Source organism: Aquisphaera insulae, from assembly GCF_011064615.1.
GTDB classification, from domain to species: Bacteria; Planctomycetota; Planctomycetia; order Isosphaerales; family Isosphaeraceae; genus Aquisphaera; species Aquisphaera insulae.
Window position 1 is genome coordinate 1 of the sequence record NZ_JAALJH010000055.1, and the last position, 57,671, is coordinate 57,671.

The 57,671-nt window shown below is 68.9% G+C and carries 35 protein-coding genes and 1 pseudogene (1 of these 36 running past the window's edge); 20 read left to right on the plus strand and 16 right to left on the minus strand.

Features of this window, described 5'->3' with window-relative positions; genetic code table 11:
* Positions 1–272 (minus strand): annotated as a pseudogene (locus tag G6O54_RS37420) (hypothetical protein); the annotation flags it as partial.
* A 302-nt stretch (positions 273–574) separates the two neighbouring features.
* Here G6O54_RS37420 and G6O54_RS24430 point away from each other — a divergent pair.
* The 4 genes from G6O54_RS24430 to G6O54_RS24445 all read left to right on the plus strand — a co-directional run bounded on the left by G6O54_RS24430 (position 575) and on the right by G6O54_RS24445 (position 4,930).
* Positions 575–1,432 (plus strand): MlaE family ABC transporter permease, encoded by an 858-nt coding sequence (locus G6O54_RS24430; RefSeq protein ID WP_165229026.1) that lies wholly within the window; start codon positions 575–577, stop codon positions 1,430–1,432.
* Positions 1,429–2,313 carry an ABC transporter ATP-binding protein gene (locus tag G6O54_RS24435; RefSeq protein ID WP_165229028.1) on the plus strand — a complete coding sequence of 295 codons (885 nt, stop codon included), beginning with the start codon at positions 1,429–1,431 and terminating at the stop codon, positions 2,311–2,313. The genes G6O54_RS24430 and G6O54_RS24435 overlap by 4 nt, the downstream gene beginning before the upstream one ends.
* Positions 2,314–2,368: 55 nt before the next feature.
* The gene (locus tag G6O54_RS24440; protein ID WP_165229030.1) at positions 2,369–3,475 is read left to right on the plus strand and encodes an MlaD family protein; all 1,107 of its coding nucleotides are present in this window, start codon (positions 2,369–2,371) and stop codon (positions 3,473–3,475) included.
* 123 nt (positions 3,476–3,598) lie between these two features.
* Complete coding sequence (locus tag G6O54_RS24445; RefSeq protein WP_165229032.1) at positions 3,599–4,930, plus strand: Gfo/Idh/MocA family protein; 1,332 nt, start codon at positions 3,599–3,601, stop codon at positions 4,928–4,930.
* Between the two features lie 59 nt (positions 4,931–4,989).
* Here the strand turns inward: G6O54_RS24445 and G6O54_RS24450 are convergent, their stop codons facing one another.
* From G6O54_RS24450 to G6O54_RS24465, 4 genes are all read right to left on the minus strand, one after another.
* Positions 4,990–7,017, minus strand: a complete 2,028-nt coding sequence (locus G6O54_RS24450) for a glycosyltransferase family protein (RefSeq protein ID WP_165229034.1) — start codon at positions 7,015–7,017, stop codon at positions 4,990–4,992.
* Positions 7,018–7,077: 60 nt separating this feature from the next.
* On the minus strand, positions 7,078–8,211 hold the full coding sequence (locus G6O54_RS24455) for a heavy metal-binding domain-containing protein (RefSeq protein WP_165229036.1): 1,134 nt from the start codon (positions 8,209–8,211) through the stop codon (positions 7,078–7,080).
* Between the two features lie 85 nt (positions 8,212–8,296).
* A complete protein-coding gene (locus G6O54_RS24460; RefSeq protein ID WP_165229038.1) occupies positions 8,297–9,352 on the minus strand; it encodes an arabinan endo-1,5-alpha-L-arabinosidase in 1,056 nt (351 codons plus the stop codon).
* Between the two features lie 78 nt (positions 9,353–9,430).
* Positions 9,431–13,279, minus strand: a complete 3,849-nt coding sequence (locus G6O54_RS24465; protein WP_165229040.1) for an ELWxxDGT repeat protein — start codon at positions 13,277–13,279, stop codon at positions 9,431–9,433.
* Positions 13,280–13,537: 258 nt separating this feature from the next.
* Between G6O54_RS24465 and G6O54_RS24470 the strand changes: the two genes are divergently transcribed.
* Entirely contained in the window at positions 13,538–14,644 is a 1,107-nt protein-coding gene (locus tag G6O54_RS24470; RefSeq protein ID WP_165229042.1) for a TIGR03032 family protein, read from the plus strand.
* 16 nt (positions 14,645–14,660) lie between these two features.
* On the opposite strand, the gene G6O54_RS24475 is transcribed toward G6O54_RS24470, so the two are convergent.
* The gene (locus tag G6O54_RS24475; protein ID WP_165229096.1) at positions 14,661–16,562 is read right to left on the minus strand and encodes a CocE/NonD family hydrolase; all 1,902 of its coding nucleotides are present in this window, start codon (positions 16,560–16,562) and stop codon (positions 14,661–14,663) included.
* Positions 16,563–16,872: 310 nt separating this feature from the next.
* On the opposite strand from G6O54_RS24475, the gene G6O54_RS24480 reads away from it, so the two are divergent.
* From G6O54_RS24480 to G6O54_RS24510, 7 genes are all read left to right on the plus strand, one after another.
* Positions 16,873–17,685 carry a hypothetical protein gene (locus tag G6O54_RS24480; RefSeq protein ID WP_165229044.1) on the plus strand — a complete coding sequence of 271 codons (813 nt, stop codon included), beginning with the start codon at positions 16,873–16,875 and terminating at the stop codon, positions 17,683–17,685.
* A gap of 117 nt (positions 17,686–17,802) precedes the next feature.
* Positions 17,803–18,729 carry a glycerophosphodiester phosphodiesterase family protein gene (locus G6O54_RS24485; protein WP_165229046.1) on the plus strand — a complete coding sequence of 309 codons (927 nt, stop codon included), beginning with the start codon at positions 17,803–17,805 and terminating at the stop codon, positions 18,727–18,729.
* A 141-nt stretch (positions 18,730–18,870) separates the two neighbouring features.
* The gene (locus tag G6O54_RS24490; protein WP_250847052.1) at positions 18,871–21,279 is read left to right on the plus strand and encodes a PSD1 and planctomycete cytochrome C domain-containing protein; all 2,409 of its coding nucleotides are present in this window, start codon (positions 18,871–18,873) and stop codon (positions 21,277–21,279) included.
* A 4-nt stretch (positions 21,280–21,283) separates the two neighbouring features.
* Positions 21,284–22,687, plus strand: a complete 1,404-nt coding sequence (locus tag G6O54_RS24495) for a DUF1501 domain-containing protein (protein WP_165229048.1) — start codon at positions 21,284–21,286, stop codon at positions 22,685–22,687.
* A 109-nt stretch (positions 22,688–22,796) separates the two neighbouring features.
* Positions 22,797–23,474: a FadR/GntR family transcriptional regulator gene (locus G6O54_RS24500; protein ID WP_165229050.1), complete on the plus strand. Its 678-nt coding sequence runs from the start codon at positions 22,797–22,799 to the stop codon at positions 23,472–23,474.
* Positions 23,471–27,547, plus strand: coding sequence for a DUF1592 domain-containing protein (locus G6O54_RS24505; protein WP_165229052.1), 4,077 nt, complete (start codon positions 23,471–23,473; stop codon positions 27,545–27,547). The genes G6O54_RS24500 and G6O54_RS24505 overlap by 4 nt, the downstream gene beginning before the upstream one ends.
* 39 nt (positions 27,548–27,586) lie before the next feature.
* Positions 27,587–28,894 (plus strand): DUF1552 domain-containing protein, encoded by a 1,308-nt coding sequence (locus G6O54_RS24510; RefSeq protein ID WP_165229054.1) that lies wholly within the window; start codon positions 27,587–27,589, stop codon positions 28,892–28,894.
* Between the two features lie 110 nt (positions 28,895–29,004).
* Here G6O54_RS24510 and G6O54_RS24515 read toward each other — a convergent pair whose 3' ends face one another.
* On the minus strand, positions 29,005–29,799 hold the full coding sequence (locus G6O54_RS24515; protein WP_165229056.1) for an FkbM family methyltransferase: 795 nt from the start codon (positions 29,797–29,799) through the stop codon (positions 29,005–29,007).
* 511 nt (positions 29,800–30,310) lie between these two features.
* Here G6O54_RS24515 and G6O54_RS24520 point away from each other — a divergent pair.
* Together G6O54_RS24520 and G6O54_RS38560 are read left to right on the plus strand one after the other, a co-directional pair.
* Positions 30,311–32,203, plus strand: coding sequence for a cytochrome D1 domain-containing protein (locus G6O54_RS24520; RefSeq protein ID WP_165229058.1), 1,893 nt, complete (start codon positions 30,311–30,313; stop codon positions 32,201–32,203).
* Between the two features lie 46 nt (positions 32,204–32,249).
* Complete coding sequence (locus tag G6O54_RS38560; protein ID WP_165229060.1) at positions 32,250–34,808, plus strand: HzsA-related protein; 2,559 nt, start codon at positions 32,250–32,252, stop codon at positions 34,806–34,808.
* Positions 34,809–34,833: 25 nt separating this feature from the next.
* Here the strand turns inward: G6O54_RS38560 and G6O54_RS24530 are convergent, their stop codons facing one another.
* Positions 34,834–35,883 (minus strand): acetyl-CoA carboxylase carboxyltransferase subunit alpha, encoded by a 1,050-nt coding sequence (locus G6O54_RS24530; protein ID WP_165229062.1) that lies wholly within the window; start codon positions 35,881–35,883, stop codon positions 34,834–34,836.
* Between the two features lie 76 nt (positions 35,884–35,959).
* Entirely contained in the window at positions 35,960–36,853 is an 894-nt protein-coding gene (locus tag G6O54_RS24535; protein ID WP_165229064.1) for a serine/threonine protein kinase, read from the minus strand.
* Between the two features lie 315 nt (positions 36,854–37,168).
* Between G6O54_RS24535 and G6O54_RS24540 the strand changes: the two genes are divergently transcribed.
* Together G6O54_RS24540 and G6O54_RS24545 are read left to right on the plus strand one after the other, a co-directional pair.
* Positions 37,169–38,575, plus strand: a complete 1,407-nt coding sequence (locus G6O54_RS24540) for an ATP-binding protein (protein WP_165229066.1) — start codon at positions 37,169–37,171, stop codon at positions 38,573–38,575.
* A gap of 436 nt (positions 38,576–39,011) precedes the next feature.
* A complete protein-coding gene (locus G6O54_RS24545) occupies positions 39,012–39,758 on the plus strand; it encodes a polyprenol monophosphomannose synthase (protein WP_165229068.1) in 747 nt (248 codons plus the stop codon).
* Positions 39,759–39,798: 40 nt separating this feature from the next.
* Here G6O54_RS24545 and G6O54_RS24550 read toward each other — a convergent pair whose 3' ends face one another.
* Both G6O54_RS24550 and G6O54_RS24555 read right to left on the minus strand, forming a co-directional pair.
* The gene (locus G6O54_RS24550) at positions 39,799–40,200 is read right to left on the minus strand and encodes a hypothetical protein (RefSeq protein ID WP_250847053.1); all 402 of its coding nucleotides are present in this window, start codon (positions 40,198–40,200) and stop codon (positions 39,799–39,801) included.
* On the minus strand, positions 40,197–40,520 hold the full coding sequence (locus G6O54_RS24555) for a hypothetical protein (protein WP_165229070.1): 324 nt from the start codon (positions 40,518–40,520) through the stop codon (positions 40,197–40,199). Before G6O54_RS24555 ends, G6O54_RS24550 begins: the two co-directional genes overlap by 4 nt.
* Before the next feature lie 470 nt (positions 40,521–40,990).
* Between G6O54_RS24555 and G6O54_RS24560 the strand changes: the two genes are divergently transcribed.
* From G6O54_RS24560 to G6O54_RS24570, 3 genes are all read left to right on the plus strand, one after another.
* Positions 40,991–41,872 (plus strand): alpha/beta hydrolase, encoded by an 882-nt coding sequence (locus tag G6O54_RS24560; protein ID WP_165229072.1) that lies wholly within the window; start codon positions 40,991–40,993, stop codon positions 41,870–41,872.
* Positions 41,869–43,125 (plus strand): beta-ketoacyl-ACP synthase II, encoded by a 1,257-nt coding sequence (fabF, locus tag G6O54_RS24565; protein WP_250847055.1) that lies wholly within the window; start codon positions 41,869–41,871, stop codon positions 43,123–43,125. Before G6O54_RS24560 ends, fabF begins: the two co-directional genes overlap by 4 nt.
* 157 nt (positions 43,126–43,282) lie before the next feature.
* A complete protein-coding gene (locus G6O54_RS24570) occupies positions 43,283–44,002 on the plus strand; it encodes a LamG-like jellyroll fold domain-containing protein (protein ID WP_165229074.1) in 720 nt (239 codons plus the stop codon).
* A gap of 32 nt (positions 44,003–44,034) precedes the next feature.
* On the opposite strand, the gene G6O54_RS24575 is transcribed toward G6O54_RS24570, so the two are convergent.
* Positions 44,035–48,417: a non-ribosomal peptide synthetase gene (locus tag G6O54_RS24575; RefSeq protein WP_165229076.1), complete on the minus strand. Its 4,383-nt coding sequence runs from the start codon at positions 48,415–48,417 to the stop codon at positions 44,035–44,037.
* Between the two features lie 646 nt (positions 48,418–49,063).
* On the opposite strand from G6O54_RS24575, the gene G6O54_RS24580 reads away from it, so the two are divergent.
* Positions 49,064–49,963 (plus strand): ThuA domain-containing protein, encoded by a 900-nt coding sequence (locus G6O54_RS24580; protein ID WP_250847056.1) that lies wholly within the window; start codon positions 49,064–49,066, stop codon positions 49,961–49,963.
* A gap of 61 nt (positions 49,964–50,024) precedes the next feature.
* Here the strand turns inward: G6O54_RS24580 and G6O54_RS24585 are convergent, their stop codons facing one another.
* The 4 genes from G6O54_RS24585 to G6O54_RS24600 all read right to left on the minus strand — a co-directional run.
* A complete protein-coding gene (locus G6O54_RS24585; RefSeq protein WP_165229078.1) occupies positions 50,025–53,258 on the minus strand; it encodes an amidohydrolase family protein in 3,234 nt (1,077 codons plus the stop codon).
* Between the two features lie 42 nt (positions 53,259–53,300).
* Positions 53,301–53,729: a TIGR03067 domain-containing protein gene (locus G6O54_RS24590; protein ID WP_165229080.1), complete on the minus strand. Its 429-nt coding sequence runs from the start codon at positions 53,727–53,729 to the stop codon at positions 53,301–53,303.
* A gap of 19 nt (positions 53,730–53,748) precedes the next feature.
* Positions 53,749–56,133 carry an efflux RND transporter permease subunit gene (locus G6O54_RS24595; protein WP_250847057.1) on the minus strand — a complete coding sequence of 795 codons (2,385 nt, stop codon included), beginning with the start codon at positions 56,131–56,133 and terminating at the stop codon, positions 53,749–53,751.
* A gap of 146 nt (positions 56,134–56,279) precedes the next feature.
* A protein-coding gene (locus tag G6O54_RS24600) for an Nramp family divalent metal transporter (RefSeq protein WP_165229082.1) crosses the window boundary here: on the minus strand, positions 56,280–57,671 show its 3' portion. It continues 93 nt past the right edge of the window; only the last 1,392 of its 1,485 coding nucleotides appear in the window; the start codon falls outside the window, past its right edge; its stop codon occupies positions 56,280–56,282.

Genomic DNA, 57,671 nt, shown 5'->3' on the forward strand with positions numbered 1-57,671 from the left:
GTGTCTCGATCCCTCCCCCCGTCCCCATCCGTGCCATCCGCGTCATCCGTGGTCGTAACTCTTCTTCCTTCCGCGTTTTGGGTGCCTAGCCTTCGATGCCTTTCGAGTAGGTCGGTGATCGTCCCTCGGGCGACGACACAGGCCGCGGCGATGCCCATCTGCTCGATGTCATCGGCGTCGAGATCCAAGTCGGGGCCGACTTCCTCGTGGACGCGCCTCGCCACGACTTTCCCCCACGATTCGGCCAGCTTCTCGATCTCGGCCGTACCCATCGAGGATGACTTACGGAAAGGCATCGCAGGTCCCTCCTTGGACTTCGGGTGATAGACAATCTGGGAAATCAACCTTGACATCCTACCATCGATCGAGAGGCGCGCGAACCGCGTCTTGCACCCCGGGGCGGGAGGCATTTGCTGTCGGACTTGTCAATTCTCCAGGGAATGTCGAAGATGAGCAGTGCTTGGCCCTCCAGGGGAAGGGGGGCCCGGCGCGGCGGGCCTGCGGGACGCCGTCGCGGTACGGTCTCGGGGCGTCCCTCGCCGGCCGCGGACCGGAGCGGGGGAGACGACCCAGGATGGCTGTCGCCGAAGCTAGCGTCGAGCAGGACCACGCATCGAGCGTCACCACGCCCGTCCAGCGCCTGGGGGAGCACGTCTTCGACGCGGTGGTCGAGGTGGGGGACGTTGCTTCGTTCTCTGCCCAGACCATCGCCTGGATCTTCCGGCGGCGGCCCCGGTGGTCGGTGCTGGTCCCCATCTTCTACGCGATCGGCGTCGAGAGCGTCTCCGTGGTCGCCATCACCGGGACGTTCATCGGCATGGTCCTGGCCATCCAGGCCCACCATTCGTTCTCGATGATGGGCCTGGCCAGCCGGCTGGGGTCGGTGATCAACATCTCGGTCGTCCGCGAGCTCGGCCCGGTGCTCGCGGCGACGATGCTGGCCGGTCGCGTCGGCTCCTCAATGGCCGCGGAGCTCGGGACCATGCGGGTGACCGAGCAGATCGACGCCCTCACCGCGCTGGGGACCAATCCGATCTATTATCTGGTCGTCCCTCGCTTCCTGGCCTGCCTGTTGCTGATCCCCCTGCTGACCCTGATGGCCGACTTCATGGGGGTCATCGGCGGCGCGGTGATCTCGACCCAGGTCCTCGGCGTCGATTCGTTCGCCTACTGGAAACACTCCCGGGACTTCGTGGAGAGCATGGACATCTTCGCGGGGGTCTTCAAGAGCTTCTTCTTCGGCTCCGCCATCGCCCTGATCAGTTGCCATCGCGGGTTCAACTCGACCGCGGGGGCCGAGGGGGTGGGCAAGGCGGCGACCGAGGCGTTCGTCCTCTCCTTCATCGCCATCCTCTTCCTCGATTTCGTCATCGGGCTGGGCTGGAACACCGTGTATCAAGCGTTCTGGCCTCAGGCCCAGGGGCTCCTATGAGCGACGAGGCGCGCACGCCAGGGTCGGGGCAGGAGCAGGTCCGGCCGGATCCGCCGCGAGAGCAGGGAGAGGAGGTGTCGCGTCCCCTGATCGAGCTTCGCGGCGTGAGCATGCGATTCCGGACGCAGCAGGTCCTGCGGGATATCAGCCTGGACATCGAGCGCGGCCAGACGGTCTGCTTCATCGGCGAGAGCGGCTGCGGCAAGACGGTGATGCTGAAGCTGATCATCGGCCTGCTCCGGCCGACGACCGGGACGGTCCTCTTCGACGGCCGCGACATCGCCGGCCTGCACGGGAAGGACCTGATCAAGCTCCGGCTCCGGTTCGGCTTCCTCTTCCAGATGGCGGCGCTCTTCGACAGCCTGACCGTCTACGACAACGTGGCCTTCGGCCTCCGCGAGCACCACCTCTGCGACGAGGCCGAGGTCCGGAGGATCGTCGCCGACCGACTCCAGGAGGTGGGCCTCCCCGCGGGACTCGAGCGGAAGAAGCCGGCGGAACTCTCCGGCGGCCAGCGGAAGCGCGTGGGGCTGGCCCGGGCGCTGGCGCTCAACCCCCAGGTCATGCTCTACGACGAGCCGACGACCGGGCTCGACCCGATCATGACCGACGTCATCAACGAGCTGATCCTCCAGACCAAGAAGAGCCAGCAGGCGACCGGGATCGTCGTCACCCACGAGATGAAGACCGTCACCAAGGTGGCCGATCGCGTGGTGATGTTCTTCCCGCTGGCGCGACTCGGCCCGGGCGACCCGCAGATCATCTACGACGGGCCGCCCGAGGGCCTGGACGACGCGGCCGACGCGCGGGTCCGCCAGTTCGTCCGCGGCGAGGCCGGCGAGCGGCTCCGCGAGATGGCCCAGCAACGGACATCGACATGATCGAGGACTCCCCCGACGGCCGGCCAGGAGCAGTCACCCCAGCCCCGAGGCACCCATGAACGAACGGGTCATGCAGTTTCGGATCGGCATGTTCGTGATCGTCGCCGGGCTGGTCCTGACGATGCTCATCGTCTGGTTCGGCGAGTCGCCGGCCCTGCTCCGCGACCAGGGTTACCTCCGGGCCCGCTATGCGGAGGCGCCCGGCGTCTCGGAAGGGGTGGCGGTCCGTAAGAGCGGGATCCGGGTGGGCGAGGTCGCGGCCATCACCTTCGACGACCGCCCGGGACAGCCCGACGGCGTGCTCGTGACCTTCGCCATCGAGCGGAAGTACCCGATCCGGAAGGGCTCCGTGCCGCGCCTTTCTCGGTCGCTCATCGGGGACGTCTCGGTGGACCTCCTGCCCGGCAACGAGGAAGGGATGATCACGCTGGGCCGCACCCAGGCCGATGCGCCCATCGTCGAGGGGGAAGTCGCGATCGATCCCGGCAAGGCCCTGGCCGCCGCGACGCAGGCCTTCGACCAGGCGGGCGACACCCTCAAGAGCATCAACGAGGCGGCGATCGGCCTTTCGAAGATCACCAAGAATGCCGAGAAGCTGGACGAGTTCCTCCAGACCTGGACCGAGACCGGCCGCAACGTCTCCTCGGCGGGACAGGGGATCAGCGGCTTCATCAAGGAGAACGAGGGCGAATTCAGGGCGGCGATGGCGGATATCCGGAAGGTCGGCGCCCGGCTCAACGAGACGCTGACCCCGGAAACCCAGGATGCCCTCAAGACGGCGATCGCGAAATTCTCGTCGGCCTCGGCCCGGCTCGACGGCGTCCTCGGCGACGTCGCCCCGCTCACCCAGGATCTGGGCGCCCCGACGAACCACGCCCCGACCACGGACGTCGGCCAGGCCGTCCGCCGGATCAATCGGGTCACCGCGGACCTGGCGCTGCTCTCGGCCGCGCTCCGCAATCGCGAAGGGACGCTCAACACCGACGGCTCGCTCCAGAAGCTGCTCACCCAGGCGGAGCTCTACGACAACTACAACGCCATGGCCGTCAACGCCAGCCAGGCCCTCAACCAGTTCAAGACGATCCTCACGACCCTGAGGGCCTTCGCCGAACGCGTCTCTCGCGATCCGTCGTCCCTCTCGCGGGGGATCCTGCAGCGGTGAACGCTCGGGTCCGCTGTCGGAGGTGGCAGCCTCCTTGACGCGGCCCGTGCGTTCCGGTTTGATGGGCGCAGTTTCACCGCGGATCAGCACCCCTCCCACTCCCCCCTCTAGCGGAGGCCCGCCATGCGTTCCATCGATCGTCGCAGCTTCCTGCACAACACCGCCGCGCTCGCCGCGGCGATGGCCGCCGTGCCCGCCTCCTCGCCGAGGGCCGCCGCGTCGAGCGACGACCCCGACCCGGGCAAGCCCGCCGGGCCGAATGAGGTGCTGCGCGTGGCCGTGGTCGGCGTCCGCGGACGCGGCAACGACCACATCCAGGGCTTCACCTCGCTCAAGAAAGAAGCCCGCGTCACGGCCATCTGCGACATCGATCAGAATGTGGCCGCCACCCGCAGCAAGTACCTGGAAGAGCAGAACGGGACCGCCCCCAAGATCTACCAGGACATCCGCAAGCTGCTCGATGACAAGGACATCGACATCATCTCCGTGGCCACCACCAATCACTGGCACGCTCTGGCCACCATCTGGGGCATCCAGGCGGGGAAGGACGTCTACGTCGAGAAGCCGGTGAGCCACAACGTCAGCGAGGGCCGCCGCATGGTGGAGGCGGCTCGCAAGTACGACAAGATCGTCCAGACCGGGACCCAGTGCCGCAGCAGCAAGGGGCTCCAGGAGGCCATGGAGTTCATCCGGGCCGGCAAGCTCGGACAGGTCTACCTGGCCAAGGGCCTCTGCTACAAGCCCCGGGGCTCGATCGGCCACAAGCCCGACGGCCCCGTCCCGGCCGGCGTCGATTACAACATCTGGCTGGGCCCCGCGCCGGAGCGTCCGTTCAACGCCAATCGGTTCCACTACAACTGGCACTGGTTCTGGGACTATGGCAACGGCGACCTCGGCAACCAGGGCATCCACCAGATGGACCTCGCCCGCTGGGGCCTGAACAAGCACGAGCTGCCGAAGGCCGTGCTCGCCTCGGGCGGCCGGTTCGGCTACAAGGACGACGGCGAGACCCCCAACACGCTCGGGGTCGCCTTCGAGTTCGACGACTGCGAGCTCCAGTTCGAGGTCCGCGGCCTCCCCACCAACGACGAGCTCAAGGTGAAGGTCGGCGACATCTTCTACGGCACCGAGGGCATCCTCGCCATCAACAGCTACTCGAGCTGGCAGGTCTATTTCGGGGACAAGCTGGAGAAAGGGCCGTCCGGCTCCGGTAATGGAGATCACTACGCCAACTTCCTCAAGGCCGTCCGCGCCCGCGACCGCAAGATCCTCAACGCGGAGATCGAGGAGGGCCATCTCTCCAGCGCCTACTGCCATCTGGGGAACATCGCCTACCGCCTCGGCCGCAAGCTCCACATCAACCCCTCGACCGAGTCGTTCGTCAACGACGCCGAGGCCGACGCCATGCTGACCCGCGAATACCGCAAGCCGTTCGTGGTGCCGGAGAAGGTCTGACGCCTCCGATCATCGAGCCGCCCGACTCCGCGGTCGGGCGGCTCGATGAACCGGTCGGCTCAGCGTGCACGAACGCCCGCGCGCCCGAGCCACCCGACCGCCGCGAACACCGCGATGATCGCGGCGCCCGCGGCATGCAGCCAGAGGCCGGCTCCGAGCCCCCGCGGACGGATCTGGAGGACGACTCGGCCGCGATCATCGGCGCGAACCACGTACGGCCGCCGCATCTCCGCGCAGCGATCCGCGGCGAACGGCCGGCTGCCGTTGACCAGCCACCACGAGCCGGGGTTCTGGTTGATTGTGACTTCCTGGCCGGGCCGGACCTCCAGCTCGATCCGGTTCGGGGTCCAGTGGCGGGGCCGGACCTCACCCTCGTCCGTGGCGAATTCGCCCGCGTAATCGGGATGACCGCGCCAGAGGCGTGCGGTCGGCGCGTCCCGATCATAGCCCATCAAAGGCTCGAAGCCGTGGATCACGCCGTAGCCCCGGGAGATGGCGGGAAACCCCTCGCAGGTCTCGACCTGAACGATCTCCCCCGTCGGCAGCGGCGGACCGGGGAAATGGGACTCGTCCGCCGCGACGCTGAAGGCGACGGGAAGGACCTCGAACCCGTAGCTCACGTAGTCGGCCGCGACGGCCGCGATCGCCACGAAGGCCAGGCCGTTCCACCAGGGCTTGCCGATCGAACGGATCCACCCGATCGTGGAGCCGGCGGCGAGCCCGACTCCCAGCATCGACATGAAATGCCATCGCGTGATCACGTGCATCGTTGAGAAGATCGGCCAGTGCGACAGCCAGTACGTCGGCTGATACCACTCGGTCGCACCGGCAGAAAGCCACAGCGTCAGCAAGATCAGCGTGTGCCACCAGCGCCAGCCGCGCACCAGGCTTGCGAGGGCCAGCGACGGGACGATCGGCCCGAGGTATCGCACCGACTCCCAGAACTCGGGGAGGCTCTGCCGCTTCAGGACTTCCGCGAGATGGCGCCCGAAGAGCAGGCCCGGGACCATGTCGAGTGTCGACCGGAAGCTCGAGGGATAGGCCCGGGGGAAGTCGCGGTAGACCAGGCCCGTCGTGGCGACACGCCATCCGGCGAGGAGCAGGAACACCCCGATCGCCAGCACGGTCTGGTTGAGGAACCGAAGTCGCCCTTCACGGGCGCGGAGGGCCCGCAGCCAGACGACGCCCGCGATCAGGGCCGTGTAGACCGTGAAATACTGGATCCCGTTGAGCACGCTGAATGCCGTCCAGAAGCCCAGGCCAACGGCGTCCACCGGTCGTTTGCCGAGTCGCGCGAGGTGGTAGAGCATCCAGGGCAGGGCGGGATAGCACATCGAGACGTGGTAGGCCGCCACGGCCGCGACCAGCACGGCCCCATTCAGGCCGTAGATCAGTCCGGCCGCGAACGAGCCCCACGGGTCGCCGATCCAGAGCCTTGCCAGCCTTCGCGCCCCCTCGGCCGCCAGCAGGAAGCAGATCACGGTCGCGATCCGCATCCCGATCGTCGTCCCGAAGAGGAGGATGAAGGGCATCTGAACGCTGATCACGCCGCATTGCGGGTTCGCGGCCAGCGGGAATCCGCCGCGGGTCCAGGGATCCCACCAGGGGAACTCGCCGTAGTCGAGGATCGTCCTGCGGGCCGCCTCGTGCTTGCCCAGGAAGAGGTCCCAGTCGCCGAACCCGAGGTTCCGGGGACGTTCGAGCAGCGGCCACGCCAGGACCAGGCACGCGGCGGCCAGGAGGTAGGGCAGGCACCGGGCGAATCCCCGGGCCGGCGCGGGGTCGCCGGGCGGCGGATCATCCGTGTCCCTGATTTCCAGGATCCTCGCCAGGGCGATCAGGAGCCCGGTCCCGAAGAGACACCAGCCCAATCCCTTGCGAACTCCCCACGGGATCGCCATGAAGAGGTCCGGCGCCAGGGTCCCGAGCACGGCGAGCACCGCCCCCAGCACCAGGCTCGACTTCGGATGCCGGCGCACGACCTCGGCGAGGCGGCCGATCGTCGAGACGAGTCCCGACCAGGCCGCCCGGCGGAGGCGATCATCGAGCCGCGCCAGGGGATCGGTCTGTTCGGAGGTGTCCGCCAAGATCTGGCCCCCGAGATGGGCTGCCTGTCGTCCGCGGCCTATCCAGGCTCCCTCGCTGACTCAGGCCCGGTTGACGCTCCGCGCCTTGGGGGCGCCGGGGACGGTCGGCGGCTCGTCGAAGAAGGTGTCGCGGTCGCGGATGATCGCCTGGGGGATGATCTGGTCGCTCCGCGTGTGGACGGCGGCGTGCTTGCGGATGGCCGTGCCGATGGCCATGACCTCGACGAGGCCGCCGCCCAGCTCGTAGATGAAGAGCTTCACCCCGATGACGCCGTCGGCCCTCAGCTCCTCGGCCTCGAGGCGGATGTGGTCCAGGCAGTTCTCCCGGGCATCGTAGACCAGCCGAGTCACCCCATTGATCTCGCCGCGGGCGAAGGACTGGAAGAAGGCGCCGATGCCGCCGGCCAGGCCCAGGGCATAGACGCTCGTCCCCAGCACCAGGCGGAGCGGGGCATAGCCCAGCTGGGTCAGGTTCCAGAGCTCCTCGCCGGTCAGCTCCGAGGTGACCGGGATCTTGGGCTGGCCGAGCGCCGGGTTGTGCGAGCCCGTGCCGACCATGAGCATCTCGCGAACGCCGACGCCGAACGGCAGGATCTTGGTGATGATGTCCACCACCGCGTTGCAGCCCCGCTCCGCGGCCTCCGCCTCGAGCCGTTCGAGGGCGAGGTGCCGCGTGTGGTTGTACATGTTCGAGAATTCCTTGATCTCGCCCCGCCGCGCGATCATCTTCAGGCCGCCGGAGATCCCCCGGCCGATCCCGAGCGCATAGGCCACGTTCCCCATCACGAAGTGGCGGGGCTCGTAGCCGGCGTCCATCTGGCAGTAAAGATCCTGCCCCGTGCAGGCCGTCGAGAAGAAGGGCGTGCCCGCCGAGCCGCCGTCCACGGACGAGCCCAGCGCGATGAACTCCATCAGGTTGCCGATCTGTCGCAGCTCGGAGGTAACCCCCGTCAGGCCCCTCGCGTTGTCCTCCTGGGCTTCCTTCTCCAGGCGATTGATGGCGGCGTGTCGGCCATCCACGATGAGCTGGGTGACGCTCGAGATCTCACCGCCGGCAAGCGTCTTCAATCCGCTCGTGATGCCCCGGACGAGTCCCAGCGAGTGGACGCTGTTGCCGACCACGATGTTCCCCGGCCCGTAACCGAGCTGGGCCAGGCAGTAGATCTCATTTCCAGAGAGACCGGTCATCAACATGGTCGTCGCCTTTCCAGACATTCGTTGTGCAAACGAGCGTCGTCTCGGACTTCATCGCGGTCGTCAGGGAATCCTCGTCGAGGAGTCATTCGCGGCCTGACTCGGAAGATTCAGCCGGACCGTGGATTCCTCGCCTCTCCACCCGGCCAGCGGGGACTGCCCCGGGGCGGCTCTCGGGTTCCGTGATCGGGGGGCCCGGCCTGGGCCAACCGCTGTCGGTCCACGTCAGGGGGCGGATCTGGAGCGCGGGCCTGCCTCCGAACTCGGCGTCATAGGCATGGTGAACGAGGTACTCGTGATCGGCCTCCCGGAGCACCGCGTTGTGACCAGGCCCGCGGTATCGGCCCTGGCCGGCGAGGAGCAGGCTGCCGCCCCCGTCCTCCATCCGCCGGCCGGCCTCGTCCAGGTACGGCCCCTCGACCCTGCCGGAACGGCCGACCATGATCTTATAGGTGCTCTCCACGCCGCGGCAACATCGGTCAAATGAGACGAACAGGTAGTATTGCTCGCCTCGCCGATACAGGAACGGGGCCTCGATGGCCTTCTCCGGCCGGGCGGCGATGGTCATCACTGGCCCCGTCGGCTTGCCCGTCGCCGCGTCGAGCCGGACGAGCTGAATCCCGCCCCAGAACGACCCGAACGAGAGCCAGGGAGTTCCTTCTCCATCGAGGACGACGTTCGGGTCGATCGCGTTGAAATCATCGCGGCCGGGCTCCGACACGATCACGAGCCCCTCATCGACCCATCGATAGTCCGGCGAGGCCCGATCGAGCGTACGGTTCGTCGCCAGGCCGATGCACGACCTGTTCTTGCCGAAGGTCGAGGCCGAGTAATAGAGGTGGACCTTTCCCCCGAAGCGACTGAGATCCGGCGCCCAGAGATCCCGCACGCCGGGCACGGCCGCCTTCGCCCAATCCGGGATGACCTCGAGCGCCCGGCCGTCGCGGGTCCACGTCTTGAGGTCTCTCGAGCGCCGGATCGGAATCCCCGGCCCCGTCGAGAAGACGTAGAACCAGTCGCCGTCCTTCATGATGCAAGGGTCGTGGACCCGGGCCGCATCGCCCACCTGGCCGATCGCCGAGATCGCCGGCAGGAATTGGGCCGCCGCGAGGTAGCCTGCAACGAGGAGCGATCGTCTCATCGCGGGGCGATCTCAAAGGTGGGGAGGTCGACCGAGAACCCTCCCCCCAGCATATCGCGCCCGCGGCACGATCCGCGATCAACGACGTTTTTTCGCGGCGGCGGCCCTCATACCCAGGTCCAGCAGGGTATCGACGGCGGCCGTCGAGAGCCCCACCGGGCTGTGGGTCACCGAGAAGGACGGCGTCGCCGCCTTCTTCGTGATCGCGTACTTCGCCGTCCCTCCCGCGACACCGTCGCGGTCCCCGTCAACGGACCGTCCCAGCGAGTCGGCCACTCCCGCGCCGTCGATCCTCAACTGCACGTTGCCGCTGATCGCGAACTTCTTCTTCAGGGTCAGCGTGATGGTGCCCCCGGCGGCGTCGACCTTGAGGGCGCTGAGGGCGATCGGCTTCTCCACCGTCTTCTTGTTCTTCCCCTTCCCCTTCACCACGAGCTGCACCAGGCTGAAGCTCGAGAGGCTCGGGGCCGTGGTCGCGGATAGGGGCCCGCTCACCCGGACCGTCAGGCCCGTCAGCGATCCCTTCTTCGCGGTCAGGGCCACCGAGGTGACCGTCAAGAGAGAGGGCTGGACGGACACGCTGAGGCTCTGGGACGAGGTCAGGCCGTTGACGCTGTCCGTCGCCGCGACGGTGAACGAGTATGATCCCGGGGACGCCGCCGTGAAGTGGATGACCCCCGTCGCCGGATCGATCGTCGCCCCCGCGGGCGCGTCCGCGCCCAGGCTATAGATCGTGCCGTGCCCGGAGTTGGGGTTCGTCGCCGACACCTGCACCGTGACCGTGTTCCCCAGGATCGTCGTCTGCGCCGGGATCGAGGAGAGCGTCGGCCCGACCGGCGGGATGTCGCTGGCGACGACGGTGATCCAGGCCGTCGAGACCTGCTGCGGAGTGCCGGTGTCCTTGACGATCACCTGAATGTTGTAGGTCCCGGACGCCGTGGGCGTGAAATGGAACGCCCCGGTGGTCGCCCCGATCGTCGCGTCCCCCGCCGCCCCCTGGCCCAGGCTGTAGGTCAGCGACTGGCCCGCGTCGGGGTCGGTCGCCGTCACGGTGAAGGTCGCGGTCGTTCCCACGGTCACGGCCTGGGTCGCGATCGCGGCGATGACCGGGGCATGGTTGGTCGGCGGAGTGATGGCCCCGTTGACCAGCAACGGCTCCTGGCCATGGTATCCGTCGTCCGCGGAGACGATCAGGCCGTTCGCGAGGACGCCCAGGACCGAAGGCGTCGAGGAGCCGGCGCCGGCCCGGAGATCTGCCGTCAGGAAGGTGCCCGCGGCGGTCCCGTCGGTCTGCCAGAGCTCGACGCCGTTCGTCCCGTCATCGGCCGAGAAGTGGAGCAGGCCGCTGACGTACTGGCCGAGCGGGCTGTAATAGCTGGAGTAATCGTCGAAGCCGCCTGCCGAACCGGGGTTGATGTCCTTGATCCGGAACGTACCCGCGTCCGTCCCGTCGCTCCTCCAGAGCTCTCGTCCCGTGGCCCCGTCGTCCGCGGTGAAGATCAGTGCCGATCCCAGGGCGGCGAGTTGAAGCGGGGTGCTGCCCAGCTCCTCACCGGTCGGCGACGTCGGGGGGGTCGTGTTGATGTTCTTGACCAGGGAGGTCGTGGTCCCGTCGGTCTTCCAGAGCTCCTCGCCGTTGACCCCGTCATCCGCCGAGAAGAAGAGGAGGCCTCCCGCGACGGTGAGCTGCGAGGGGCTGGACGACCTCGAACCCGCCGCGATGTCGTTGACGAGCATCGTCCCGGCGGCCGTGCCGTCGGTCTTCCAGAGCTCCGTGCCGGCGACGCCGTCACCGGCCGTGAAGAAGAGCTGGTTGCCCAGGGCCGTGAACCCGGATGGGTCCGAGCCATTCGTCGAGGGACTCGTATTGATGTCCTTGATGAGCATCGTCCCGGCGGCCGTTCCGTCGCTTCGCCAGAGTTCGTCGCCGTGAGAGAAGTCGTTGGCCGAGAAGTAGAGTGCATTGCCCCAGGCCGTCAGCCCGGAGATCTGAGACCCCGCCGGTCCGGGCGCGATGTCGGCGACGAGCGAGGTCCCGGCGGCCGTCCCGTCGCTCTTCCACAGCTCGCTGCCACTCGTGCCGTCATCGGCCACGAAATAGAGCATCCCGTTGAAGACGGTCAGCGACGTGAGGCTCGATCCATAGTAGCCGGAGCCCTGGAACGCCTTCACCAGGGTGGTGCCGACGGTCGTGCCGTCGGACCTCCAGAGACCGGACGTGGCATCGTCGAGCTGGCCGGAGAAGTAGACATAGGACCCCATCGGCTGGAGGTTCCCCGAGGCGCCATAATTCGAACGCACCGCCACGTCCTTGACGAGCGTCGTCCCCGACACGGTCCCGTCGGTCTTCCAGAGGACCCGTCCGTGGATGCCGTCGTCGGCGGCGAACAGGACCTGGTCATTGAAGCGGACGGCATCCTTGTAGTACCAGGACAGGGAGGAAGACGTGTGTGCCGGAGTGAAGCTCTGGAGCGCGGTCGTCCCCGCGGCCGTCCCGTCCGACCTGAACAGGAGGCTCGCGTCGGACGTGTTGTGGCCGCGGAAGTAGAGGGACCCGCCCGCGGCGATCAGGTCGCCGGGGAACGATCCGTCGGGGCCGGGGTTGAGGTCGGCCACCGGACCCGTGCCCGCCGGCGTACCGTCGGTGGCGAAAAGCTCGACGCCGAGGTTCGGGTCGGACGCGGCGAAGTAGGCCCTGCCCCCCAGGGCGACGAGGCTGTGCTGGTACGAATAGTACCCCCGTTCCAGCGGCGCGATGTCCTTGACGAGCGACGTCCCGGCGATGGTGCCATCGCTCTTCATCAATTGAACGCCCGTCTCTCCAGCCGGCCGATACTCGAAGAGCAGCGTTCCCCCCAGGGGCGTCAGGCCGTACAGCATCGCCGAACTGCCGCCCGCCGATGGCGCCTCGCTGTTGGCGCTGAAGAGCATCTGCGTACCGGCCTGGGTCCCGTCGGTCTTCCAGAGCTCGATCAACCCGCCGTCCGTGCTCTGGGCCGTGAAGTAGGCGGTCGAGCCGATGACCGCCAGGTGCTGGGGATTCTGGAAGCTCGGAGCCGAGCCGGGCGCCGTATCGCTGATCCGGACGGCGGTCGTCCCGGAGCTGTCGCTCCGATAGAGTCCCTCCACTCCCTGCTCCGTGCCCGCGAAATAGACGCTCGTCCCGACCGCGGCGATGTTCTGATAGAAGGCGTAGAGACTCACCGAGACGCCGCCCGTGGCATCCGGGAACGAGATCGGCACCGTCCCCACCGCCGTCCCGTCGGTCCGGTAGAGGTGAGATTCGGAGGAGGATCTGGCACCGAAATACAGGTAGGATCCGACGGCCGTCAGGCCCGCCGGATAGGAGCTACCCGCCCCGGGATTGAGGTCCGCGACCTGCACGGTCCCGGCGGGCGTGCCGTCGCTCTTCCAGATCTCTTCCCCGTCCGCGGTCGAGGCGGAGAAGAAGAGCGTGGACCCGACGGCCGTCAGGTTGTAGAAGTAGCCGGAACCGCTGGTCCCCGTGGAGAAGCCCTTGACCAGGATCGTGCCGCCCGGGGATCCATCACTCTTCCAGAGTTCCTGATCCCCGCCGTCGCTGACGGAGAAGTAGAGCGTGGCGTCGACCGCGGTCAACTGGAAGATCGAGGCATTGGAACTCGCCGTCCCCGCGAAGCTCCTCAGCAGGCTCGTCCCGCCGAGTGTCCCGTCGGTCCGGTACAGATCGGAGCCGCTGGAGCCGTTCTCCGTCGTGAAATAGACCAGCGAGCCGACGTGAGTCAGGTTGTCGGGCGAGGTGTCGGTCGGATTGATGTCCCTGAGGATCGATGCCGCCATCAGGGTCCTGGGCTCGAGTTCCTCCAGCAGCCTGGCCGTTCTTCGCCCCCGACGACGCGATCGGTATCCGTCGAACGCCGATCGCCACCCTTGCAGGACGGTCGCCATCACGGTGTCTCCCAGGGGCAAGTCCGGGCCACGCTGCGGGCCGGAGGTCGTGAGCAATCGCTACGATGCACCGCACGTTCCACCGTCGATGTTCCGGTGGGTATTGAGACCGAGGGCCAAACCGTCTCGCGACGAACATCACGCCCTCAATCGCGGGCACAAGATTGTGATAAAGCACGTGCACCGGTACAATCAATTTCTCACGCACACTACCGAAATTGCCTCAAGTAGAATTTTTCAGCTCGCGGAGCCGAACCGATGGCGGAGAGCACCGAATCGAATGAGACTCCTGCCTCCGTTTATCGCTCAATACGGCACGAGTACACGCGGAACCTGGGGCCGATCCTCGATCAGTTGGGCGGCTCGCTCCTCGTCTCGACCTACCAGGCCGGGAAGGTCGCCGTCGTGGCGCCGGGGCAGGGGGGCTCTCTCGACCTGACCTTCCGCAACTTCGACAAGGCGATGGGCATGGCGATCGCCCCGGGGAGGATCGCCGTGGGCGCCCGGGGGATGGCCTGGATCCTCCGCGACGAGCCGCCGATCGCTCGCCGGCTCGAGCCCGCCGGCTCGCGCGACGCCTGCTACCTTGCCCGCTCGGCGATCGTCACGGGCGAGATCTTCATCCACGAGATGGCCTGGTCGGGCGAGAGCCTGTGGGCCGTCAACACCCTCTTCTCGTGCCTCTGCAACCTCGATCCGGGATACGCATTCATCCCCCGCTGGAAGCCGCCGTTCATCTCCGCCCTGGCCGCCGAGGACCGTTGCCACCTCAACGGGATGGCGTTCGCCGCCGGCTCCCCTCGCTTCGTGACGGCACTCGGCCGGGCCGACTCGCCCGGCGGCTGGCGCCCGGGGAAAGTTGACGGCGGCGTGGTCATCGACGTGGCCTCCGGCGAGACGGCCGTCCGCGGGCTCTGCATGCCGCATTCGCCACGCCTCCACGCCGGCCGGCTCTGGGTCCTCGACTCCGGCCGCGGCCGGCTCGTCCAGGCCGACCCCGCGACCGGGGAGCTGACCGAGGTGGCCGAGGTACCCGGCTATGCTCGCGGCCTCGCCTTCGACGGGCCGCTCGCCTTCGTCGGCCTCTCCCGGATCCGCGAGACGTCCACCTTCGGCGGCCTGCCGATCGCCGAGCGTCGCGGCGGGCTGAAGTGCGGCGTCGCCGTGGTGGACCTCCGCGACGGCCGGAACATCGGACTCCTCGAGTTCCAGACCGGAGTCGACGAGATCTTCGACGTCCAGGTGCTGCCGGGGGTCCGATCGCCGGCCTTCATCGGCCCCCATCCCGAGCTCGACGAGACCCCGCCGATCTGGAAGGTCGCACAGCCGCGATGGCTCGGCCCGAGCGAGGAATCGCCGCGTTGAAGGCCCCCGCGCGCACTCAGGGAATCACGGGCAGCTCGACCAGGCTCGCCTTGCCGGGGGCGTGAAAGACGCGCTGGGTCGCCTTCACGTAGTCGCCCGGCTTCGCCAGGAAGATATTGGGGACGAAGGTCTGCGGGTTGCGGTCGTAGAGCGGGAACCAGCTCGACTGGACCTGGACCATGATCCGATGGCCGGGCAGGAAGACGTGGTTCACGTTGGGGAGGGCGAAGCGGTACGGGAGCGGCTCGCCCGCGGGGATCGCCCTCGGCGTCTCGAGGCTCTCCCGGTATCGGCCGCGGAAGACGTCCATGGAGACCGCGAGCTGATAGCCCCCCATCGGCTCGTCCCCGGCGACCTCGTCCGGGTAGACGTCGATCAGCTTCACGACCCAGTCGGAGTCGCTCCCGGACGTCGAGGCGACGAGGCTGGCGATGGGCTCTCCGGCGACCCGCACCGGGCTCGTCAGGACGTCGGAGACGTACGCGAGGACATCCGTCCGCCCCGACGCCTCGCGCTGGTCGTCCACCAGCCATTCCGACCAGGTGTTGCCGCCGCCGTAGCCCATCGGCTGGATCGGCCGGCGTCGGAAGGGGACCGGCCTCGCCGGATCGGAGACGTACTCGTCGAATTCCGCGTCGCCGGCCGCCGGGGCATCGAAGCTCAGCGTCTGGCCGGCGCGGAGATAGAGCGGCTTCCTCGGCTCCTCGGGCTTCGGCGGCCAGCCCTTCAATCGAAGCCAGGTGTTCGTCCCGGTCTCGAAGGCCGTCACCGGGGCGATGTCCCCTTGCGGCGCCCCGTCCTTCAGGTAGCGCGCCAGGAAGGGGGCCAGGACGTCGCGGCGGAATTGCTTCGCCGTGTCGGCGCGGAACTTGATGGCCCCGAGTGCGCTGCCATCCTGGATCATCTGCCCGTGGAACCACGGCCCGATCGTCAGGAAGACCTTGTCGTTGTCCCTGTCGAGCGGCTCGATGGCCCTGTAGACGGCGGGCGCGCCGTAGATGTCCTCCTGGTCCCAGAGGCTGTGGACGAGCATCACGGGCACCTTCAGGGGCCGCTTGGCGAGCTGCCTGTCCACGGCCTGCTCGCGCCAGAAGGCGTCATAGCTGGGGTGCTCGATGAGCTTCCGCCAGAAGCCGGTCTGGTCCAGGCCCCGCCGCCGCCCGAGCTCGCCGGCCGATCCGGCTTGCATGTACATGTCATAATTATCGAAGTGGCTGGTCCACCATTTCGCCTCGCCCTTCCGGGTCCCGACCTGCTCGTAGATCCAGCCGACGTTGAGCTGGCGGAAGGCCCCGTTGTGGAACCAGTCGTCGCCGATCCAGCCGTCCACCATCGGGTTCATGGGGACCGAGACCTTGAGCGCGGGGTGCGGGTCCACGAGCGCCATCAGGGGCAGGAACCCGTCGTACGAGATGCCGAGGATCCCGACCTTGCCGTTGGTCTCCGGCAGGTTCTTCACCAGCCAGTCGATCGTGTCGTAGGTGTCGGTGGCGTGGTCCACGGGGGTCGGATTGAGCGGCCCCCGCAGCGGACGGTTGACGACGTAGTCCCCCTCCGATCCGTGCTTGCCGCGGACGTCCTCCACGACCCGGATGTAGCCGCCGTCGATGATCACGTCGGTCGCGTTGTCGTAGCCGGTCAGGACCGGCCCGAGGTGCGAGCTCTCGGCGTGGCTGGTGAGCCGATTGGCGTCGTATGGCGTCCGGGTGAGGAGGATCGGCGCGTCCTTCGCCCCCTTCGGGACCAGGACGACCGCGTGCAGCTTGACGCCGTCCCGCATCGGGATCATCACGTCCCGCCGTTCGTGGTCGAACCGGTCGTTGGTCGGCTTGAACTCGGCGGGGATCTCCGTCGGCAGGTCCGCATAGGTCGCGGGGGGCTTCGACGCCTGCTGCGCCACGGCCAGGCCAGCGGACATCGCCCACCATGCGATCGCGCACCACAGGCCCCGCACTCCCACCCCGGAAATCCCCTGCCTCATGGTCGTGCCTCACCCTTGCGTCACGCGATCGATCTTCTCTTTCCCGTCCGCTTCAGTTCGTCAAAACAAACTACCCGCTCGGCGCGTGGAAGTCGATTCCCGGGACCGCTCGGGGCCGCCGGCCCCTGATCGCAACCGCCGCCGGAGTTGGATTTCGCGACGACCTTGTGCGGTGGCGCTCGGCACTTGCGTTGTTTCTTGAAGAGGCCCAATCGCCGTTCACTTCGCACGCACCAGGGAGGCCGCCATGCATCCGACCAGCCGCCTCGCGCTCGCCCTGTCCCTCTCGCTCATCGCATCCCGGCCGGCCCTGGCGGCCGACTCGCCGGCCGTTGCGCTCCTGAAGGGGAAGGGCCTCGTGAAGTCGGGACTGTACTTCGTCGTCGACGAGGAGACGTCCGCCATCGGGAAGTGGAAGTCGGCCCGCTCCGTCCTCGCGGACTATCAGTCCGCCTCGGATCGGAAGGCCCGCTCCGACCAGTCGACGCGGAATGCCGTCGACCTGGAAGACCGCCGCGCCGAGCTCGAGGCGACGCTCGCGGAGCTCGACATTCAGATCAACGCCCAGGGCATGCCGCAGGGCGGCAACCAGGGTCTGGGCGGCGGCAGCGGAATGGGCATGGGACCGGGCGGCCAGGGCCGCGGCGGGTTCAACCAGGGATTCGGGAGCTCGCCCCTGATCGCCCAGCGGAACATGCTCCGCACGCAGCTCGCCCGGATCACGTCGATGCAGCGGTCGGTCGGCAACACGACCTCCGCCGAGGAGAAGAAGGAGGCCGAGGCCCAGAGCCGCAAGTCGCAGCAAGACGCGAAGGCCGCCCTCGGCGATGTCCGGTCCGCCGTCAGCTCCGTCCAGAAGCGCTACCAGGAACTCGCCGCGGACCCGTCCGTTCAGGCCGCGTTCCGCGCCCTGGAGAAGGAGAAGATGGGCGGCATGAAGCTCGGCCCATCGACCGAGTTCCGGAACATGGTGAAGTCCCTGGAGAAGGCCGAACGGGTCGTCCTGGGGAGGTCCAGGTCGGACACCTCGTCGCGGAAGAAGACGAGGACGAGGGGCTGATACACCGGGGCGACGAATGCCTTCACGCGATCGTCGCCGCGAATTCATGCGGCGCTCGTCGTCACCTGATAGTCTCGGGCTTTCGTTTCCAGACCATTCGCCCGGGATGATCGATCCATGCGCCTGACGATTGCCCTTCTCTTCGCCTGTTCGGCAGCGACCTCCGCCCTTGCCTTCGCGGACGAGCCGCGTCGCGTCTTCCCGCCATACTCGAGGCCGACCCTGATCGCCCACCGGGGCGATTCGGGGCGTGCCCCGGAGCACACCATCGCCGCATACAAGCTGGCACTCGAAGCGAACGCGGACTTCGTCGAGCCCGACCTTCAGGTCACCAAGGATGGTGTCCTCGTCTGCCTGCACGACACCACGCTCGAGCGGACGACGGACGTCGAGACGGTCTTCCCGGGCCGCTCGCGGACGATCCAGGGCAGGAAGGTCTGGCCGGTCGCCGACTTCACGCTCGAGGAGATCCGCCGCCTCGACGCCGGCTCGTGGAGAGGGCCGGAGTTCCGCGGACTCCGCGTGCCCACGCTGCAGGAGATGATCGACGTCGTCAAGGGCCACGCCGGCATCATCCCCGAGACCAAGGCGCCGGAGTCCTACGAAGCCCTCGGCCTCGACATGGCCGGCCTGCTGATGGACTGCCTCAGGAAGAACGGCCTGGACGGCCCGGGGGCCGACCCGAAGACGCCCGTCGTGGTCCAGTCGTTCAGCCTCGACAGCATCAAGTCGCTCCGCCGGAAGCATCACTGCAGGCTGCCGATACTGGCCCTCCTCCAGAAGCCCGCGCAAGCCCGGTCCGACGCCCTCGCCGAGCTCAAGGGCCTGGCCGACGGGATCGCGCCGAACAAGGAGCTCGTGACGGGGGACCCCGAGCTGGTCCGCAACGCCCACGCCCTGGGCCTGAGCGTCACGGTCTGGACCTTCCGGGCCGGCCGGACCGGCTCGTTTGCGACCGTCCGGGACGAGATGGCCCACTTCCTATACGAGTTGAAGGTTGACGCCGTCTTCACGGACAATCCCGACCAGTTCCCCGGCCGATGAGGAGGTCGGCTGGGTCGTGCGATCCTTCCTCGGTCGGGACGGCCCCGGCCGTTCTCTCTTGCCGCCAGTCCGTCCCCGTCGCACAATCGATGCGACGAGACCGTACCCTCGTCGCGTCGATCCCACCGACAAGAGCCCGCCGTGACCCGATTCCAGCGACGGAACACGCTGTCCGCCTGGCTCACCCTTGCCGTGACAGTCCTCTCACTGTCGGGCCGGTCCATGGTACGCGCCGAGGACACGCCGGGCCTGAACCGCCAGGTCATGCCGCTGCTCACGTCGCGGTGTGTCAAGTGTCACGGGCCGGCGGTGCGGAAGGGGGAGCTGAACCTGGCCACGCCTCGAGGCCTCGCTCGCGGCGGCAAGGCCGGCCCGGCGATCGTCCCCGGCAGCCTCGATGAGAGCCCCCTCTGGGAAGCCGTTGCCGCCGACGAGATGCCGCCGAAGGAGCCGCTCAAGCCGGACGAGAAGGCCATCCTCCGGCGCTGGATCGAGGCGGGGGCGCCCGGCCTGCCGAAGCTGTCTCCGGGCGATTCGCCGGCCTCGGACCACTGGGCCTTCGCGCCCCCATCGCGGCCCGTACCGCCCGCCGTGCGCGAGGCCACCCGCATCCGGAACGAGGTCGATCGCTTCCTCCAGGCCGCGCTCGAGGCCCGTGGGCTCACGCTCGGGCCGGAGGCCGACCGCGCCACCTTGATTCGCAGGGTCGCGCTCAACCTGACGGGGCTGCCTCCGACTCCCGACGAGATCGCCCGATTCGTCCACGATCCGGCTCCGGACGCCTACGAGCGGCTGATCGACCGATTCCTCGATTCGCCTCGCTATGGGGAGCGCTGGGGGAAGCTCTGGCTGGATGCCTCCGGTTACGCCGACTCCAACGGCTATTTCAACGCGGACACCGACCGGCCGCATGCCCATCGCTATCGCGATTACGTGATCCGGAGCTGGGCCGAGGATCGTCCCCTGGACCGGTTCATCGGTGAGCAGATCGCGGGGGACGAGCTGGCGGGATATCGCCCCGGCGCCGAGGTGAGCCTGCCGATGGTCGACCCGCTGATCGCGACCCATTTCCTCCGGAACGCCCCCGACGGGACGGGCGAAAGCGACGGCAACCCCGACGAGCTCCGTGCGGACCGCTACGCCGTCCTCGAGGGGACGACTCAGATCGTCGGCTCCACGCTCCTCGGGGTGAGCCTCCAGTGCGCGCGATGCCACGACCACAAGTTCGAGCCGATCACCCAGCGCGACTACTACTCCCTCTATGCCATCCTCGCCCCGGCCTACAACGTGGCGAGCTGGGTGAAGCCCGCGACCCGCGTCGTCCTGGGCGCCGCGCCGCCGCGCGAGGTCACGGCCTGGGAGCGACACGTCGCCGCGATCGACGCCGAGATCGCCGAGCTGAAGTCGAATGCCCTCTTCCGCGATCCCTTCTCGAAGCCGGACCCCAAACGGAAAAAGGTGCTGGAAGACGCCATCCGCGAGGCGGAAGGGCGACGTCTCCCTCGCCCGGGCTGGATCTCGTTCATCCAGGAGCCGGCCGGGACTCCCCCCTCGGTTCATATCCTGCGTCGAGGGCTCTACGGCGACGAAGGGCCCGAGGTCGCCCCGGCGCCCCCCAGCATCCTCTCCGACCCGGACAATCCCTTCGACGCCTCGGCATCGCCCGGGGGCACGTCCGGTCGCAGGCTTGCCTTCGCCCGATGGCTGACGCGTCCGGGGTCCAGGGCCTCGGCCCTGCTGGCCCGGGTGACCGCCAACCGGATCTGGCAGGGGCATTTCGGGACCGGGCTGGTCTCGACGCCGGACAACCTCGGCTATTCCGGATCGCCTCCGTCGCATCCGGAGCTCCTCGAGTTCCTGGCCCGGGAGCTCGCCGCCCGCGGCTGGAGCGCGAAGGCCCTGCATCGGCAGATCCTCCTGTCGGCGGCCTATCGACAGTCGAGCCGAGCCGACGCGCACGCGATGGAGGCCGACCCGGACAACCTCCTGATCGGCCGGTTCCCGGTCCGCCGCCTCGACGCCGAGACGATCCGGGACGCGATGCTCGCCGTCTCCGGCGAGCTCGACGCGAGAGCGGGGGGCCCGTACGTGCCGACGACGCTCGACGGGAACGGAGAGGTTATCGTCCGCGAGGAGACGGATGGGGCGCACCGCCGTTCCGTCTATCTCCAGCAGCGCCGGACCCAGGTCGTCAGCTTCCTCGACGTCTTCGACGCCCCCTCGATCGTCACGAATTGCACCCGCCGAAGCTGCACCACCATGCCGCTCCAGTCGCTCAGCCTGCTCAACTCCGACTTCGTCGCCGCGAGGGCCCGCGCCTTCGCCGACCGTCTCAGGCGTGACGTAGGCGACGACCAGGGATCGCGGCTCGATCGAGCCTTCCTCCTGGCGGCCGGACGGCTTCCGTCGGCGGCCGAGCGGGAGGCCGCGATCGGCTTCCTGTCCGACCAGCCGGATCGCTATGCCGGTCGGGACGACGCGCCGAACGAGGCGTGGATCGACTTCTGCCAGACGCTCCTCGGCAGCAACGCATTCCTGTACGAGGATTGACCTCATGGACAGCTCGCACTTCGGATCGAATCGACGTGCGTTCCTGGGCCGGACGGTCGGGGCACTCGGCCCGCTCGCGCTGGCCCATCTCCTCGAGCAGGATCGCGGCGGTGCCTCGGCGAGCGAACCGTCCCCCGGCCTCCCCACGGCCAAGGCGAGATCCGTCATCTGCCTCTTCCAGCACGGCGGTCCGAGCCAGATGGACCTCTTCGACCGCAAGCCGATGCTGACCAAATGGCACGGCAAGCCCCATCCCGGCCAGCTCGAGGTGCACTTCGACAAGCAGGCGGGGAACGTGCTCGGCTCGCCGTTCGCCTTCAGGCCCCGGGGCGAGTCCGGCATCGAGCTCTCGGAGCTCCTCCCGGGCATCTCGTCGATCGCCGACGAGATCACCCTGGTCCGATCGATGACCACGGAGTCGGTCGACCACGAGTCGGCACTCCGGCTCATCCACTCCGGCAAGTTCCAGGCGGGCAGGCCGACCTGGGGCTCCTGGGTCATCTATGCCCTGGGGACGGAGAACCGCAACCTGCCGGCCTACGTGGTCCTCTCCGATCCCGGCGGACTGCCGGTCGATGGCGTGCGGAACTGGACCTCGGGCTGGCTCCCGGCGGTCTACCAGGGGACGCCGTTCCGCCCGGGCGGCTCGCCCGTCCTCAACCTGGCCACGCCGTCGCGGGTCCCCTCGGCGGCCCGCGAGGCGCAGCTTCGGCTCCTCGACACGCTGAACCGGGCCCATCTCGAAGGCCACCCCGGCAACTCGGAGCTCGAGGCGCGGATCTCCAACTACGAGACCGCCGCGCGGATGCAGACGGCCGTCCCCGAATGCCTGGACCTCGCCTCCGAGAGCCTTGCCACTCGCCGGATGTACGGGCTCGAAGATCCGGCCACCCGCGAATACGGCTCGCGGTGCCTGCTGGCACGCCGGCTCGTCGAGCGCGGCGTCCGTTTCGTCCAGGTCTTCCTCAGCGGGCAGCCCTGGGACACGCACAGCAAGAACGCCGAGACGCTTCGAGGCCTCTGCCGACGCACCGACGGGCCGAGCGCGGCGCTCGTGAAGGACCTGAAGCAACGGGGGCTGCTCGACTCGACCATCGTCCTCTGGACGGGCGAGTTCGGCCGCTTGCCGATCTCGCAGGGGACCGACGGCCGCGACCACAACCGACACGGCTTCTCCCTCTGGCTCGCCGGCGGAGGCTTCAAGGCCGGCTACTCCCACGGCCAGACCGACGACTTCGGCTACAAGTCCGTGGAGGACGTCGTCACCGTCCACGACCTCCAGGCGACCCTCCTCCACGCCCTCGGCCTGGACCATCGCCGCCTCACCTACCAGCACGACGGCCGCGCGGACAGCCTGACCGACCCCGACGTCACGAACGCCCGCGTCGTCGGCGAGCTGCTGGCATGACCCGTCCACTCCGCGAACCTGCCGCGCGGCTCATCGGTGGGACCTCGCTCCGCTTCAGATTATCTGATAAAGTTAAGAACCCTCGAATCATGACCGATGGGGAGGAACGATGCTGGAAACCGTGGAAAGACCGAAGCTTCGGGACGTCGTGGCGGAGCGGCTTAAGTCCTATATTGTGGATGCAAACCTCCGGCCCGGGGATCGCCTGCCCACGGAGAACGACCTGGCGAAGCAATTCGGGGTGAGCCGGCTGAGCCTTCGCGAGGCGACCAAGTCGCTGGAGTTCCTGGGTATCCTGGAGGCGCGACCGGGGCGGGGATTGACCGTCGGCCGCGTCGACATGGATCGAGTCACGGAATACCTGGGCTTCCATCCGGCGTTGCAGGACCTCTCGCCCCGGGTCCTCGTCGACACCCGCATCGTCGTGGAGGCCGGCGTGCTGCCTCACGTCGCCCGCCGCATGGCGGACGACCCGGCGCTCTTCGAAAAGCTCGACGGGATCAATCGACAACTCCGCCAGTCCCGCGATCTGGCCGCGGGCGTCGAGCTGGATCGGGAGTTTCATCAGAACCTGATCGCGGCCAGCGGGCTGTCTCCCTTCGAGGCCTTCGGCGACCTGCTCGGAGTTTTCTTCCGGAGGTACGGCAAGCACCTCGACGTGGAAAAATCGGTGCGCGGGCATCAGGTTATCATCGATGCCCTGAAGGCCGGCGATCTCACCACGGCCGACCGCGAGATCCGGACCCACATCGAGTATTATTTCAACCTCCTGGAGAGGTCGGAATGAGCACCCTCGCCCGTTTCGCTCGTTCGTCTCAACCGGCGATCGCGATGGCCCTTACCCTGCTCGCCACGGCCGCCAGGGCGGCCGACGGCCCCGAATCCTTCCAGGTCCTCGCCCGATCGTACGACGGCGAGGTCCGCCCCCTGATGGGCAAGTTCTGCCTGGGCTGCCACTCGACCAAGGAAAAAGCCGGCGACCTGGACCTGGAGACCTTCGCGAGGCTGGATGACATCCGCAAGGCTCCCGGCACCTGGAAGAAGGTCGCCGAACAGCTCGGCTCCGGCGAGATGCCTCCCAAGGACGAGGACCAGCCGACCACGACCGAGCGGAACGCGCTCCAGGGCTGGGTCGCCCGCTACCTGCGAGCCGAGGCGTATGCGAACGCCGGCGATCCCGGCCCCGTGGTGCTGCGACGGCTGAACAACGCCCAGTATGCCTACACCCTCCGCGACCTGACCGGGCACGACTACCAGCCTACCCGCGACCTGCCGGCCGACTCCGCCGCCGGCGAGGGCTTCACGAACACGGGCGATGCCCTCGTGATGTCCCCCGCCCTGCTGGGGAAGTACCTCGACGCCGCGAAGCGTGTCGCCGCGCATGCCATGCCCCTGCCGGACGGCTTCCGGTTCGTCAACGGCGAGACCCGCCGCGACTGGACGGAGGAGATCCTGGCCTCGATCCGCGGCCTCTACGCCCGCCACGCCGACGCCGAGGGGAAGATCCCGCTCGACCGATACGTGGCCGCGGCCTTCGAGGCCCGGGACGCCGCGGCCGGGAGCTATCCGGCGATCGCGGCGCGTCGCGGGCTCAACGCTCGCTATCTCGAGGCGGTGGGCAGGGCACTCGCGGGCGGAGAGCCCTCGCCGATCCTCGACCCGATCCGTGGCCGATGGGAGTCGGCGACCGCGGCCGACCTGCCGTCGATCGTCGCCGAGATCGACGGCTGGCGGAACGCCCTGACGAGATTCCAGTCGGTCGGCCACATGAAGCCCTGGATGGTCGCCGTGGACCCGGTCGTCGGCCACCAGCAGATCCGCGTCAAGCTGCCCGACTCGGCCGACGGCCGAGAGGTCCTCGTCCACCTCTCGGCAGGGGACGCGGCCGATGGCAAGACGCCGGGCACGATCGTCTGGGAAAACCTGCGGCTCGCCCGGCCGGGGCACCCCGAGATCGCGCTCCGGGACGTCCAGGCGATCGCGGAGGGGATGAAGGCGTGGCGGGCCAGGGTCATCGATTCCCTGGTCCCCAGCCTGGCCGCCACGGCCGAGGCGCTCGCCGCGAAGGGGAAGGTCGACGGCGGCGAGCTCGCCAGGAAGCACGGGCTCGACCCGGCGATCCTGGGGGCCTGGCTCGACGCGTTCGGGATCGGCCCGGGCCGGGCCGTGAAGCTCGACCTGTTCACCGAGCGGATGACGAAGGCCGGCGGTTATGACGCGGCCGCGGGCTGGGGGAACGGCGAGACGCCCCTCGTGCTCGCCAATTCCTCGGAGGAGACGCTCCACGTCCCGGGCGAGCTGAAGGGCCGAGGCGTGGTCGTACATCCCTCGCCCACGCTGCGGGCGGCGGTCGCTTGGACTTGCCCGAAGGCCGGCGAGTACCGGGCGGAGGCCAGGGTCCAGCACGCGCACCCGGCCTGCGGCAATGGCACCGCCTGGCGGCTAGAGGTGCGCAAGGGAGCCGAGAAGATCGCCCTGGCCGAGGGGAACACGGCGGGCGGAGCGGTCATCCCGGTCGGTCCCTTCGGCCCGTTCATCCTGTCGGCCGGCGACCTCATCGTCCTGACGATCGGCTCTCGCGACGGCAACCACGCGTGCGACCTGACGGCCGTCGATCTGACCGTGAAGGCGACCGGTTCGAACGCCCCGACCTGGGCGATGGCCCGCGAGGTCTCCGGCGACGCCCTGGCCTCCAACCCTCACGCGGACGCCCACGGCAACCCCGCCGTCTGGAAGTTCTTCCGCGAGTTCGACGGCGCGTCCTCCGGGCTCACGATCCCGGGCGATTCCCTGCTCGCTCGTTGGCTGAACACGCCCGACCCGGCCGCCAAGGCCGAGCTGGCCGCCAGGCTCAAGAGGCTGCTCGCCGAGGGTCCCCGGGGCGCCTCACCGGCCGACGCCGCCCTCCATCGAGGGCTGACGACGCCGGGCGGGCCGATCATCCCGGCGACCCCCTCCGTCGGGCCGATCCCCGACGGGTCGCCGTGGGGCCTGGCTCGCGCCGCATTCGGCCCGGGGGCCGCGGCCGGCGACATCAGCCAGGCCGACATGGCCGTCCGCGGCCCGCACGCGATCGCGGTCCGGATCCCGGCGGAGCTGGCCGCCGGGGCCGACCTCGTCGGCTCCGTCACGCTCCGACCCGCCGCCGGCGGCGAGGACCTGCTGCAGGCCCGCGTCGCCATCGGCACCCGGCCGGCCTCGCGCGGCTTCCGCCCCGACACGTCGATCGTGGCGGCGACACCCGCGGCCGAGGCCCGCCTGAAGCGAGCCTTCGAAGCGTTCCGCGCGACCTTCCCGGCCGCCGTCTGCTACGCCAAGATCGTCCCCGTGGACGAGGCCGTGACCCTGACCCTCTTCCACCGCGAGGACGAACCGCTGCGCCGCCTCTTCCTCGACGAGGCCGAGGCCGCGAAGCTCGACCGGCTCTGGACCGAGCTCCACTTCGTCAGCCGCGACGCCCTCACCCAGGTCGAGGCGTTCACGCACCTGATGGAGTACGCCACCCAGGACGGCGACCCGCGCCTCTTCGAGCCCTACCGCAAGCCGATCCACGACCACGCCGACGCCTTCCGCAAGGAGCTCGTCGCGGCCGAGCCGAAGCACCTCGACGCCCTGATCGCGTTCGCCCCGCTGGCCTACCGCCGGCCCCTCGCCGATCGCGAGGCCCGCGAGCTCCGGGCGCTCTATTCGAAGCTCCGGGCCGAGGAGCTGCCTCATGAGGAGGCCTTCACGCTGACCCTCGCCCGCGTCCTCGCCTCGCCGGCCTTCCTCTACCGGCTGGAAGCCGCACCCGCCGGCGCGAAGTCATCCCCCGCGACCGACTGGGAGATGGCCAGCCGGCTCAGCTACTTCCTCACCTCGTCCGCCCCCGACGCCGAGCTCCGCGAGGCCGCCGCCTCCGGCCATCTGGGCAGCCCCGACGAGCTGGCCGCGCAGGCCCGCCGGCTGCTCAAGTCTCCCCGGGCCCGCCGGCTCGCCGAGGAATTCGCCTGCCAGTGGGTTCATATTTACAAGTTCGACGCCATCGACGAGAAGAGTGAGCGGCACTTCCCCGCATTCAAGGCCCTCAAGGGGGCGATGTACGAGGAGGCCATCCTCTTCTTCGCCGAGCTGTTCCGGTCCGACGCCCCCGTGCGGGCCCTTTTCGACGCCGACTTCACTTACCTGAACCAGGCGCTCGCGGAACACTACGGTATCCCGGGCGTAACCGGGCCGGAATGGCGACGGGTGGACGGCATCCGCAAGCACGGCCGCGGGGGATTGCTCGCGCTCTCGGCGACGCTCGCGAAGCAGTCCGGGGCCTCCCGGACCAGCCCCATCCTCCGCGGCAACTGGGTGACGGAGGTCCTCCTGGGCGAGCGCGTGCCCAAGCCACCCAAGAACGTCCCGATGCTCCCCGACGACGAGGCCGCCGGCGGCGGGCTCTCCGTCCGCCAGCTCACCGAGCGGCACAGCAAGGACGTGAAGTGCTCCGGCTGCCACCTCAAGATGGACCCCTACGGCTACTCCCTGGAAGCCTACGACGCCATCGGCCACCTTCGCACCAAGGATGCGGCCGGCCTGCCGATCGACGACCACGCCAGGCTCCTCGACGGGACCGAATTCGACGGCCTCGACGGCCTCCGCAACCTCCTCCTGGGCCCGCGCCGGCAGGACGTGGAACGCCAGTTCTGCAAGAAGCTCCTCGGCTACGCCCTGGGCCGGGGCGTCCTCCTGACCGACGAGCCGCTGCTGGAAGAAATCCACAACCGCCTCGGCGCCGAAGGGGGTAAGATCTCCTCGGTCATCGATGCCATCGTCCGCAGCCGCCAGTTCCGCGAGGTCCGCGGGGCCTCGCCCGCCGTCGCCGATTCGCACTGAAGCGCCCCCTCCACCATCCCCTTGACCTCGAGGTCCGCCATGAACGCCCACGAGCTCTCCCGCCGCACGTTCTTGCGAGGTGTCGGCGTCACGATGGCCTTGCCCTGGCTCGAGTCGCGGAACGTGTGGGGGACCGAGACGCCGGCCGCGCCGCCCGCGAGCGTGCCCCCGGTCCGCGTCGGCGTCCTCTTCGCCGGCAACGGCTTCCACGGCAAGGAGTGGTGGGCGAAGGGCTCGGGCAAGAACATGGAGCTGGGCCAGGTCCTCGCCCCGCTCGCCGACTTCCGCGAGAAGCTGCTGTTCATCCGGGGCCTCTATAACGAGGAGGCCCTCAAGGGGAACATCCACAGCTCGCAGACCGGCAACCTCCTCTCCGGCGCCCCGCTCGCCTCCGGCGGCGAGATCCGCTCCGGCACGAGCTTCGACCAGCTCCTGGCGCAGAAGCACGCCGGATCGACCAAGGTCCCCAGCCTGGTCCTCGGCTGCGAGCAGCCGAATCCGGCCGTGCACAAGAATTACTCGATGCTCTACAGCTCGCACATCTCGTGGTCGTCGCCGACGAGCCCGACGCCGCTCGAGCTCTTCCCCGCGCTGGCCTTCGACCGCCTCTTCAAGGACGAGGATGCGAAGGGGGACAAGAGCGTGCTCGACTCGGTCCTGGCCGACGCCCAGGACTTCCGCCGCGAGGTGAGCACCTCCGACCGCCGGAAGCTGGACGAGTACCTCGACTCGGTCCGCGAGGTCGAGCAGCGGATCGCCCGCGCCGGCCGCCGCGGCGAGCTCCAGGGCTGGAAGCCCACCGTCGACAAGCCCAACGTCCCGCGCCCCGCCGACGGCATCCCTCAGGACGTCATCGAGCACATGAAGCTGATGTGCGACATCGTGGTCCTGGGCTTCCAGACCGACGCCACCCGCGTGACGACGCTGAAGTTGAACAACGACCACAGCTCGTTGCGGTTCCCGTCGCTCGGCATCGATTACATGATCCACCACCTGCTCTCGCACACGGACACGCCCGACTACCTGAAGGTGAACCAGCTCTTCACCGGCCAGCTCGCCTACATCGCACGCAAGCTCGATGCGATCCAGGAAGGCGACCGCACCGCGCTGGATAACACCATGCTCATGATGTGCTCGAGCATGCTCAGCGGCGGCACCCACGACGCCACCCAGCTCCCCGTCGTCGTGGTCGGCGGCGGCGGCGGAAAGCTCAAGGGAGGTCGCGTCCTCGACTACCTCAAGTCCCCCAACCGCAAGATGTGCAGCCTGTTCCTCTCGATGCTCGACAAGGCCGGGCTGCACATGGACGCGTTCGGCGATTCGAGGGATCCGCTCGCGGAGGTGTGAGCGGGACAGCCCGGGCGGTCATGCCCCGGCATCGGCCGTCGTGCCATGTTGCCTCGAATGAGCCCTCGTTCCCGGCCGGCAGGCCGAGAGCGGGGCTCGCTCCGGGCCCATCAAGGGCTCGCGGGCCGACGATCCGAAGACTTGTTGAAGGCCATCCAGAGCATCCCCGGGTGGACCTCGAAGCCCAGGTCCTCCAGGCGCCGGCGGAGTCGGTCGGCGGTATTGCCCTTGGCGGGGTCCGGATGGATCTCCATCGCAATCTGGTCGATCCGAGCCGCCAGCTCGGGCGAGATCGAGTCGAAGATGCCGTACTCGCTCCCCTCGCAGTCGATCTTGAAGAGGTTGACGCGACCGATTCCGAAGTCTCCCCAGACCTTCGCCAGCGTCCAGCAAGGTGCGGTCACCACGCCGCCGCCCTCGTGGGGATCCCAGTAGGCCGAGGCCATGGCGGACTTCCTCGACAGGTGAATGGTCAGCTCGCCTTCCTCGGCGTCGATGGCGGCATTGTGACATTCAACGTTCTTGAGTCCGTTGAGCTCCAGGTTCTGGACGAGCCTCTGATACGTGGCGGGCACCGGCTCGAACGCGATGACCCGGCCGCCCGGGCCGACGACGGAGCCCGCGAGGATCGAGAAGGAGCCGATGTTCGCGCCGATGTCCATGACGGTGTCCCCGGGCTTCAGCACGATGCCGCGGCTCAGGTAGTCCTTACGAATCAGGTTCTCATAGAACGTGAAGCCCTCGCCCACGCTCGGCTCCAGGCTCAGCTTGAATCCGTCCTTCGTGGCGGCGATGAACGGCGACCGCTTCAGCCGCAGGGCGTCCAGGATCAGGGCCAGGGGCGTGCTCGAGTCCTTGAAGTAGGAGCGCAACTGGCGTCCCTTCTCCGTGATTCGATGGATCATCAATCCGTGCTTCCCGAGGTTGAGGAAGGCGGCGAGCCCACGTCGCCCTCCGAGGGGCGAGTTTCGCGGAGGTATCCGCCGTCGATTCGTATCGTTCGTCGATAATCCTGAGGGGAGCGGGTTCTCGGCCTGTCGATGAAACCGGCTCCGAGGATGCGTTCCAGAGGCGACCGCCACGGGTCGACGGGGCTCGTGTGCGACTGGATGATCGCCGATCTGCCGGGGCAGGCTGGCCGGGCAGCCACGACGCCGTCACGTCCGCACGATACCCGCAAGCGACGCCCCCAGCCAAGACCTCTCCAAAGTCCCGGTGCCGTCGCGGCGAGGTTCCGGCTTGTGTTGAACCTTTGTTGGTGCTAGCCTCGGCGTGTCGAGGCGTCTTCTTTCCCCCCGCGAGGACGGCCGTACTGCCGCCAGGGCAGCCGGCGTCGTGAACAGCCGCCAGCTTCGACCCCTGAGAGAGTCGGAACCGACGAGCCGGTCGCGGATCTCATCCCCGAGGCCGTGAACGATGTGGAATCGATGGAGCTCCCCAGGCCGGGGCCTGCACGCCGCGATGCCGGCGGCGATGGCGTTCCTTTCGTGGGCGATGACCGAGGCTCGGTCCGGACCCCCGGAGGATCCCGCGATCCGGTCACCCTCGGCGATCGTCGCGACGGCCGACGGCAAGACCTTGTACCTGGCGTGCCCGCGGTCCGGTGAGGCGGTCGCGATCGACGCCGCGAGCGGAGCCGTCCGGTCGCGGATCAAGGTCCCGGGCGACCCCCGCGGGTTGGCCCTCCGCCCCGACGGTTCTCGGCTGTTCGCGACATGTCCGTCCGCGACGAGCCAGATCCATGAGATCGATCCGGCGACGGGCAAGGTCTTGGCAACCTTCCGCGGCGGCCACACCTCCACCGGCCCGGTCCTCTCCCCCGATGGGAAGAGCCTTCTCGTGTGCGATCGATTCGACGGCCGCGTCACGATCCACGACCTGGCGACCCACGCGGCGGTCGCCCGTATCGCGGTGCCTCGCGAGCCGATCTCGGCCGCCGTCACGCCGGACGGGAAGACGCTCCTGGTGGCCCACCACCTCCCCGACGAGAACGCCATCGGCGCAGAGGTAGCGGCGACGGTGAGCCTCGTGGACCTGCCGGCGCGACGGCTCGCGGGGGCGCTGAAACTCCCACCCGGGAGCACCTTGCTCCGCGAGATCCGGATCTCGCCCGACGGTCGGGTCGCGGCCGTGGCGCACAACCTCGCGCGGTTCCAGATGCCGACGACCCAGGTGGACCGGGGCTGGATGAACACGGCCGCGGTGACCCTCATCGACGTGCCGGCGAAGGCCCTGATCAACACCGTGCTCCTCGACGAGATCGACCGCGGCGCCGCAAATCCGTGGGCCGTGGCGTGGTCGGCGGACGGCAAGACCCTGGCCGTCTCGCACGCCGGGACTCACGACGTCAGCCTGATCGACGCACCGGCGCTGCTCGCCAAACTTCGGGCGATGCCGACGCGGATCGACGCATCCCGTGGCCAGGATCCCTACAGCGCCTCGCGGATCGCGGCCGACGTCCCCAACGACCTCGCCCTGCTCGTCGGCCTTCGGACCCGCGTGCCGCTCACCGGCAACGGCCCGCGGGCGATCGCCTTCGCCGGGAAGTCGCTGTTCGTGGCGGGGTACTTCTCCGACTCGATCGATCGCATCGACGTCGCGACGGGCCCCCCCCACAGCACCCGTCTCGCGGAAGCCCCGCGGGCGGAAACGACCGCGGAGCGTCGCGGCGAGCGGCTCTTCAACGACGCCTCGATCGCCTTCCAGGGCTGGCAGAGCTGCGCGAGCTGCCATTCCGACGACGGCCGCATCGACGGCCTGGCGTGGGACCTGCTCAACGACGGCCTCGGCAATCCCAAGAACACGAGGAGCCTGCTCTGGTCGCATCGCACGCCGCCGGCCATGAGCATGGGCGTCCGGGACACCGCGGAGACGGCGGTGCGGTCGGGGATGACCCACATCCTCTTCGCCGCGCCCAGCGAGGATTCCGCCGTCGCCCTGGATGCCTTCCTGAAGTCACTGGCACCGATCCCACCGCCACGAGTCCGGCCCCCGGACTCGGTCGGACGCGGGGCGGCCCTCTTCCGCGACCCGGCCGTCGGCTGTGATCGCTGCCACGCCGGCGATCTCCGGACCGACCAGAAGGCCCACGACGTCGGCACCTCGGGCGCCTATGACGCCGGTCAGCTACGCTTCGACACGCCCGCCCTCGTCGAACTCTGGCGGACCGCCCCCTACCTCCACGACGGCTCGTCCGCGAGCCTCCGCGACCTGCTGACGACCCGCAATCGCGGGGACCGCCACGGAAGGACCTCCCACCTGGCCCCCGAGCAGATCGACGCGCTGGTGGCCTACCTGCTCTCGCTCTGATCCGTCGCCTCGACGCGATCCCGCCCCCCGGAAGGAGAACCCATTCATGATGCGCCATACCCTTGAGGCCGACTCCGCACGCGCGGGGGCGACGAGGGCGATCGTGACGGCCGCCCTGGGCCTGCTGACGTGGGCCGCCACGCCGGCATCGGGAGCGGCATCGGACGCGGCCGCGGGCCCGGCGTCGCCGGCACCGGCCGCCAGGACGCTGCTGGGCGCGTTCCGCGCCGGGCCGATGAAGGGGGTGACCGAGGTTGTCTTCGCGGCGAGGCGGATGAACGAGAACGACGGCCACTGGTACGCGAACATCGGCTATTATGCTCACGACCCGATGAGAAAGGCATGGAGGGAAGGGGCGAAGCTCTGCAAGTGGAACCTCGCCACGGGCGAGCTGACGTCGCTGATCGACGACCCGAAGGGGGGCGTGCGCGATCCGCAGGTGAGCTACGACGGCCGGACGGTCCTCTTCAGCTACCGCAAGGGGGGGACAGAGTCGTATCACCTCTACGAGATCGGCGTCGACAGCTCGGGCCTGCGCCAGATCACCTCGGGAGACTTCGACGACTTCGAGCCGAGCTATCTCCCCGACGGGGACATCGTCTTCGTGTCCACCCGCTGCAAGCGATGGGTCAACTGCTGGCTGACCCAGGTCGCGGTCCTCCATCGGTGCGATCGCGAGGGGAAGCACCTCCGCGCGATCTCGAGCAACAACGAGCAGGACAACACGCCCTGGCCGCTCGCCGACGGGAGGATCCTCTATACCCGGTGGGAGTACGTCGATCGCAGCCAGGTGGACTATCACCACCTCTGGACGGCCAATCCGGACGGCACGGCGCAGATGGTCTGGTACGGCAACGGCCATCCCGGGATCGTGATGATCGACGCCAAGCCGATCGCCGGCTCCGACAAGGTCGTCGCCAGCTTCTCGCCCGGCCACGGCCAGCGCGAGCACGCGGGGACGATCGCCGTCGTCGATCCGAGGTCGGGGCCCGACCGGCCGGCCTCGGTGCGGCAGATCAGCAAGACCGCCGAGTACTACGACCCGTGGGCCTTCTCCGAGGACTGCTTCATGGCCTCGAAGGGCCCGTCGCTGATCGTGATGGACGGCTCGGGCCGCGAGCAGGTCGTTTTCAGCCTTTCGAAGGCCGACGCCGAGTCCGGGATGCACCTCCACGAGGCCCGGCCGATCCTCCCACGGCCCCGGGAGCCCGTCATCCCCGACCGCGTCGAGCTCGGGGCGAAGTCGGGCCGGCTCGCGCTGGCGAACATCCACGAGGGCCGCAACATGGGGGGCGTGAAGCCGGGCGAGATCACCTCGCTGCTGGTGCTCGAGTCGCTCCCGATGCCGATCCACTACACCGGGGGCATGGAGCCGATCAGCTACGGCGGGACGTTCACGCTCGAGCGGATCGTGGGCACCGTCCCGGTGGAGGAGGACGGCTCCGCCTACATGGAGCTGCCGCCGCTCCGGAGCTTCTTCTTCGTCGCGCTCGACAAGGAGGGGAACTCGGTCAAGCGGATGCAGAGCTTCCTGACCGTGCAGCCCGGAGAGACGACGAGTTGCGTCGGCTGCCACGAGCAGCGGACGCGGACGCCCGCCAACGCGTATTCCGCGGCGACCTCGAAGGCCGTCCGCCGCGCCCCCAGCGCGATCACGCCCATCGCCGACGTCCCCGACGTGATCGACTTCCCGCGCGACGTCCAGCCGATCCTCGACGCGCTCTGCGTCCGCTGCCATGGCTACGAGGCGAACCCCGAAGGAGGCCCGCGCGCCGGCCGGCTGATCCTGGCGGGCGACCGAGGCCCCATGTACAGCCAGAGCTACTACATGATGACGATCGCCGGCCTCTTCGCCGACGGCCGCAACCAGCCGCGGAGCAACTATCCGCCCCGGGCGATCGGCTCGTCCGCCAGTCGGATCCTGAAGATGCTGGACGGCACCCACCACGGCGCGAAGGCGACGCCCCATCAGGCGAAGGTCCTCCGGCTCTGGATCGACTCCGGGGCCGCCTACCCCGGCACCTACGCCGCGCTCGGCACCGGGATGATCGGCCACTACGCGGAGAATCAGCTCCTGAACCTGGACACCGACTGGCCGGAGACGAAGGCGGCGGCGGCCGCGTTCCAGTCGCGGTGCAGCCGTTGCCACGACCAGCCCGCGAGGGCCCTGCCGAGGACGCTCGCGGACGAGAATGGCCTCTCCTTCTGGAGGCCCAGCATGGATGACCCGCGGCTGAACACCAGCCGGCACATCCTCTTCAACCTCTCTCGGCCCGCGAAGTCGATCGCGCTCCTGGCCCCGCTGGCGAGGTCCGCGGGCGGCTGGGAGATCTGCCGTGATCCCAAGACGAAGGCCCCTGCGCCGACGTTCGGCTCGACGGATGATCCCGACTACCGCAAGATCCTGGCCATGTGCGAGGCCGGCAGGACCTATCTCGACCGGATCGGACGCTTCGACATGCCCGGCTTCCGCCCGCGTCCCGACTGGGTCCGCGAGATGAAGCGGTTCGGCATCCTGGATCCGGCCCTCAGCCCCGGCGATCCGATCGACGTGTATGCGACCGAGCGGAGGTACTGGGAATCGCTCTGGTACGCGCGGCCGTGAGGCCGCGCCCGTGCCGGCGGCGGGCTTACAGGGAAGGCGGATCCTGCTTGCCGTTGAGGGGGGCCGGGGCTGGCGCTCCGGCCTCCGCGGCGGCCTGCTCCGTGAAGACGCCGATCTTGCGGTACTTCTCGTAGCGGAGATCCATCAGGCGATCGAGGGGTATCGACGAGAGCTCGCGGAGCCGGCGGAGGAGGAAGCCCTTCAGGTTGGCGGCGGCCTCGCGGTGGTCGCGGTGGGCGCCCCCGAGGGGCTCGGGGATGACCTCGTCGATGATGCCGAAACGATGGAGGTCCCGGCTGGTGAACTTGAGTGCGGCGGCGGCCTTGGGGGCGAACTCGGAGCCCTTCCAGAGGATCGAGGCGCAGCCCTCGGGGCTGATGACGGAGTAATAGGTGTGCTCGAGCATCCCGAGGCGGTCGCCGATGCCGATCCCGAGCGCCCCTCCTGACCCCCCCTCGCCGATGACGACGCAGACGATCGGGGTGCGGATCTGGGACATCTCCATCAGGCTCTCGGCGATGATCGCCGCCTGCCCGCGCTCCTCGGCGGAGATCCCCGGGTAGGCGCCCGGCGTGTCGATGAACGACACGATCGGCAGCCCGAACTTGGCGGCGAACCGCATCTTGAGCAGGGCCTTGCGATAGCCTTCCGGGTGGGCACAGCCGAAGTGGCAGGCGGTCCGCTGGGCGAGGTTCTTCCCCTTCTGGTGGCCGACGAACATGACCTTCATGTCGTCCAGGTTCGCCAGGCCGGTGACCACGGCCTTGTCGTCGCCGATGGCGCGATCGCCGTGGAGTTCCAGGAAGTCCTCGAAGACCAGCTCCAGATAATCCCGCGTCTGGGGACGCTGGGGATGCCGGGAGACCTGGACGACCTGCCAGGGGTCGAGCTGAGAGTAGATCTCCCGCTTGAGCGACGCCAGCTCGCGGCGGAGGCGGCGGATCAGGTCCCCCGCCTTGGAGGATCCATCGCCGCCCCGGTCCCGGGCGTACTGATTCTCCATCTCGCCGAGACGAGCCTCCATGTCGTAGATGGAGGCCTCGAACGGCAGCCTGTACTCGGTGGCGCTGGCCATGAACGGGAGATCCTCGGCGGAGGCGGGAGCGAGTCCGAATGCGGCGCGGCCACGCCGCGAGCGGTCCTTCGATCGATCAATACGGGCCGTTGCCGCCCGAGCCCGGGGCCGGGTCGTCCTGGAAGATTCGGACCGACCGGAAGCGGGTCAGGAAGTCGTGGAGGCTGGGGAGCCGGTCCGCCGGCTTCTTCATGAGCATCTTCAGGACCAGGTCGTTGTACTCCTGGGTCACCAGCTTGTTGTGGGTGCCCAGGGGGAGCGGCCGTTCCTGCAGATGCTTGTTCAGGAGCTCTTGCAGGGAATTGGCCCGGAACGGCGGACGCCCGCATGCCAATTCATAACAGGTGATCCCGAAGCTGTAAATATCGGCGGACGGGGCGGGGGACTCGCAACGGATCTGTTCCGGCGAGATGTAGCTCGGCGTCCCCTGGCGGGGGACCTTGCCGCCGAAGAGCTTCCGGAGGCCGCCGATCGGCTTCATCGCCAGGGCGTAGTCGATCACCTTCACCTCGCCGGACTTGCTGGCGATGAGGTTCTCCGGCTTCACGTCCCGATGAGTCCACCCCTTATCATGCATGTACGCGAGCCCCGCCGCCGCCTGCTCGATGATCCGGTGGAGCTGGGCCTTGGGCATCGGGTAGACCGAGGGGCGGGCGATCGGCAGCTTGAGGTGATACCCGGCGAAGAAATCCATCGTGAACCACGGCTGGACCGGGTCGCGATGGTACTCGTGCACCCGCACGAGGTTCGGGTGCCTCAGCTCCTGGCCGATCTTGGCCTCGTGGGCGAACGCCTTCCGCTCGTCGGAATCCTCGCCGCGGGAGGCGAGGAGCTGCTTGAGGGCGAACCGCTTCTCGGTGCCATCCTGGACGACCTCCATGACGACCGAGGTGGCGCCGGGGTGGATGACCCGGACGATCCGGTAGCCGCCGATCCGATCCTCGTTCAGGGTATTGGAGTCAGTCGCCACGTCGATCCTCTGGACGGTCCCGCGGCGGGCCGGTTCCGGCACGATCCGGCCACGGGTCCCCCGCCTATTCAGGTACGCCGTAGGCACCCGTTCATGACCCTCGATCGTACAAAAAGCGATGTCCCGGGGCAACTTGGGGAGGGACCTCATACCCCCTCGATGCGCGACTGCGTGTGGCCCGGCTCAAGAGAAGGGGGGCCATGCACCGAATCTAAGGGAAGGCCGGGCCTGGACCGGCGTCGCGGCGGAGGGCCGCGCGGCGAGGTCGGATGCGGCACGCCGCCCGGATCAGGATTGAGGAAAGGGGACGTGGCGATGAACGGAATCCGGGGCGACGAGCTCGAGAATCGTCTGGCCGCGCCGGGAAGGCGATCCGACGGATCCCCGCTGCCGAGCCGCCGCCGGGCGATCGAGGGCCTGCTGGCCCACGTCCTGGCCGGGGACCCCGCGCCCGCCCTCCTGACCGGTGAGTCGGGGACGGGCAAAACCTGGGTCTGGAACGCCCTGGCCCGGGAGTTGCCGGCCGGCTGGCAATTCCTCCCGGTGGCTCTTTCCGGCGCGCTCAACGCCGACGGACTCCTCGAGCTGATCGCCGACCGGCTCCGCGACGACCGGGTGGACGGGACTCCCGGACTCGCCGCCAACCGGCTCGCGATCGCGCGGGCGCTCCGCTCGGAGGCGGACGACGGCCGCCGCTGGATCCTCGTCGTCGAGGACGCCCAGAACGCCTCCCGGGAGGTCTGGGAAGAACTCGCGGCCCTCGCCCAGGCATCCGACACCGGCGGCGAGCCGGCCGGCTTCGCTTGCATGATCCTCGTCGGGCCGACCAGCCTGGCTCGCCACCTCATGGAGCGTCGCCGCCCCCGCCTGGCAGAGCGGCTCGGCCTGCACATCCACCTCCTCCCCCTGGACCTGGACGAGTGCCGGCAACTGATCGACGCCACCGAATCCGGCCCGATCCGGGGTCTCGACGGCCGGGCCCTGGAAGAGCTCCAGAGGCAGACGTGCGGCAATCCTCGGCGGCTGCTCCGGGAGCTGCGGTCGCGGGCCATGAGCCCGGGACGCGGGTCGAGGCCCGTCCCGGGCGCCCCCGCGCCCGTACCCGTCGCCCCCCCGGCGCGACCGGAGCTCCTGCCTCGCGAGCGTCCCGTCGCGGCGTCAAACCCGCCCACCCCGGGGCGACCGGCTGGCGGCCTGACGGCGGCCCTCATCCCCACCCGGCCTCCCCTCCGCGTCGAGGAAGGCCTCATCGAGGTCGGCTGGGGGGGCAGCCTGGAGTCCGACTCCGACGACGACGATGGCGACGACGAGGCGAGCGATCGGGCGGAATCCTCGCCGCAGGGATCGCCGCGGCCCGCGGCCGTGCCGGCCCCGGCCCCGGCCGCCGCGTCCGCTGTGGCCACCGAGGAAGCCCTGACCTCGGCCGAGGAGGCCGAAGAGCTGCCCAGCGAGGAGATGATCGAGGACCATTACGCGGCCATCCAGGCGTGGAGCGAATGGGCGCGGAACCGGGGCCGGGCCGCCGACCCCGCGGTCGCGGCGGCCTCCGATTCGTCGGAGCGTCGGGCCGGCGCACGCCCCCGGTCAGCTCCCGTCACGGACGAGCCCGAGCTCGATGTCCCCGACACCGACCCGCTCGCCTCGAATGTCCGCGCCGAGGCGGAGCACGAGCATGCCCCCTACAGTCAGCTCTTCTCCCGGCTGCGTCAGGCTCGGCCCTGACCTCCGCCGGCAACGCCTCGAGACGCTCCACCGCAGATCAGATCAAGCCGCCCCAATGGCGAGTACGCTCGCAAGCCAACGGGTGCCGCGGCCGTTCGCATTCTCCACGCTCCCGTGCCGTCCCTTTCCCGGGAGGATGGCCCGCGTCGTCCCGTCGCGTCCCCACGCGACGGTCGCAACGCGTCGGAGGATCCGGCGGCCGTGGCACCTGACTCGGGATTTCAGCCTGCAGGACAGCTCGCGACCGCGGGTCGCAACGATGCATGCCTGACCGGCCGGTGCCCTTGGCGCGTCCGATCCCCGGGGGTAATCTAACCGCAGATCATGCCTCGGCGTGGCGCGGCGGGTCCGCGATGAGATCGGCGATGAGGCCCCTTGAGGTCCGGGCCCGGGGAGCTAGCTCGGCCACGCCCTCCTGAAGCAGAATGGACGAACCGTGAGCGGCCCCACAGACAATCTCGCTCCGTCGGAGCCCAAATTGCTGGTCTCTCTCGCCACGTATAACGAGGCGGGCAACATCGAGCCGCTCATCGAGACCATCCGCGAGTTCGCGCCGGATTGCTCCATCCTGGTCATTGACGACAACTCGCCCGACGGCACGGGCAAGATCGCCGACGACCTGGCCGCGAAGGACCCGAGGATCCACGTCCTCCATCGCCCCGGCAAGCTCGGCCTGGGCACGGCCATGCTCGAGGCGATCGGATACGCGGTCAAGAACCAGTATGATTACCTTCTGAATCTCGATGCCGATTTCAGCCATCCGCCCCGGTTCATCCCGGCGCTGGTGGCGGGCATGAGCGATTACGACGTCATGATCGGCTCTCGATACATCCCCGGCGGCGGCGTGGAAGGCGGGTTCAACCTCAAGCGGAAGCTGATGAGCTCGGGGATCAACTGGTATGCCCGGCTCCTGCTGGGCCTCAGCAGCAAGGACAACAGCGGCGCCTTCCGCTGCTACCGCGTCAGCAAGCTCGCCCAGATCGACCTGGGCAAGGTGCGGTCGCGGGGCTATTCCTTCCAGGAAGAGATCCTCTACTGGTGCAAGAAGGTGGGCTGCCGGATCGGCGAAACGCCGATCCTCTTCGAGAACCGGCGTTCCGGCGTCTCCAAGATCAACATGAAGGAAGCCCGCAGCGCCCTCTGGATCCTGCTCCGCCTGGGCGTCAGCCGCGTCTTCGGCTGATCCCTCGCCTCCTCTTCTCCGAGGCTCGGCGCCCCTGTGGTCAGTCCCGATCTCGGTCCAGTTCGAAGTCGTGCCCGTGCTGCCGGACGGTCACATAGACCTCCTGGCAGGCTTCCGCGATCTTCTCGCCGAGCCCCTGATGCTTGGACCCGAGCTGGGCGGAGTACATCGCGATGACCTTGCACAGGAAGGCGCCGTGGCAGCGGTCGCTCTCGGTGCCGAGCTGTTCGAGGGATTCCTCGATCTGGTCGGCCAGGTAGAGGAGGAACTGGGCCTGCCCCTTGATCTCGGCGAGGAACCGGCGAAGTTCCGCCGAGGCTCCGGCGGGCAATTCCGGCGCCGCCTCCTCCTCCTCGGGGATGTCGTGAAACTCGACATGCACCCCGTTCGTGTTCGAATCCGCGGCCAGGCCGTTGTAGGTGCCGTTCTCTGGAGGCGTCATGCCATCTCTCCCGGGCTGTTCGGGGTGGGAAACGTCGCGGGGGCCTCGGAGACCATCGACTCGAGCGTGTCGCACAGCTCGCCGATGCTCCGCATGTTCTGGCTCTCGATGCGGAGGCTGGCCGCGTGCATCTCCACGAGCTGGCGGATGAAGATCCGCGTCCCGGGGTCCGGCTCGTCCTGGAACCGTTCCACATCCGCGACCGCGGCGCGGACGAGGTAGTCCATGAACTGGAGCTTCCCGCGAATCGCGTGGGACAGCTTCGAAAGCTGCGAAGGAGTTTGGTCCGTCGTTTCCGGTGCGAGGGTGACCTGTGACATCCTGATGGTGTCTCCGGACCGGGCCCGGACGGCCGGACCACATTCCCGGCGTCCGTGCGGGAGAAGAGCGAGTCGAGGTTTGTCGCCTTCAGCCATGGTGGTACTGAGGGCGACTGAGACTCCGAGGGTCCGCTCCTGGCGGCCCTCGAGAGCGCCCGCACAGATTACCCCCGCTCGCCAGGCGACGCAACGCCAATGCACCGGTCCACCGATCGCGCCGGTCGCGCGGTCGCGCCGGTCGCCCTCTCCGCACCCGAGCACGCCCCTGAACACGCGGAGACCGGGGACGATGACGCATCGACGGGAGCAGGGAACGCCCCGAGGCTCTCCATGTGATCTTGACACCGGCCAATGTTGCAGATACAACGAATCGGGCCGCACGGGAATCGAGGCGGATGATCGATCGGTCGGCTCGGTGCGACGTTCCGGGCGGCAGGCAAGGGGGGGCGAGCCGGAAGCCGCGGGGAGGAATGATGCAGGGATGGACCGACGCAGAGGGCCCGAGCGATCCGCTCCGCGAGGAGCTCGCCAGGTTCTTCACCCCTCGCCGCGTGCCGGCCACGGCGAGGGACAGGGCGCTCAGGGATCGCGGCAGGTCGGTGACCCTGGGCGAGGGCCTGATCGCGACCGTCTGGGGCGACGGGCCGGCGGTGCTGATGGCACACGGTTGGGAGAGCCGCGGGACGCACTGGGGATCGTTCATCGATCCGCTCACCGAGGCCGGCTTCCGGGTGATCGCGACGGATGGGCCGGCCCACGGCGATTCGCCCGGCGCGAGGACGCACATCCTGGAATGCGGCCTGGCCCTGGCGGCGGTCGGCCGGGATCTGGGGGGCCTCGCCGGGGTCGTGGGTCATTCCTGGGGAGCGGCGGCGGCCGTGATCGCGGCATCGAGGGGCCTCCAGGCCGAGCGAGTCGTGCTGCTGGGTGGGCCGGCGACGTTGCGAGGAGTCGTGAGCCGGTGGTGCCGGCGACGGGAGATTACCGGGGTCGAGGAATCGCGGTTCCACTCCATCGTCGAGGAGATCGTCGGGGTGCCGCTGGACAGCCTGGACATCACCAGGCTCGCGCCTCGCCTCGCTCAGCCCGCGCTGATCGTCCATGACCGCGGCGATGAGGAGATCCCGGTCGAGGAGGGCATGGCCGTTGCGGCCACGTGGCCGACGTCGAAGCTCCTCCTCACGGAGCGATACGGGCATCGCCGGTTGCTGCTGGCGAAGGAGGTCATCGCCGAGGTCGTCGATTTCCTGGGCGGTGATCCGGTCGGGACCGAGGGGCGAGCCGGACGACCGGAGCAGACGGCGAACGACGCCGCGAGCCGGGCTGCAGCCGCCCGCGAGAGGGACTCATGAGACAGTCGGAATCGATGGGTCGCCGGGTCGTGATCACCGGGCTCGGGACCGTGAATCCGCTCGGCCTGGACGTCGGGACCTCCTGGCAGGGCCTGTGCGAGGGTCGGAGCGGGATCGGGCCGATCACGCTCTTCGACGCCGGCGCGTTCGCGGTTCGCTTCGCGGGGGAGGTCAAGGGGTTCAGCCCCGCCGCGCTCCCCGATCCCCACGCCGCGAAGCGGATGGATCGCTTCGCCCAGTTCGCCGTCCATGCCGCCCTCGAGGCCGTGCGGGATGGCGGGCTGGACCTCTCGGCCGGGGATCCGTACCGGCGGGGGATCGTCCTGGGATGCGGGATCGGCGGCCTGAGCGAGTTCGAGTCCGGGCACGCGGCCTACACGCGAGGGGGACCGCGGCGTATCAGCCCGTTCGTCATCCCCAAGATGATGCCCAACGCCGCGCCGGCGTGCGTGGCGATCCAGCTCGGGCTCATGGGCCCTTCGACCGCGGTGGCCTCGGCCTGCGCGTCGTCGGGTGACGCCGTCCACGATGCGGCCCGGGCGATCCAGCGGGGCGAGGCCGACGTCATGCTCTCCGGCGGCTCGGAGGCGGCCATCACGCCCATGGGCCTGGGCGGATTCGTCTCGGCGAGGGCGCTCTCGACCCGCAACGAGTCGCCGACCGCGGCGAGCCGCCCCTTCGATCGAGACCGGGACGGCTTCGTGCTCAGCGAAGGAGCCGGGATCGTCCTCCTGGAGGAGCTGGAACATGCCCGTCGCCGAGGGGCTCGGATCTACGCCGAGGTCCTCGGCTTCGGCCGGACGAATGACGCGTACGGGATCGCGGCCCCCCACCCCGAAGGTCGAGGCGCGTCGCGCGCGATCAGGCTCGCCCTCGAGGACGCCGGCCTCAATCCCCAGGACGTGGATTACATCAACGCCCATGCGACGAGCACCGCGCTCGGCGACGAGATCGAGACGCGTGCCATCAAGGAGGCTCTCGGCGAGCACGCCTTCGGCGTCGCGGTAAGCAGCACCAAGGGGATGACCGGCCACCTCTGCGCCGCGAGCGGGGCGATCGAGCTCATTGCCTCCACCCTGGCGATCGCGCACGGGGTGATCCCGCCGACCGTGAATTACGAGACGCCGGATCCGGCCTGCGACCTCGATTACGTCCCGAATGCGGCCCGCGAGCGGCGAGTCCGTCACGCCCTCTCGACCAGCTTCGGATTCGGGGGGCACAACACGTGCCTGGCCATCGGCGCCCTGGCCTGACCAGGGAGCGGGACCGGCCACCGAGCACCGGATGGCATTCGCCCCATCGTTCGACTACCCTGAGGTGTGGTCGGTCCGACGCGGCCCGCGATGGAGCGAGCCGGCCCGGACAGCCCTCGCGCATGCGGGTTGCCTCCCCTTCCAACCGGGCTCGATCATGAGACTCTCGGCGATTCCCTTTGCAACGGCCCTCACGCTGGCCTCCTCGTTCTGCAGCCTGGTCGGCGGTGCGGAAGACGCGAAGCCGGAGCTGGTCGTCCACTACGACCTCTTCCTGAGCCAGGGCTCCCGGATCGATGACGCATCCGGCAGGAAGCACGAAGGCACGCTCTCGGGGGGCTCGATCGTCGCGGGGCGCCGCCGCAGTGCGGTGGAGTTCGACGGAGGAGGCCGGCTCGAGGCGAGCGGCCAGGCGCTCGCCCTCGACCCCGTCGGCACGCCGCTGACCGTCGGCGCCGTCTGCCTCCCGCGGAAAGCGGACGGCGTGATCGCCGCGATGGGGGATGATCGCGACGGCTTCACCCTCTATCTCAGGTCGGGCGTGCCGCACTTCGCCGTCCGGATCGGCGGGAGGGTCTCGGACGTCGCCGACGCCGAGCCTCTCGCGCTGAACCTTTGGTATCACCTGACCGGCTCGATCGACGCGAAGGGGTCTCTCCGGCTCACCGTCAACGGCAACGCGACCGAGGGACCGCATGCCGGATTCCTGACCCGCCGTCCCGTCGGGAATCTCAGCTTCGGCGGCGAATCCGCCGGACTGCCCGGCTGGACCGGCCGGCTCCAGGAGATGCGGCTCTACCGCGGCACGCTCGACCCGAAGGCAAATGCCGATGAATTGAAGGACTGGGCCAGCCTGTCGGATTGCGGTTGCAAGTAAGGTCGACGTCCCGATCCAACTCGAGCCGCGGCTTACGAGTCCTGAACAAACTCGGCGGATGCGGTCTTCAGGAGATTGTTCAGAACCTGCCCTATGGTCGTGATGTGAGGCGGATCGAAGAAACGACAGTGCTCGGCGGGGATGATGTGGGCGTCCACCCGACGGGCGAAGCGAGACCACCCTACATCCGGCGGAAGTGGAGTCCGGGAATACCCCGTCCAGGGGCCTCGAATCAGGGAGACATCGCCGTCGAATGGCTGTGTCCGGCTGCGATAGTAGGCCACCAGGAGTTCCTGGGTGCAGAGCATGTGGCCGAGTGCGGAGGAATACCAGGGGCGTCTGCTGAGGACCTTCCGCTGAAACCACGCGGGGGTTCCCTCGTAGAAAAGCACGTTCCTGAGCTGTCTCAGGGCCCCGATCGCATTCTTCTGGCTGCTCGGGGACGTCCCCGCGAGAGCGCGGAGCCCGTTCCTGACGACTCTCGCGAACATTCGAGCGATCGAGAGAGTCCGATTGGGCTCCGCGTCCAGCACGAGGACTGCCGCCGCGGGCCTCCGCTGTTCCCGAAGCTGGCGCGCGACCTCGTAGGCAACGTGGCCCCCCAGCGAGAAACCGAGCAGGCAGGGGGACTTCGTCGGGCCGAGGCGATCCATGGCCTGGATCATCGCCCGTGCGATCATGGGAATCGACGGAAGCTCTCCTGTTCGGCGAACCAGGCGGTAAGGCATCCCGTAGAGAGCGTGACCAGCACGAATCACGTCACGAATGGGCAGCATGTTGAGGACCTGGTCGTCGATGCCCGGAAAGAGGAAGACCGGGACTCCCTCTCCTCCTTCGCGGAGGAGGACCGGAAGGTTGGGATCATCGGTCGTTGAGGCGGACGCGATGAGTTCGCCAAGGCCGCGGACGGTCGTCGCTCGGAGGAATTGGTTCACCGCGAAGGGACGTTCGAGGACTCGTTGCAGCTCGAGGCAGAGATTGATGGCGTCGAGGGAATTGCCGCCGAGGCCGAAGAAGTCGTCATCGAGCCCGAACGATTCGTGGTTGAGGATCTTGCTCCAGATCGACGCGACTTGACGTTGCGTCGACGTCCACGTCGCGGGATCGCCGCAGATCGAAGGGCTGGGGTCGGGCGAGTCGCCTAGCGGGGGCAACGGCAAGGCGCGAGGGTCCAGCTTGCCGTTGGGCGTGCAGGGCAGCCGATCGATGGGAATCACCCTCGCCTGGGCCATGTACCGCGGCAGTCGGGCCCCCAGTTGCCGCAGGATCGCATCGGGATCCAGGCCCTGGGCAGGACCGCTCGCAGGGACGACCCACGCCAGGAGTCGAGGCCGGTCCGGGACACGGTGATCGACCGACACGTAAGCATCACGCACCAGGTCGAGCGAGCGGATGGCCGATTCGATCTCGCCGGGCTCGATGCGGTATCCGCTGATCTTGACCTGGCGATCGACCCGGCCAAGGAAGTCGAGCGAGCCGTCGGCCCTCCAGCGAGCGAGATCACCGGTTCGATACCAGAGAGCGGAGGTAGAACGGTCGAGGGGGACAAATCGTTCGGCGGTCAGTTCGGGCTGTCCGAGATAGCCGAGGGCCAGTCCGTCGCCCCCGGTGAAGAGCTCGCCCACCGAGCCCACGGCATCGCGCCTGCCGCTCGAATCCAGCACCCGAACGGCCGTCCCGCGGATCGGTTTGCCGATGGGCAGCGGACGAGCGAACAGGTCCGTGGCCAGGTCGTCGGCCCGCATGGGATGACACGCGGTGAAGGTCGTGTTCTCCGTGGGGCCGTAGCCGTTGATGACCGTGAGGTGGGGGAAGCGTTCGAGCAGACGACGGACATGGTCCGGAGAGACGACATCGCCGCCGGTTAAGACCTGCTGGAGAGGAGCCAGGGCTTCGGGCCGCTGATCGACGACCAGGTGAAAGAGCGCGGCGGTCAGCCAGGCCGTGTTGACCGAATGGTCCCGGACCGCGGCCTCCAGGGCGAGAACGTCGAACCGCCCGGGGGGAAGCAGGACGACTCGACCACCATTGAGGAGCGGTCCCCAGACTTCAAGAGTTGAGGCATCGAACGTGGTCGGGGAATGGTGCAGGAAGACCGTCGCCGAGTCCAGTTGCATGAAGTCGGGGTCGAGGACGAGCCTCAGAACCGCGCGGTGCGGCACAACGACGGCCTTGGGCGTCCCCGTGGAGCCGGAGGTAAACAGGACGTAGGCGGGTGCGGACATCCCAACGGCCGCGTCCGCCCGGGGCGGGCTGAGCCATTCCGTGCAGGGTCCATCAAGGCCGATCTCGAGCGCGGGCAGGGCATCGCGAGGGGTCGACTCCCCCTCCGAGATCACGGCGGCCGGCCTGGCGATCTCGCGGAGACGCTGCAGGCGTTCCGGGGGATCCGTCGGGTCGAGGGGCAGGTAGGCCGCCCCCGCTCGGAGCACCCCGAGCATCGCGGCGATGAGTGCGGGGGAGCGCGAGAGCTCGACGGCCACGACGTCGCCGGGGCAGACTCCGATATCCGTCAACCGACTCGCCACGTCGGAAGACCAGCGATCGAGTTCGCGGTAGGTGAGCGACTTGTTGTCCCAGACGACCGCGGGGGATTTGGGTCGCGAGCGGACCTGAAGCTGAAAGGCGTCGGGAATGGTGGAGAACAGCCGCTCCGCAGCACCTCCTTGCTCGAATGCCAGGATTCGGTGCCGTTCCTCGGGGCCGTACGGGGCATGGGCGGCGAGAGGAATTCCCGGATCGGCCAGGAGCGATTCGAGCAACGTCCCGAAGCGTTCCGCGAGGAGGGCAGCCAGCGGTTGCGAGCAGCGGAGGGAGTCGAACTCGATGGCCCCGCGCCAGTCGTCCGCGTCGCGGGTGAGCGTCAGGAGCAACTCGAACTTGGGCGCGTTGAGCGTCCACGGAAGCAGGCGGGTCTGGACGTCGGGCGCGTGCAGGAGAGGGAGTGGACTGTCGTGGCACACCAGTGCGACCTGGAGGATGGACTGGGGCCCCCGCGCGGGCTCTCCACCGATGCTCTGGACGATCCGAAGCAGGGTGACGTCCTTGTGCATGAAGGACCTGGCCAGTTCGCTTCTCGTTCGGGTGATGAGACAGTCGAACGTCTCGCCGGCATCCACGGTCATGACCACCGGGAGCAGGTTCACGTGGCAGCCCACCGCGTGCTCGAGCGTCGGATCGTCTCGGAGACTCACCGGTAGCCCGAGGAGGAATCGGGGGCGGTCCGTCAGTCGATGCAGGAAGACCGCGTAAGCAGCCTGAAGGATCGTGTTCAGAGTCGTCTGGTGACGATCCGCGGCGGCCTGCAACGACCTCTGAATGCCGGCAGGCAACGCAAACCGGACCACGCCCGCAAGCCGGGAAGGTGCAGAGCGGCTCGCCCTGGGATCGAACGGTAGCGGGAAGGGCTCGGTGATCCCCTCAATGCGGTCCCTCCACCACTGGAGCTCCGTTGCCCTGGGCAACGCCGGGGTTTCTGGACCGGGAGACTGCGGAAGGGGAGGAAAATCGGCAAGCTCGAGCACCTCGGCAATCACTGCGTCGGAGGTCTCAGAAAACCCCTCGGTGCAGCCAATCAGTTGGTCGAGCTCGTCAAGAATGATACGAAGTGACCATTCGTCGATCAGGATGTGGTGGATCTGGAGGACGAAATACCAGGACGTCTCGTCGCGGCGAGCGAGCAGGCCGCGAACGAGCGGGCCGCGGGCGAGATCCATCGGCCGGCATCCTTGCTCGCGGATCGCCTCTGGGACCTGGTCAGGCGGCCCGGCGTCGAATCCCGATCGCAGGTCGAGCTCGATCCAATCCGGTGACAATCGGTCCAGGACCACCGCGGAAGGACTCGGAGATCGCTCAGTGCCCGGCAGGAACACGGTGCGTAAGGAAGGGTGGCGTGCCACCACGGCCTCCAGCGCCAGCCGAATCCTCGCCGGTTCCACGGGACCGATCAGCTCGTAAGCAACGGTCTCGATGAACGCGGTCGATCCGGGCTCCCACCGGTCGATAATGTAAAGACCCAGTTGCGCATCGTTCAGGGGCTGGTTTTCCGGACTCGGGAGCACTTCCTCCGCTCGCGGGGCCCTGTCTGCGGAATCCGCCGTGGTGGCCATCGACGCTCGGACGGCCCCGTCAGGGTCGACCGCCGCCTCGCGCACAACCTCGGTGTCGAACGTGGCCGGGAGCCGGGGACCTGAAATCGCGATCCGCGAGCGAAGCTCCTGGAGTAATTCGGAGAACCGCGGCCTGGTATACACGACGTGGAGAGGCAACTTGACGTCGAATTCTCGCTGGACGAGAAGCTGCAACGTCAGGGCATCCAGGCTGGTGCCGCCCAGGGCGAAAAAGCTGTCACACGTCGGGCTCGGAGCGCAGTGAAGCAAGCGGCTCCAGAGGGACAGGAAAGTACCGGCGAGCACCTCGTACTCCTGATCCGGAACCAGATCCGCTCCATCACTCAGGTCACCGGGCCTATCGTTTCGAAATGTCTCCGCCGATTTCGACGCGGTTCTTGACTGCATCATCGATCTCTGGGGAAACTCGATCGTCGAAACAGCATCACCCATAGATGCCGTACTGCGCCCATCAAAGGCTCCAGCTTGATCCTAGCTCATCAGGATCATCCAGATGAAGTTTATTGAATCCTGGCGACCGCGACGTTGATGCGAATCAACAGGGGATGCGACCATCGTGGGATCATCTGGCAGAGTCCTGCTTTATCAAGCCCGCAGGGCGAGAAACGGCAACCCTGGAATGACACGGTCCTGGATCTCGATACGCCGGCCAGGCCAGGAACCACCTGGCGCGTGAATCCGGTTGACGGTGGCCGATCGTTTCGACCGGAGAGGCTCCGGGAAACGCGCCAAGGGTCCCACCCCTGCCTGATTCCCTTCGCGTCGGGAGTGAGGTACAAGTGACGGATGAAGGGTGCTCGCGGCGGTGGCCGGGCGCCGCATCGGAGAGCCTTGACAGGGCACCAGCCTGCCCCTGATCCGCGACCCGGCCCGAATGACGGTGGGCCCCGATCCTCGACCCGGGATCCTCAATCCAAGGAGAACTCTACAGATGTCGCGAACGATGAACCGCCGCGAGCTGCTCATGGCCGGCGGGGCCTTGTGGCTGGGCGCCGGGGCGCTCAACCGGGCCTTCGCCCGCCCGCAGGGGGCCGCCAAGAAGGTCCTCTTCTTCACCAAGAGCTCGGGCTACCAGCACGACCCGATCGCGCGGCGGGGGGACAAGCTGGGGCTCGCCGAGCGGATCCTCACGGAGGTCGGCAAGGAGCACGGCTTCGACGTGGTCTGCTCCAAGGACGGCCGGCTGTTCGAGCCCGACAAGATCGGCGAATGGGATGCCTTCGCCTTCTACACCACCGGCAACCTGAACGTGGCCGGCACCGACAAGAACCCGCCGATCTCCGCCGACGGCGAGAAGGCCCTGTACGACGCCCTCCGCAACGGCAAGGGCTTCATCAGCATGCACTCCGCGACCGACAGCTTCGGCCACCACGCCCCCCGCGACAAGGGTGCGGACGATCCGTTCGTCCAGATGATCGGCGGCGAGTTCATCATCCACGGCGCCCAGCAGGATTCCCAGATCGACGTCGTCGATCCCCACTTCCCCGGCATCGAGAAGGGGTTCGGCGAGTCCGGCCAGTTCACCCTCAAGGACGAGTGGTACGCCCTGAAGCACTTCCCGGACGACCTCCACGTGATCCTCGTCCAGAACACCAAGGGCATGCACGGCCATATGTATGAGCGCCCGAACTACCCGTGCACCTGGGCACGGTCGTACGGCAAGGGGCGAGTCTTCTACACCTCGATGGGCCACCGCGACGACGTCTGGGAGAACCCCAGGTATCAGGGCCTCCTGATCGGTGCCCTCTCCTGGGCGACCGGCAAGGTGGACGCCAACATCGAGCCGAACATCAAGCAGGTGACCCCCGAGGCCAACGTCCTGCCGAAGTGATCCCGCGTCGCAGCATCGCGGTCTGAAGCCACGGGCCCCGCGCCAAGGTGCGGGGCCCGCGTCATTTCCCGCCCGGGCCACCCTCGGCCCCGAATGCGACCTTGCCGCCCACGATGGTCATCACGACCCTTGACGCCAGCAGCTCCTTCGGTCTGACGCGGAAGAGATCGCGATCGACGACCGTAAGGTCCGCCTGCATCCCGGGCCTCAGGACCCCGAGGCGTCCCTCCGCGAATCCGGCACGGGCGGCGCCGGCGGTGAAAGCCCGGAGGGCCTCGTCGAGCGTCAATTTCTGCTCCGGGTGCCAGCCCCCATCGGGCTTGCCCTCCGCGTCCTGGCGGGTGATCGCCGCGTAGAGGCCCCAGAACGGGTTCACGATCTCGACCGGGAAGTCGCTCCCGAAGGCGAGGGGGACCTTCTCGTCCAGGAACCATCGCCAGGCGTAGCCTCCCCTCGAGCGTTCCGGGCCGAGCCGCGCGTCGGCCCAGCGCATGTCATCGCTGGCGTGAGAGGGCTGCATCGAGGCGATCACGCCGAGCTCCGCGAACCGCTTCACGTCCTCGCGTCGCACGACCTGGGCGTGCTCGATCCGGAGCCGGGGATCGCGGGCCTGGGGCACCGCCTTGAGCGCGGCCCCGTAGGCATCCAGGACCAGGGCATTGCCCCGGTCGCCGATCGCGTGGGTCGCCACCTGCCAGCCGTTCCGGAGCGAGAGGTTCGCCACCTGCTCGATGAGCTTCGGATCGACGAGCGTCAGTCCGCGGTTCTTCGGGTCGTCCGCATAGGGCTCGAAGAGGAGGGCCCCGCGCGAGCCCATCGCGCCGTCGATGAAGAGCTTCACGCCGCGGAGCTCGAAACGCGAGCCCGGGACGGGCGTGATGGGCCTGTGAGAGAGCTTCTCGAGGACGCTCGGGCCCGAGGCCGACGCCATCGCGTGGATCCGCAGGATCAGCTCGCCGGAGCGGTCGAGCTCGCGGTAGACCTTCTCTTCGGTCGCGGAGATCCCGGCATCGTGGACCCCCGTCAGGCCGGCGGCGAGGATTATCTTCTGAGCGGCCAGGATGCGGCGGCGGATCTCCGCCTCCGAGTCGGCCGGGACGACCCGATCGACGAGGCTCATGGCGGCGTCGATGAAGACGCCGGTCGGCCGGCCCTCGGCGTCGCGGTGGATCTTGCCGCCGGGCGGGTCCTTGGTGTCCTTGCTCACGCCCGCCCGACGGAGGGCCTCGGAGTTGGCCCATCCGGCGTGGCCGTCCACGCGGCGGAGCCAGACGGGCCGATCCCGGACGGCGGCGTCGAGGGCCGCGGCATCGGAGAACTCGCCGCCCGGCCAGAGGCTCTGGTCCCAGCGCCCGCCGAGGATCCAACCGTCGCCCGGCGCGGCATCGGCCCTGGCCTTGACCCTCCGGGCGACCTCGTCGAGCGAGCGAACTTCGCGGAGGTCCACCTCCTCGAGACTCCTCCCCAGGGACTCGACATGGCCGTGAGCATCGACGAGCCCGGGCATGGCAAACGCGGATGGCCTCTCGACCACGAGGGTCCTCGGCCCGCGGAATCGCTCGATCTCGGCCCGGGACCCGATGGCGGCGACGAGCCCCCCGCGAAGGGCCACGGCCTCGGCCCAGAGTGCGGCCTCGTCGCCGGTCCAGATCCGCCCGGCGATCAGGATCAGGTCTGCCGGCCCGTCGGCCTGCCTCCTCAAGGCGCGGCCGGGGAGCTTCGCCGACGATGCCGGCTTGACCGTCGGCTGCCCGTCGGCGATCAGGGCGATGCCGTTGACGAGCAGGACTCGCACGCCCGGCGCGTAGGTCGTGGGCTCGTCGTAGGTCGCCGCGTCGCGGAAGGTGGAAGGATCGAACGCGACGACGTCTGCGTAGTTGCCCGCGCGGAGCGTGCCACGCTCCGGCAGGCCCAGGATCTGCGCGGGGAGCCCGCTGCACGAGCGGACGGCCTGCTCCAGGCTCATGATGTGGTCGTCGAGCGCGTATCGAATCTTGCGGGGGAAGGTGCCGTAGGCCCTCGGGTGCGGCCGGTCCCCCTTGCCGGGGACGTGAGTCGAGCCGTCGGAGGCCGTCGCCACGAAGTCGTGCCGCATGATCTCGCGGACATCGGCCTCGGACATGCCGAAGCCGATCGCCTGGGCGCCGCCGTGACGCTGGATCTCCAGGACCACGTCGAGCGGGGTGAGCCCCTCCGCCCGGGCGATCTCCACCAGGTCCTTGCCGGCCCAGGCCGGGCGGGGCTGGTAGCGGGCGATCCGGACCGCGGCGCCGCCGTCGCGCCGGTCGAGCTCCTTCTGGATCTCGGCCCGGAGCAGGGGGCCTCGCGACGGATCGGCGGCCATCGCGGCGAGGTCGTCGCCGGAGCCTCGGATGGCCCAGTGCGGGACGACCATCGCGCCCAGCTTCGTGGACGAGGCGATGTAGGGATACTGGTCGGCCGTGACCCGCTGCCCGGCCGCCCGCGCCGAGGCGACCCTTGCGACGAGCTCCGAGGCCTTTCCCCAGTTCCCGCGGCCGTTGGCCTTCAGGTGCGAGATGTGGGCCGGCAGCCCGCCTTCCTTGCCGATCCGGATGGCCTCGTCGACCGCGTCGAAGAGGCCGTCCTCCTCGCTCCGGATGTGCGAGGCGTACAGCCCGCCCGCCTCGCCAACGAGCCTCGCCAGCTCGATGAGCTCCGCGGTCCGCGCGTAGCGGCTGGGGACGTAGATCAGCCCCGTGGCCATGCCCCAGGCGCCGGCGTCCATCCCCCTCGCCACGAGATGCTTCATGCGGTCGAGCTCGCCGCGGCTTGCCGGCCGGTCGGCGGTCTCCATCACGGCGTGCCGGAGGGTCCCCTGCGGGATCAGGTGGATCACGTTCGTCCCCGCGCCGTGGGCGTCGACGGCGGCGAGGTACTTCGCCACGTCGATCGGCCCGGAGCCGCAGTTGCCCGTGACGACCGTCGTGACGCCCTGGGTCAGGTAATTCAGGTTGAGCCGCGTCTCCTTCGCGGCGATCCCCTCGTCGCTGTGGGTGTGCAGGTCGATGAAGCCCGGCGCGACGACCAGCGAGGAGACGTCCACCACCTTCGCGCCCGGCGCGACCGGGAACGTGCCGACGGCCACGATCCGGTCGCCGCGGACGGCCAGGTCGCCCCGCCTGGCCGGGGCGCCGGTGCCGTCGACCAGGGTGCCGCCCTTGAGGACGTAATCGGCCCGGACCGGCGAGGGCTCCGCCGCACCAGCCCGGCCGCCCGCCAGGCACGACGTCCAGACGGCCACCAGGACGAGAGGCCGCGTCTTCGAGAGTTTCATGTCGCGATTCCCGCGGGCGACGAGGTCGTCACTGACGGACGGTTACTTCTTGACTCGTTTGTAGGTCACCACCAGCACCGCGGAGCCCGACTTCGTGGTGAAGGCGGTCGGCCGCGGCTCGCCGGGCTTGGCGAAGGCGAGCCGGAGGGTGTCCCCTTCCAGCTCGTAGATGCCGGGCGAGGTCTGGTCCGCATACGGCCCGTCGCCGTCCCAGGTGTTGACGGCCTTCGGCTTCCGGGAGGAGTCGAGCGTGACGATGCCCCGGCGGTGGACGCGGTCGCCGTCCATGAGGGTGACCCGGTTCCCCTCGTAGCGCACGCCCCAGGTCTTGAAGTCCTCGGCGGGCACGGTCTCCCCCTCGCGTTCCATCGAGGTGACCTGCCAGGTGCCCTGGAGGGCCTTCAGGTCGGCGGCGGGCGGGTCCCCCCCCAGGGCCGCGAGGGAGAGCATCAGCGTCGCAATCGGGCTCATCATCGACTCCCCATCTGCATCAGGTGTTGACCTTCAGGGCCGCGTCGCGAGGCCGCTCGCGAGCCGTCCGGAGCCCCTCGCCCAGGGTCAGGCAGGCCGGGAGGAGGACGAGGTTGCCCAGCGTGCTCCCCGCGGTGGCGATGGCGACCATCGTACCGAAGTTCACGAACGGGGCGAACTCGCTGGTCCGGAGCGCGGTGAAGCCCACGGCCACGGCCAGGCTGGAGAGCAGCACGCCCGGCCCGGAGACCCGGTAGCTGTCGAAGAGGCTCTGGCGGAACCCGCGGGTCCTCCGCTCGCGGTGGAACTGGAGCAGGCAGTGGAACGTGTCGTCCACGGAAAGCCCCAGGGCCACGCTCGCCACGAGCGCCGTGGCCATGTCCAGCTTGATCGCGAGCCAGCCCATCAGCCCCAGGACCAGGCCCACCGAGAGCAAGGTCGGCAGCATCGCCAGGACGGCGAGCGTGAGGCTGCGGAAGGCCAGCGTGAGCATGATCAGGATCCCGAGCGCGGACCAGAAGAACGTGGTCCACTGGGTCGAGATGACCCCCTCGGTCGTCCGGGTCATCAGGAACGAGAGCCCCGTGAGGTGGGAGGCCGGTCCGAACCCCTCGCGGGCGGCGGCCACCACTTCGCGGAAGATCCGGGCCTTGGTGGGGGCGGGCTGCTGCTCGAGCACTCGCACCAGGACCCGGGCCTGGCCGGCCTTCTCGCTCCAGAAGCTGCGGAGGAGGCCGGACTGCGGCGAGAGGCCGATCAGCTCGAGCTTGTTCGCGAGGGCGCGGGCCTCCGATTCCTCCGGCAGCTCCCGGAGCCGCCCGTCGGGGTCGAGCACGGTCGCCAGCGAGAGGACCTGCCCGATCGCCCGGGGATCGGCCACGGGGATCGTCGCGATCCGACGGTCGAGCTCGGCGAGCCGGGCCAGCGAGCTCGGCGTCACGGGGGCTTCGAGCGGGACGATCACCTCCACCAGGCCGATCCCCCCGAGCTTGGCCTCGACGGTCCGGTAGTCGTCCACGACGCGGGTATCGCGGCGGAAGAGGTTGATGTAGTTCGTCTCGTAGCGGAGGTTGAACATCCCCAGCGCGAGCGGAACGACGACGACCGCCACGGCCGCCACGACCGTCGTGGGGTGACGGTACACCCAGAACGTCAGCCGGTTCATCCCCCCGGCGAGCCTCGATCGGGAGCCCTCGCGGACGCGAATCTCCATCGGGAAGGGGGGGAGCATCGCGATCGGCGAGAGGGCCATCACCAGGATCGCGGCGCAGAGGGTGCACGCCCCCAGGATGGCCCCGAACTGCTGGATCGGGACCACGTCGCTGGTGACGAGCGCCCCGTAGCCGATGGCCCCCGTGATGGCGGTCCAGAGGATCGGGACGGCCACCGATCGGAGGGTCGCGACCCCGGCGGTCGCGGGATCGTTGCGGCGGCGGAGGTTCTCCCGGAAATGGATCGCCAGGTGGCTGGCCGCCGGCATCGTCAGCACGATGATCTGGGCGACGAGCGGGCCGCCGGAGAGCGACAGGCGGATCCGGAAGACGCTCAGGAGCGTCTCGGTCGCCAGCCAGATGACCCAGCCGGCCACCATCGGGACGATCGCCCACCAGACGCTGTGCACCGCGACTAAGGTCACCAGGGCGATCAGCACCATGCCCACGGCGGCCAGCCTCCGCCCGTCGACCTCGATCGCGGCGAAGCCGTCGGCCAGGAGGACCGGCGGGCCGACGACGGCCGGCCTGGGCAGGCCATGCCGCGCGGCGAAGGCGTCGGCCTCGGCCCGGAGCGTGCGGACGGTCTCGATCACGTTGTGCTCGTGGGTCTTCCGGAGCCGGGCGACCACGGCCGCGGACCGGCCATCCTCGCTCAGGAAGGTCCCCCGGAACATCGGGTGCTTGCGCAGGCGTTCCTTCAGGGCGGCGAGCCCCGCCGCGTCGGCCGCCCGCGCGGCGCCGGTGACGGCCATCGCGTTGGTCTTCAGGTCGACGTTCTTCACCGTCCGCCGCGCGGCGTTCATCGCCACGTTGCGGGCGATCGCCGGCAGCTTCTCGAGCGCCAGCAGGGCGTCGTCGATGGCCCAGACCAGGGGCATGCCGTCGAGCGACTCCACGCGACTGACCCCCGCGACCTTCCCCGGCGCCACCGCCGCGGCCAGCTCCGCCATGCGTTCCAGCCCCGCGGGCGTGATCAGCCCCGGGTCGTCGTAGACCAGGAAGACGAAGTTGTCGTCGCCGAAGACGTCCGCCGCCTCCTGGTAGACGGCCATGTACGGGTCATCGTCGGCGAAGAACGAGCTGATGGACTGCTCGTAACCGACCCTCCGGCCGAAGACGGCCAGCGAGACGAGCGCGACGGCCGTCAGGCCGGCCGCGAGATATCGCACGCGGATCAGGAATCCGATCACGGTCGGTCGAGCCTCATCGGATGGGCAAGTCGCGGTGGGTCCCGTCCGAGACGCCGCGGGCATGCCCCGAATCTGGCCTTACAGCCTACCGAGACCGCCCCGCTTTCGCTGCGCGAGCCGTCGCCGGGCCGGGTCCGTTCGGCGCCTCAGGGGCCGGCGTACCACGACCGCAGGTCGGTGAGCAGTCCGTAAACGCTGTACAGGGCGACGGCCGTGATGGCGAGGAAGGCGACCCAGGTGCAGAGATCGCTGACGAGATTCGGGCCCACGCGGCGGTCGTTGTCGCGGTTGCGCAGGTAGAGCGTGGCGCCGGCGATCAGCGGGAGCATCAGGGCCTGGGCGATGCCCCCGGCCTTGATGAGGGCCTGGGGCTCTCGGAACGCGTAGTAGAGCCCCAGCGCCAACGCGGGATAGATCACGCAGAAGACCTTGACCAGGCGGTCCCGGTCGGCCGGCCCCGACGGACGGTGCAGCCCGGCCACGTTCAGGAAGTCCACGGTGAGCCGGCTGTTCGCCGCCGTCGCGACGTACAGGGTCTTGAAGAGGACCGCCCACGCCCCCAGCAGGAAGCCGACCCGCGTGAGCGGCCGGAGCACCTGGAGCGCCGTCCCTTCGAGCGGCTGGAGATACATCCGGGAGAGCGTCGGGATCATGTCCGCCCCCTTCGGATCGAGCCCCTGCGGATGGAGCACGGCCGCCCCCAGCAGGTAGAACGCCACCGTGGCGACGGTGAAGACGACCATGCTGAACCAGGCGTCGAGCTGCATCACCCGGATCCAACCGCGGGCGCGGGCGGCCCAACCTTCGCTGTCGTCGCGAGGGCCGGTGCTCCGGGCGTAGCCCTTCTCGATGCACCAGTAGGGATACGCGACCAGCTCCGACGCCCCGACGCCCGTGATCCCGAACGCCGAGAAGGCGAGCGCGACCGCGGCGGCCGGGAACGTGAACGTGAACCCCTGGGCGAGGTCGGGCACCGTGATCCGGAACCGGGTCCACTGGAGGATGACCACGCTGCAGACGGTGAAGAGCGTCACGGCCGCGACCAGGACCGTCGTGATGAGCTCCAGCCGGCGATAGCCGCCGGAGAGGAGCAGGACCATCGCCGCGATCGTCGTCAGGCCGGCCCAGATGTGCTCCTGGCGGGCCGCCAGGAACTCGCCCCAGCCCGGGACGATCGACCCGGCGGCGGTCGCCATCGCCTCCGAGGCGCGGGGGAAGGCCATGTGGGCGGCCTGGCCGACCGTGCCCTCCATCGCGGCGATCTGGGCCTGGGTGGCCAGCATCATGATCAGCCAGCACCAGCAGATCCAGGACGCCCCCGCCCGCGGGCCCGGCAGTGAGTCGAAGGCCGCCAGCGTGGTCTTGCCGTGGGCGATCGCGTAGCGACCGAGCTCCACCTGGACGAAGACCTTGATCAGGCAGCTCAGGAGGATCAGCCAGAGGAGCGAGAAGCCCGCCTTCGCCCCCAGCCCGGTCGTGTTGATCAGCTCGCCGGTCCCGACGATCGAGGCGGCCAGGATCAGGCCCGGGCCGATCTG

Coding starts and splice junctions, on each gene's coding strand:
- G6O54_RS24550 (WP_250847053.1), bottom strand. CDS start 40,200: ATGACGCCTCCAGAGAACGGCACCTACAACGGCCTGGCCGCGGATTCG.
- G6O54_RS24560 (WP_165229072.1), top strand. CDS start 40,991: ATGATGCAGGGATGGACCGACGCAGAGGGCCCGAGCGATCCGCTCCGC.
- G6O54_RS24555 (WP_165229070.1), bottom strand. CDS start 40,520: ATGTCACAGGTCACCCTCGCACCGGAAACGACGGACCAAACTCCTTCG.
- G6O54_RS24440 (WP_165229030.1), top strand. CDS start 2,369: ATGAACGAACGGGTCATGCAGTTTCGGATCGGCATGTTCGTGATCGTC.
- G6O54_RS24540 (WP_165229066.1), top strand. CDS start 37,169: ATGAACGGAATCCGGGGCGACGAGCTCGAGAATCGTCTGGCCGCGCCG.
- G6O54_RS24510 (WP_165229054.1), top strand. CDS start 27,587: ATGAACGCCCACGAGCTCTCCCGCCGCACGTTCTTGCGAGGTGTCGGC.
- G6O54_RS24590 (WP_165229080.1), bottom strand. CDS start 53,729: ATGAGCCCGATTGCGACGCTGATGCTCTCCCTCGCGGCCCTGGGGGGG.
- G6O54_RS24445 (WP_165229032.1), top strand. CDS start 3,599: ATGCGTTCCATCGATCGTCGCAGCTTCCTGCACAACACCGCCGCGCTC.
- fabF (WP_250847055.1), top strand. CDS start 41,869: ATGAGACAGTCGGAATCGATGGGTCGCCGGGTCGTGATCACCGGGCTC.
- G6O54_RS24455 (WP_165229036.1), bottom strand. CDS start 8,211: ATGTTGATGACCGGTCTCTCTGGAAATGAGATCTACTGCCTGGCCCAG.
- G6O54_RS24485 (WP_165229046.1), top strand. CDS start 17,803: ATGCGCCTGACGATTGCCCTTCTCTTCGCCTGTTCGGCAGCGACCTCC.
- G6O54_RS24480 (WP_165229044.1), top strand. CDS start 16,873: ATGCATCCGACCAGCCGCCTCGCGCTCGCCCTGTCCCTCTCGCTCATC.
- G6O54_RS24530 (WP_165229062.1), bottom strand. CDS start 35,883: ATGGCCAGCGCCACCGAGTACAGGCTGCCGTTCGAGGCCTCCATCTAC.
- G6O54_RS24470 (WP_165229042.1), top strand. CDS start 13,538: ATGGCGGAGAGCACCGAATCGAATGAGACTCCTGCCTCCGTTTATCGC.
- G6O54_RS24505 (WP_165229052.1), top strand. CDS start 23,471: ATGAGCACCCTCGCCCGTTTCGCTCGTTCGTCTCAACCGGCGATCGCG.
- G6O54_RS38560 (WP_165229060.1), top strand. CDS start 32,250: ATGATGCGCCATACCCTTGAGGCCGACTCCGCACGCGCGGGGGCGACG.
- G6O54_RS24460 (WP_165229038.1), bottom strand. CDS start 9,352: ATGAGACGATCGCTCCTCGTTGCAGGCTACCTCGCGGCGGCCCAATTC.
- G6O54_RS24475 (WP_165229096.1), bottom strand. CDS start 16,562: ATGTCCGCTGGCCTGGCCGTGGCGCAGCAGGCGTCGAAGCCCCCCGCG.
- G6O54_RS24465 (WP_165229040.1), bottom strand. CDS start 13,279: ATGGCGACCGTCCTGCAAGGGTGGCGATCGGCGTTCGACGGATACCGA.
- G6O54_RS24495 (WP_165229048.1), top strand. CDS start 21,284: ATGGACAGCTCGCACTTCGGATCGAATCGACGTGCGTTCCTGGGCCGG.
- G6O54_RS24430 (WP_165229026.1), top strand. CDS start 575: ATGGCTGTCGCCGAAGCTAGCGTCGAGCAGGACCACGCATCGAGCGTC.
- G6O54_RS24435 (WP_165229028.1), top strand. CDS start 1,429: ATGAGCGACGAGGCGCGCACGCCAGGGTCGGGGCAGGAGCAGGTCCGG.
- G6O54_RS24585 (WP_165229078.1), bottom strand. CDS start 53,258: ATGAAACTCTCGAAGACGCGGCCTCTCGTCCTGGTGGCCGTCTGGACG.
- G6O54_RS24520 (WP_165229058.1), top strand. CDS start 30,311: ATGTGGAATCGATGGAGCTCCCCAGGCCGGGGCCTGCACGCCGCGATG.
- G6O54_RS24515 (WP_165229056.1), bottom strand. CDS start 29,799: ATGATCCATCGAATCACGGAGAAGGGACGCCAGTTGCGCTCCTACTTC.
- G6O54_RS24500 (WP_165229050.1), top strand. CDS start 22,797: ATGCTGGAAACCGTGGAAAGACCGAAGCTTCGGGACGTCGTGGCGGAG.
- G6O54_RS24570 (WP_165229074.1), top strand. CDS start 43,283: ATGAGACTCTCGGCGATTCCCTTTGCAACGGCCCTCACGCTGGCCTCC.
- G6O54_RS24580 (WP_250847056.1), top strand. CDS start 49,064: ATGTCGCGAACGATGAACCGCCGCGAGCTGCTCATGGCCGGCGGGGCC.